Source organism: Cyclobacterium qasimii M12-11B (assembly GCF_000427295.1).
GTDB classification, from domain to species: Bacteria; Bacteroidota; Bacteroidia; order Cytophagales; family Cyclobacteriaceae; genus Cyclobacterium; species Cyclobacterium qasimii.
This window is the reverse complement of record NZ_ATNM01000071.1, coordinates 1-57,671: the sequence shown is the minus strand read 5'-3', so window position 1 is coordinate 57,671 and position 57,671 is coordinate 1. Positions and strand designations below refer to the sequence as shown.

The 57,671-nt window shown below is 37.3% G+C and carries 45 protein-coding genes, 1 tRNA gene and 2 pseudogenes (1 of these 48 running past the window's edge); 40 read left to right on the top strand and 8 right to left on the bottom strand.

Annotated features, from left to right (window positions below; translation table 11 throughout):
* Positions 1-696, top strand: the end of a protein-coding gene (locus ADICYQ_RS07330; RefSeq protein WP_020890588.1) for a bifunctional alpha,alpha-trehalose-phosphate synthase (UDP-forming)/trehalose-phosphatase. It extends 1,479 nt beyond the left edge of the window; 696 of the gene's 2,175 nt are visible here — the last part of the coding sequence; its start codon lies beyond the left edge, outside the window; the stop codon is at positions 694-696.
* Positions 697-973: 277 nt separating this feature from the next.
* On the opposite strand, the gene ADICYQ_RS07325 is transcribed toward ADICYQ_RS07330, so the two are convergent.
* Complete coding sequence (locus tag ADICYQ_RS07325) at positions 974-2,383, bottom strand: alpha/beta hydrolase family protein (protein ID WP_020890587.1); 1,410 nt, start codon at positions 2,381-2,383, stop codon at positions 974-976.
* Between the two features lie 58 nt (positions 2,384-2,441).
* Positions 2,442-3,155 (bottom strand): NUDIX hydrolase, encoded by a 714-nt coding sequence (locus ADICYQ_RS07320; protein WP_040415012.1) that lies wholly within the window; start codon positions 3,153-3,155, stop codon positions 2,442-2,444.
* Positions 3,156-4,417: 1,262 nt separating this feature from the next.
* Between ADICYQ_RS07320 and ADICYQ_RS28360 the strand changes: the two genes are divergently transcribed.
* The 29 genes and pseudogenes from ADICYQ_RS28360 to ADICYQ_RS29310 all read left to right on the top strand — a co-directional run bounded on the left by ADICYQ_RS28360 (position 4,418) and on the right by ADICYQ_RS29310 (position 39,233).
* Entirely contained in the window at positions 4,418-4,759 is a 342-nt protein-coding gene (locus ADICYQ_RS28360) for a carboxypeptidase-like regulatory domain-containing protein (protein ID WP_235114450.1), read from the top strand.
* Positions 4,756-7,683: a SusC/RagA family TonB-linked outer membrane protein gene (locus ADICYQ_RS07315; protein ID WP_316929275.1), complete on the top strand. Its 2,928-nt coding sequence runs from the start codon at positions 4,756-4,758 to the stop codon at positions 7,681-7,683. Before ADICYQ_RS28360 ends, ADICYQ_RS07315 begins: the two co-directional genes overlap by 4 nt.
* Before the next feature lie 18 nt (positions 7,684-7,701).
* On the top strand, positions 7,702-9,477 hold the full coding sequence (locus ADICYQ_RS07310) for a RagB/SusD family nutrient uptake outer membrane protein (protein WP_020890583.1): 1,776 nt from the start codon (positions 7,702-7,704) through the stop codon (positions 9,475-9,477).
* A 465-nt stretch (positions 9,478-9,942) separates the two neighbouring features.
* The gene (locus tag ADICYQ_RS07305) at positions 9,943-11,808 is read left to right on the top strand and encodes a heparinase II/III domain-containing protein (RefSeq protein ID WP_040415010.1); all 1,866 of its coding nucleotides are present in this window, start codon (positions 9,943-9,945) and stop codon (positions 11,806-11,808) included.
* Positions 11,805-13,576: pseudogene (locus ADICYQ_RS07300) on the top strand (polysaccharide lyase family 8 super-sandwich domain-containing protein); the annotation flags it as partial. The gene ADICYQ_RS07305 and the pseudogene ADICYQ_RS07300, both read left to right, overlap by 4 nt.
* Positions 13,571-14,005 (top strand): polysaccharide lyase beta-sandwich domain-containing protein, encoded by a 435-nt coding sequence (locus tag ADICYQ_RS30160; protein WP_369073250.1) that lies wholly within the window; start codon positions 13,571-13,573, stop codon positions 14,003-14,005. The pseudogene ADICYQ_RS07300 and the gene ADICYQ_RS30160, both read left to right, overlap by 6 nt.
* 63 nt (positions 14,006-14,068) lie before the next feature.
* On the top strand, positions 14,069-15,478 hold the full coding sequence (locus ADICYQ_RS07295) for a BNR repeat-containing protein (protein ID WP_040415053.1): 1,410 nt from the start codon (positions 14,069-14,071) through the stop codon (positions 15,476-15,478).
* 122 nt (positions 15,479-15,600) lie between these two features.
* Entirely contained in the window at positions 15,601-17,754 is a 2,154-nt protein-coding gene (locus tag ADICYQ_RS07290) for a hypothetical protein (protein ID WP_020890576.1), read from the top strand.
* A 22-nt stretch (positions 17,755-17,776) separates the two neighbouring features.
* Positions 17,777-19,729, top strand: coding sequence for a heparinase II/III domain-containing protein (locus tag ADICYQ_RS07285; protein WP_020890575.1), 1,953 nt, complete (start codon positions 17,777-17,779; stop codon positions 19,727-19,729).
* A 688-nt stretch (positions 19,730-20,417) separates the two neighbouring features.
* A complete protein-coding gene (locus ADICYQ_RS07275) occupies positions 20,418-21,131 on the top strand; it encodes a PH domain-containing protein (protein WP_020890572.1) in 714 nt (237 codons plus the stop codon).
* A 234-nt stretch (positions 21,132-21,365) separates the two neighbouring features.
* Positions 21,366-21,644: a hypothetical protein gene (locus ADICYQ_RS27375; RefSeq protein ID WP_020890571.1), complete on the top strand. Its 279-nt coding sequence runs from the start codon at positions 21,366-21,368 to the stop codon at positions 21,642-21,644.
* A complete protein-coding gene (locus tag ADICYQ_RS07270) occupies positions 21,596-21,886 on the top strand; it encodes a hypothetical protein (RefSeq protein ID WP_040415006.1) in 291 nt (96 codons plus the stop codon). Before ADICYQ_RS27375 ends, ADICYQ_RS07270 begins: the two co-directional genes overlap by 49 nt.
* Positions 21,887-22,140: 254 nt before the next feature.
* On the top strand, positions 22,141-22,290 hold the full coding sequence (locus ADICYQ_RS27370; RefSeq protein WP_020890570.1) for a hypothetical protein: 150 nt from the start codon (positions 22,141-22,143) through the stop codon (positions 22,288-22,290).
* A gap of 344 nt (positions 22,291-22,634) precedes the next feature.
* The gene (locus ADICYQ_RS07265) at positions 22,635-23,552 is read left to right on the top strand and encodes a hypothetical protein (protein ID WP_020890569.1); all 918 of its coding nucleotides are present in this window, start codon (positions 22,635-22,637) and stop codon (positions 23,550-23,552) included.
* A gap of 32 nt (positions 23,553-23,584) precedes the next feature.
* Positions 23,585-24,511, top strand: a complete 927-nt coding sequence (locus tag ADICYQ_RS07260; RefSeq protein WP_020890568.1) for a phage exclusion protein Lit family protein — start codon at positions 23,585-23,587, stop codon at positions 24,509-24,511.
* A gap of 245 nt (positions 24,512-24,756) precedes the next feature.
* Complete coding sequence (locus ADICYQ_RS07255) at positions 24,757-24,948, top strand: hypothetical protein (protein WP_020890567.1); 192 nt, start codon at positions 24,757-24,759, stop codon at positions 24,946-24,948.
* Between the two features lie 17 nt (positions 24,949-24,965).
* Complete coding sequence (locus tag ADICYQ_RS25850; protein ID WP_020890566.1) at positions 24,966-26,207, top strand: SIR2 family protein; 1,242 nt, start codon at positions 24,966-24,968, stop codon at positions 26,205-26,207.
* A complete protein-coding gene (locus ADICYQ_RS07245; protein ID WP_020890565.1) occupies positions 26,207-27,148 on the top strand; it encodes a helicase HerA domain-containing protein in 942 nt (313 codons plus the stop codon). The genes ADICYQ_RS25850 and ADICYQ_RS07245 overlap by 1 nt, the downstream gene beginning before the upstream one ends.
* 361 nt (positions 27,149-27,509) lie before the next feature.
* Positions 27,510-28,349: an ATP-binding protein gene (locus ADICYQ_RS07240; protein WP_020890564.1), complete on the top strand. Its 840-nt coding sequence runs from the start codon at positions 27,510-27,512 to the stop codon at positions 28,347-28,349.
* Between the two features lie 49 nt (positions 28,350-28,398).
* Positions 28,399-28,941: a hypothetical protein gene (locus ADICYQ_RS07235; RefSeq protein ID WP_020890563.1), complete on the top strand. Its 543-nt coding sequence runs from the start codon at positions 28,399-28,401 to the stop codon at positions 28,939-28,941.
* 1,266 nt (positions 28,942-30,207) lie between these two features.
* Positions 30,208-31,779, top strand: a complete 1,572-nt coding sequence (locus tag ADICYQ_RS25845; protein ID WP_020890562.1) for a hypothetical protein — start codon at positions 30,208-30,210, stop codon at positions 31,777-31,779.
* A 726-nt stretch (positions 31,780-32,505) separates the two neighbouring features.
* Positions 32,506-33,941 (top strand): annotated as a pseudogene (locus ADICYQ_RS30155) (serine hydrolase domain-containing protein).
* Positions 33,942-34,393: 452 nt separating this feature from the next.
* A complete protein-coding gene (locus ADICYQ_RS07215; protein ID WP_020890558.1) occupies positions 34,394-34,684 on the top strand; it encodes a hypothetical protein in 291 nt (96 codons plus the stop codon).
* A gap of 44 nt (positions 34,685-34,728) precedes the next feature.
* Positions 34,729-34,908, top strand: coding sequence for a hypothetical protein (locus ADICYQ_RS07210; RefSeq protein ID WP_146947463.1), 180 nt, complete (start codon positions 34,729-34,731; stop codon positions 34,906-34,908).
* A gap of 268 nt (positions 34,909-35,176) precedes the next feature.
* The gene (locus tag ADICYQ_RS07205) at positions 35,177-36,877 is read left to right on the top strand and encodes a right-handed parallel beta-helix repeat-containing protein (protein ID WP_020890555.1); all 1,701 of its coding nucleotides are present in this window, start codon (positions 35,177-35,179) and stop codon (positions 36,875-36,877) included.
* A gap of 426 nt (positions 36,878-37,303) precedes the next feature.
* The gene (locus ADICYQ_RS27080; RefSeq protein ID WP_146947467.1) at positions 37,304-37,561 is read left to right on the top strand and encodes a hypothetical protein; all 258 of its coding nucleotides are present in this window, start codon (positions 37,304-37,306) and stop codon (positions 37,559-37,561) included.
* Between the two features lie 201 nt (positions 37,562-37,762).
* The gene (locus ADICYQ_RS07200; protein WP_235114447.1) at positions 37,763-38,380 is read left to right on the top strand and encodes a type IV toxin-antitoxin system AbiEi family antitoxin domain-containing protein; all 618 of its coding nucleotides are present in this window, start codon (positions 37,763-37,765) and stop codon (positions 38,378-38,380) included.
* Complete coding sequence (locus tag ADICYQ_RS29315) at positions 38,377-38,682, top strand: nucleotidyl transferase AbiEii/AbiGii toxin family protein (protein ID WP_020890553.1); 306 nt, start codon at positions 38,377-38,379, stop codon at positions 38,680-38,682. The genes ADICYQ_RS07200 and ADICYQ_RS29315 overlap by 4 nt, the downstream gene beginning before the upstream one ends.
* Positions 38,683-38,786: 104 nt before the next feature.
* On the top strand, positions 38,787-39,233 hold the full coding sequence (locus ADICYQ_RS29310) for a nucleotidyl transferase AbiEii/AbiGii toxin family protein (protein ID WP_262485366.1): 447 nt from the start codon (positions 38,787-38,789) through the stop codon (positions 39,231-39,233).
* Positions 39,234-39,478: 245 nt separating this feature from the next.
* Here the strand turns inward: ADICYQ_RS29310 and surE are convergent, their stop codons facing one another.
* The 4 genes from surE to dnaG all read right to left on the bottom strand — a co-directional run bounded on the left by surE (position 39,479) and on the right by dnaG (position 44,244).
* Entirely contained in the window at positions 39,479-40,270 is a 792-nt protein-coding gene (gene surE, locus ADICYQ_RS07190; protein ID WP_020890551.1) for a 5'/3'-nucleotidase SurE, read from the bottom strand.
* Entirely contained in the window at positions 40,270-40,926 is a 657-nt protein-coding gene (locus tag ADICYQ_RS07185) for a hypothetical protein (protein WP_020890550.1), read from the bottom strand. Before ADICYQ_RS07185 ends, surE begins: the two co-directional genes overlap by 1 nt.
* Positions 40,927-41,009: 83 nt before the next feature.
* Positions 41,010-42,227 (bottom strand): bifunctional 3,4-dihydroxy-2-butanone-4-phosphate synthase/GTP cyclohydrolase II, encoded by a 1,218-nt coding sequence (locus ADICYQ_RS07180; protein WP_020890549.1) that lies wholly within the window; start codon positions 42,225-42,227, stop codon positions 41,010-41,012.
* A gap of 79 nt (positions 42,228-42,306) precedes the next feature.
* Complete coding sequence (gene dnaG, locus ADICYQ_RS07175; RefSeq protein WP_020890548.1) at positions 42,307-44,244, bottom strand: DNA primase; 1,938 nt, start codon at positions 44,242-44,244, stop codon at positions 42,307-42,309.
* A 396-nt stretch (positions 44,245-44,640) separates the two neighbouring features.
* Between dnaG and ADICYQ_RS07170 the strand changes: the two genes are divergently transcribed.
* From ADICYQ_RS07170 to ADICYQ_RS07145, 6 genes are all read left to right on the top strand, one after another.
* Positions 44,641-45,738, top strand: coding sequence for an Mrp/NBP35 family ATP-binding protein (locus ADICYQ_RS07170; protein ID WP_040415043.1), 1,098 nt, complete (start codon positions 44,641-44,643; stop codon positions 45,736-45,738).
* A 5-nt stretch (positions 45,739-45,743) separates the two neighbouring features.
* Positions 45,744-45,992 carry a NifU family protein gene (locus ADICYQ_RS07165; protein WP_020890546.1) on the top strand — a complete coding sequence of 83 codons (249 nt, stop codon included), beginning with the start codon at positions 45,744-45,746 and terminating at the stop codon, positions 45,990-45,992.
* Positions 45,993-46,072: 80 nt separating this feature from the next.
* The gene (locus ADICYQ_RS07160; protein WP_020890545.1) at positions 46,073-49,045 is read left to right on the top strand and encodes a M43 family zinc metalloprotease; all 2,973 of its coding nucleotides are present in this window, start codon (positions 46,073-46,075) and stop codon (positions 49,043-49,045) included.
* 294 nt (positions 49,046-49,339) lie between these two features.
* A complete protein-coding gene (locus ADICYQ_RS07155; protein WP_020890543.1) occupies positions 49,340-49,969 on the top strand; it encodes a PASTA domain-containing protein in 630 nt (209 codons plus the stop codon).
* Positions 49,969-51,804: a T9SS type A sorting domain-containing protein gene (locus ADICYQ_RS07150; RefSeq protein WP_040414992.1), complete on the top strand. Its 1,836-nt coding sequence runs from the start codon at positions 49,969-49,971 to the stop codon at positions 51,802-51,804. Before ADICYQ_RS07155 ends, ADICYQ_RS07150 begins: the two co-directional genes overlap by 1 nt.
* Before the next feature lie 3 nt (positions 51,805-51,807).
* Positions 51,808-52,113, top strand: a complete 306-nt coding sequence (locus tag ADICYQ_RS07145) for a rhodanese-like domain-containing protein (protein WP_020890541.1) — start codon at positions 51,808-51,810, stop codon at positions 52,111-52,113.
* Positions 52,114-52,133: 20 nt separating this feature from the next.
* Here the strand turns inward: ADICYQ_RS07145 and ADICYQ_RS07140 are convergent, their stop codons facing one another.
* Positions 52,134-53,243 (bottom strand): site-2 protease family protein, encoded by a 1,110-nt coding sequence (locus tag ADICYQ_RS07140; protein WP_040414990.1) that lies wholly within the window; start codon positions 53,241-53,243, stop codon positions 52,134-52,136.
* Positions 53,236-53,865 carry an HAD family hydrolase gene (locus ADICYQ_RS07135; RefSeq protein ID WP_020890539.1) on the bottom strand — a complete coding sequence of 210 codons (630 nt, stop codon included), beginning with the start codon at positions 53,863-53,865 and terminating at the stop codon, positions 53,236-53,238. The genes ADICYQ_RS07140 and ADICYQ_RS07135 overlap by 8 nt, the downstream gene beginning before the upstream one ends.
* 188 nt (positions 53,866-54,053) lie before the next feature.
* On the opposite strand from ADICYQ_RS07135, the gene ADICYQ_RS07130 reads away from it, so the two are divergent.
* The 4 genes from ADICYQ_RS07130 to ADICYQ_RS07115 all read left to right on the top strand — a co-directional run bounded on the left by ADICYQ_RS07130 (position 54,054) and on the right by ADICYQ_RS07115 (position 57,009).
* Positions 54,054-54,127: transfer RNA gene (locus ADICYQ_RS07130), tRNA-Ile, on the top strand.
* A gap of 203 nt (positions 54,128-54,330) precedes the next feature.
* Positions 54,331-55,140: a hypothetical protein gene (locus ADICYQ_RS07125; RefSeq protein ID WP_020890538.1), complete on the top strand. Its 810-nt coding sequence runs from the start codon at positions 54,331-54,333 to the stop codon at positions 55,138-55,140.
* A 465-nt stretch (positions 55,141-55,605) separates the two neighbouring features.
* Positions 55,606-56,439, top strand: a complete 834-nt coding sequence (locus tag ADICYQ_RS07120; protein WP_020890536.1) for a toll/interleukin-1 receptor domain-containing protein — start codon at positions 55,606-55,608, stop codon at positions 56,437-56,439.
* Between the two features lie 228 nt (positions 56,440-56,667).
* Positions 56,668-57,009, top strand: a complete 342-nt coding sequence (locus ADICYQ_RS07115; protein WP_040414987.1) for a hypothetical protein — start codon at positions 56,668-56,670, stop codon at positions 57,007-57,009.
* The last annotated feature ends 662 nt before the right edge of the window (positions 57,010-57,671 follow it).

Sequence of the window (57,671 nt, the reverse complement as noted above, 5' to 3'; positions counted from 1 at the left end):
TTGTTATTGGATTATGATGGGACACTTGTTGGATTTAAAGGCAAACCTCAGGATGCTTTTCCAGATGAAGAATTAAAAACATTGGTAGCTGACCTCTCAGAAAAATGTCAGATAGTCATTATCAGTGGTAGAGATAAAGAAACACTTGGAGAATGGTTTAAAGGACAAAAAGTGGATATGATCGCCGAGCATGGCGTTTGGTTAAAAAGAAAGGACCAAAAAGAAGATTGGATTTTATATGCTGAAGTAGATGATAGCTGGAAGGAAGATATTCGAAAGGTTATGGAATACTATGTCTTGCGTACTCCGGGTGCATTGATTGAAGAAAAGCACCACTCACTCGTTTGGCATTACAGGAAAGTGGAGAGTGGCTTAGGAGATCTTAGAATGAGAGAATTGTTCAGTCACTTAAAATACATGGCTAGAGGGCACAACCTTCAAGTTCTTGAAGGAAATAAGGTCCTTGAGATTAAACGGCCAGATATCAATAAGGGACGTGCAGCCACCTCTTTGATGAAAGGCGAGGAATATGATTTTATTATGGCATTAGGGGATGATTGGACAGATGAAGATACTTTCAAAGCCATGCCGAAAAATGCGTATACCATTAGAGTAGGGTATACCTATACACAAGCCAATTACAATATTAAAAACCCTGAGGAAGTAAGAGAGTTGCTTAAATCGCTATTGAGTTAATTCCTGGTGTGAAAACAAACGTTTCGATTCTATTTACCTATAGATTAGGAATGTTTAGATCCACTATTGTATGCTAGCCTATCGGTGCCACTTATTGGTGCCGATGGGCTTTTTTTTCTTGCTGAAGATTCACCATAAGTAAACAATAGCGCTTCGTGAAGGATTTTCGGTATTTCATGTTTTAATCAAGCGGGCAATGTTTTTGTACCTACAGCGCTTCCCTATTGTAAATGGGAATGCCCATTGATGTTACTAATCAATTTCTTTGAATTCAGGTTTATTGGGAATTAATCCAGTTGGCAATATCCTCTAAAACGTTAGGATTAAATGTTTCTGAAATAGTGCTGTATTCCGAGATGGCTCCGGTTACGGCGGTTTGAAAAAGGTGATTTAGCTTTTCGTAAACCTTCATCTCCATATTTTCCATGCCCATTTGGCCGAGAGATTTTTTGTTAGACAATGCGTTTACCTGTTTGTCCTTTCCGCCAAAAGCTGCCCAGGAAGGAACAGTAACCCGAGAAATGAATTCTTTAGGTTCAATTTTAATGAATTGATAAAACCAAGGGGCCGTTAAGGAGGCATATTGTTCTAAAAGTTGGTCAACTTGAGTTGCTTTTTGAAGACTATCCAATTTGATAAGTGTGGTGTCGCTTTCTATGAATTGCTTTAGCTTTTTATGGGCCTCCTCAGCATTTTGGCTGGTTTTAATGAGTTGATATAGCTTAAAGTTATAAGCTTGTTGCTCCCTGGCAAGTTCTTCTTCCGCTCCAGAAGCTTTTATTATATCGTACGTTTGTTCACCCATCAGGCTGTCAATAGAAATTACTGGGGGAGCAAGAGCACTTATAAAAGAAAGATTACCCCTGTTTTCGGCGCCCATCATCCAGGCGATAAGTCCTCCTTCACTATGGCCTATGACACCTACTTTAGCCTTGTCTACAAATGAGAAGCTTTGTAGTTTTTCCAACGCTGCCCAGGCGTCTCTTGTAAAATCAATTGTGGTGGCTCCTTCCATTGTGCCCTCTGATTCACCTACACCCCGATCATCGTAACGCAATACGACTATTCCCTGCCGGGTAAGATAATCTGCGATGACCCAGAAAGGAAAGTGTCCAAAAATTTCGCTGTTCCGATCTTGGGGGCCCGAGCCACTGATAAGGACAACAGATGGAAATGGTCCTTCACCCATAGGTTTAGTGACAGTCCCTTTAAACAGTAGGTCTTCTTTTCTCTGAACAAATGAGGTGTTGATGATTTCATAGGGGAAAGGCCCTATTGGTGTCTGTGGTCTCTTTTCTAAATTGACTTCCTTCTTTTTTGACGGAGTCAGGGTAAGAGATAAGGACAAACCCGATTGCTTGAATTGGCCAACAATACTGTTATTGATAAGGGTTCCTTCAAAATCTGCCCCCAAGGGAGCGATTTGTATAGAAAGAAGTGTTCCGTCAAACAATACACTCGTTAATGGGATCCCGAATGCATTCTGCTGTGGGCTATCAAGACTCCCTTTCCAGCCTTCAGAAGCGGGTTCAAAATTAAAGACCAAAGGGAGTTGTTGTAAACCCAAATCCAATTTTCCTTCCCATGTCCCTTTGATGGTTTGAGAATAACTTATAGTGGAGGCTGTAAAAAAAAGAACAGCTATTAAACAAAATAAAGATGATTTCTTGTCTAATAGCTGCTCCATGTTTCCTTAGTGATAAATTATCATAAATATATGGAAAAAGGAAGATAGGTCATAATTACTATTCCATAAGAGATGGTATTTCACTTTTTGGAATTAGATTAAGCGTTCTTTGAAAGTTTTCCTTGTAATTGGAAGGATTTAGGGTGTAATAAAAAGCCCCTTTTTTGGAAGCTGTTTTGTCTTTCTCCTCTATCTTTTGAATAATTTTGCTTGATAGAAGTTTACGGGTGAAATTTCGCTTGTCTATTTTGGTCGCAAACAGTTTTTCATACAATGCCTGTAGCTTAGGCAGGGTAAATTTTTCCGGCAATAATTCAAAAAGTATTGGGTGAAATGCGGCTTTACTTTTTAACCTGTTAAAAGCCATTTCCACCATTTCTTGATGGTCAAATATCAATTTGGGAATTTGGTCAATTTGAAACCAACGCGCCTGAAAATCATCATTGGACTGATGCTGGTATTTTTTAATGTCAATCAAGGCCATGTATACTACTCCAACCACCCTCTCAATTGGATCCCTGTTGGGTTTACTAAAAGTATGCATTTGCTCCATGAATACATTCTCCAAACCTGTGAGTTCATTAAGTATTCGATTGGCAGAATCGTCAAGAGATTCGTTGGTCCTGAGGAAACCTCCCATAAGACTCCATTTCTCTTTCTCAGGAGTGATTCCCCTATTGACCATTAATAGTTTGTAATCGACACCATCAAACCCGAAGATTATACAATCCACAGCCACTAAGACCCTGGTTTGACTTGAATATTTAAACATTTTTATTTTATTATTTTTGTTACAAAAGCACTCATATATAAAAAGGTTCGTGTACCTTTTTATATATGAGTTACGTACCCGAGGTGCTTTTTGTTCTAAAAAAAATATAGACCTCCATCACCTCTTCGCATTTACTGCTGCTAATTTCGTTATTTTTTTCCAGATGTGGAGCTTATTAAACCAAAAATTAAAGAATGAGTCTTTTTTTCTAATATCAAGTTAAATTTTATACTGTTAAACTCTGTTTGATGAATAAAATATGGAAATTGCTTCTTGTTTTACACCGAAGACAGGTCAAAAAAAATCTTTTTGTAATTGTTTATTTTTTTCGCTCGAGTGAGTACAAATTTCAGTTTTTGAATATACTGTTTATTGGTAATTTCAGCTTATGCTTTTTAGGATTGCACTGATTTACTTAAACTCCTTTTATAGGTATTGAGATCTGGTTGAAAAAACAAAGTTTAGAATACCAATTACACCTTAGATGATACTCCAGAAAACCATTATCAATAGTACGCTAAGGTCTTCCTACTTCTTGAAGAGAAGCGTTAATGATTAGCATTGAGATGTCCACTTTGAGATTAACCTTTTTTCGACCAAGTACGGGGGTATTCTTACCATTATCACCTAAGGGTTAAATGTTTTGCTATGCAGGAATTCCAATCTAATAGCGATATATCATGCTATAAAATTGTAATTTTCAAGCGCATTGCCTCATTCGAACACGCATCTAATATTCGAATTGGAAGCTTAATTTTATAGTATTTTTATAAGTTGAAATTGAATTATACGGTAAAGTATGAAAATGACTTTATTTATATATTAGCATTTATTCCTAACCGTTAAACCCGAGTTTTTACCATTGAAATTGATTTCTACTAAAGACATAGAAAATAAGATGTTTTAACAAATATCAACTAAAATATTAATATATTATTTTTTCTTGAATTCTTACATTTTTTAGGTATTAATTTTTTTCTTGAATAAAATATAATTAAACTTCGAAGATGTAAAATTTTGGAGAAACCTAAAATAACCTTTCACACCCAAGTATATATGGTTTAACTCAGGAAAGTTTACTTAAACATTGAAATTTATTGGAATTTTATCCTAAATCGGATCAAAATTTTGAGTTTTATAGATTGAGAGTCAAATTAACCATAAATACAAAAGCCAATGAAGTTAAAGAGTAACTGAATTGAATCAAGTTTGAATTAGGAGTTAAATCCTAAAGAGTAAATCAATTAACAAATAAATCCATTATGAAAAAAAATCTACATTATTTCCGGGACATGCAACCGATGTCATGGCTCTCGGCAATCCTTTTTTGTTTGTTTTCAGGGGGCCTAATGGCCCAAACTGGAAGCTTAAACAAAAATCTGGAAAACATTACCAAAGATCAAACGGTATTGGCAAGTGCTAAACTTACTGCTGCTGACCTCGCTGATGTTACGATTACAGGTGTTGTTACAGATGAGAGTGGTTCACCAATACCTGGTGTGACTGTTTCCGTTCCTGGAACATCCATAGGTACTGCTACTAATTTAGATGGTCAGTATAGTCTTACTGTTGCTGAAAATGCAAGCATTGTTTTTCCTTTATAGGCTTTGAAAGCCAAACAGTAAATGTTGCCAATCGAAGTACTATAAATATTTCCTTAAAAGAAGATACCCAATCCCTGGATGAAGTGGTTGTGGTAGGTTATGGTACGCAAGAGAAAGTAAACCTAACAGGAGCTGTAGGAGTTGCTACAAGTGAAAGGCTTCAGAACAGACCTATCGCTAACGTAGGTGAAGGTTTGCAGGGTGTAATTCCAAATTTAAATATCGCCCCTAGAAATGGTGATCCATCCCAAAGTCCAAGTTTCAATATCAGGGGATACCAATCCATTAACGGTGGGTCACCACTCATTTTAGTGGATAATGTTCCTATGGATTTGAATAGGATCAACCCAAATGATATCGAAAGTATTTCTGTTCTTAAAGATGCTGCCGCGGCAGCCGTTTATGGAGCAAGAGCAGCTTTCGGTGTAGTTTTGGTAACTACAAAAAGTGGAAAAGAAGGAAAAGTTCGCGTAACATTAAACAGTCAGGTTTCATTGGGTAAGCCTATCTTTAATATGGACCCAATTAATGATCCATATAGGTTTGTACAAGCCAGGAATTTGGCAAATGAACGTACCAATGGTAGACCTGCTTACGATCAGGACATGATTGATGGAACCAAGCGCTGGTCTGAAAACCCTACGGATGAGAATGCCTGGGGCGTTGTAGATGGTGTTTTGAGGTTTTACGGTTTTAATGATTATACTGAAAAGATCATGACCGATTTTGCTCCATCACAGCAACATGACTTGTCTATTTCAGGTGGGTCTGAGAACTCTAAGTATTTTGTTTCTATTGGACACCTAAATAAAGATGGCTATCTTAATTCAGACCGTAACGAGAATTTCAAACGTTACAATATCCTGATGAAGGCTGAATTTAAAGTTACTGATTGGTTGACATTGGATGAAAAGATTGTTGTAAACTCTCAGCAAAGTGACAAGCCTTATTTTTACAACTGGGATGTAAACATCAATACACTTGCCAGGGTAAATCCAATTATGCCAATACAGTTTCCTGATCTTCCTTTCTATGTTAATCAAGGAGATAGAGAAACCTATGCGCCTTATATTGGAAAGTATTTCGGTGGCACCAACTTTTTCCCTTATTTGGAAGATGGTGGACGTTCTACCTGGACCAACAATGATATATGGTTGACGCAAGGCGTGACACTTACTCCAGCGAAAGGTTTGACAATTAAGTCTAACTTCTCTTATAATTTCTTTCACCGTTCGGAGCAAAATGTTGCCAGTAAAATTGAAATAGTAGACAATAATTTATTGGCTGCTGGATTGATAAGCAATGGTTTTAGTGGAAATGATTTTATTGATGAAAGAGCTTCTTACAATCAATATTACGTGTTCAACGCATTTGCAGATTATAAATTTTCTCTTCCTGAGGTACATAACCTGACTACTATGGTTGGATTCAATCAGGAGTGGGGTAATAATAAATTCATCAGGGCTCAGGCAAATACATTGCTAACGCCATTGATTACGGATTTGAATGCCACTACAGGTTTGCAACAAACGTATGGTAGCAGTAGCCACGTATCCTTAAGAGGAGCATTCTACAGAGTCAATTATATCTATGATGATAGGTTCTTATTAGAAGCCAATGGTAGGTATGATGGAACTTCAAGATTCCCATCTGATAGCCGTTTTGGTTTCTTCCCTTCTTTTTCTGCGGGTTGGAGAGTATCTAACGAGAGCTGGATGGCAGGTACCAAAACCTGGATGGATGAGTTCAAAATCAGAGGTTCTTATGGTACCTTGGGTAACCAATTATTGGGAAGTAACTACTACCCATATATCCCAACTTTAGGAACAGGTCAATCAGGCTTTATGTTAAGTTCTGGACAGCGTACACCTTATGTATCTGCTGCCGGTCTAGTAAGTCCAACTTTGACTTGGGAAACAGTAGTATCTCAGAACATAGGCGTAGATTTCTCCTTATTTGGGGGTAAAATTGATGCTTCTTTTGATGTGTATTCCAGGGAAACCAAAGACATGTTGATGCGTAGAGATTATCCTTCCATATTGGGTACAGGCGCACCACAGTCTAATGCAGCTGATTTGAAAACCACTGGTTGGGAATTGGCTTTGACATGGAAAGACAGGGTTAAAAATGAACTCGACTATGATGTTACTTTGGCTTTGTCTGATTGGACAGCTGAAATCACTAAGTTTGAGAATCCTGAAGGAGTAATCAGTCAGTATTATGAAGGTCAACAATTAGGTGAAATCTGGGGTTATGAGACTGTAGGTATCTTCCAGACCCAAGAAGCGGTAGACAATGCACCTGATCAATCAAGGCTTGGTGCCAATTGGAAAGCAGGAGACATACAGTATGCTGACTTGAATGGTGATGGCGTGATTTCTCCTGGTAGTGGAACGTTAAGTGATCCGGGAGACAAAAGAATCATAGGCAATGACACCCCAAGATTAAGCTTTGGATTGAACAATAATTTACAGTGGAAAAACTTCACCTTAAATCTATTCTTCCAAGGTATATGGAAAAGAGATCACTGGCCTACTTCTGGAAACTGGACATGGTTCTTCCCTTTCAATGCAGGTCATGTGGAAGAGTATTTCATCACAGATTCTTGGTCTGAAGATAACAGAGATGCCTATTTTGCAGCTCCTCATATCTCCACAAATGACAAGAAAAATATTCAGACACAAAGCAGGTTCTTGCAAAATGCAGGTTATATCCGTTTGAAGAATGCCAATTTAGGTTACAATCTTCCGGACAAATGGATGTCAACCATTGGCTTCCAGAATGCCAATATTTACTTTTCAGGCATGAACCTTTGGGAGTATTCTCCAATTCGCAAGCCTTTGGATCCTGAATCAATCTATGCAGGAGCTATTGAATACCCAATGCAAAGGGTATACACACTGGGTGCTAGAATAACCTTCTAAAAATTAAAACTAAAAAGAATGAAAAAATATAATTTAATAGGAACGATCTGTTGCGTGGTAGCTTTGATGCTATCAGGTTGCAACGATGATTTTCTGGAACGCTATCCTCTAGATGAGGTAAGTAATGAGACCTTCTGGAATACAGAAAATGACCTTATGGTCTATAACAATAGCCTTTACAATATGGCTTTGGATGATACAAATGTCCCTATTTTACATGGACATAATTCAGGCTTTAGCAGCTATTGGGGAAGTTATTATTTCTTAGATGGCTTTACTGATAACCTTGCACCTAGAAATGATAGACATACCTTCTTTCAGCAGGTTCGTGCGGGTAAACAACTTGTGCCAAGTGGTAGCCAATGGTTTGGTTATTCAGGATGGAGTTTTGTAAGAGCGATCAATGTAGGATTGGATAACTATGCTAAGGCGGATATTACTGAAGCCACTAGAAATAAATATATCGGAGAAGCCCGATTATTGAGAGGCTGGTTTTATGCGGAGAAAGTTCAGACTTTTGGAGATGTTCCATGGGTAGACAGAGAGCTTAACATTGATTCTGAAGAATTATTTGCAGCCAGAATGCCTAGAGAAGAAGCCATGGACAAGGTTTTGGAGGATTTGAATTTTGCTACAACGCACCTTCCAGATGATTGGGGAGATGGTAACGAGCCTGGTCGTTTGAACAGGTGGGCAGCTTTAGCTGTTAAAGCTAGGTTGTGTTTGTTTGAAGGAACCTGGAGAAAATACCATGGCGGTTCTAACCCAGAAATGTGGTTAAATGAAGCTGCTGCAGCTGCAAAGGAAGTAATGGACAATAGCCCTTACAGCGTATACAATACAGGTAATCCTGAAACTGATTTTAATGCCTACATGCGTATTATTGATGTAAGTGGAAATCCTGAAGTAATGGTTTGGAGAAGGTATCAGTTAGGTATCTATACCAATGTAGTTCAAGGGTATTTCGGCTATACAGGTGGAGCAACCAAGAGTTTTGTTGAAGACTTTTTGGCCACAGATGGTTTGCCTATTACTTTATCTTCGGAATACAAAGGTGACGATACTTTTGAGGATGTTTTCGAAAATCGTGACCCACGTTTAAGACAAACAATCCTTCATCCTGATGATACTGAAAAGTACAAATACGACAGGGCTGATGGCAGGGACTACCCAAGAGTAGTGGGTATGCCAGGTGGTTTTACCACTGAAACTGGCTACCACATCATCAAGCATTACAATGCGGACGATATGATAGGCAAAGCATACAATACATCAGAGACCCCAGCTATTATCTTGAGGTTCGGTGAAGTGTTGTTAAACTATGCTGAAGCCAAGGCTGAATTGGGTGAGATATCCCAAGGTGATCTGGACATGAGTATCAACCTACTTAGAGATAGAGTAGCCATGCCTCATTTGATGCTTGATCCTCCAATGGATCCTAGGTATGCTAATGATGGTGTATCTTCCCTTATTGTAGAAATCAGAAGAGAAAGAAGAGTAGAATTATTCTTGGAAGGCTTCAGATACAAAGACCTGAAACGTTGGAAACAAGGTAAAAAATTGGAAAGCCCTGATCTTGGGATTCGTTGGAATGCTGAAAACCAGGCAAGATTTGCCGGAGCGATCATCGAGACAAGCGAAGATCCAGAAACAGGTAAAACCTATATTGATGTCTATAAAGGCACAGATTGGGAAAACCCTACTTTCGACGAAAATAGAGACTATTTGTGGCCTTTGCCTTTGGATGATTTGGCTCAAAATCCACAATTACAACAAAATCCAGGATACAATTAATTAAGTACTACCTGGTATTTATAATGCAGCATAACCTGCCGGAATGGTTTAATTTAAAAGAAACCTTAATTCCGGCAGGTTTTTTTGTGCTTTTTTTACAAACGGAAAGGAAAATCAAAGGGGATATTTTAAATTGATCCATAATTACTAAACCCAAAATGTACCCAATACCCATTCAAATAACGCGCTCAAATAGGTATTCTATAATTCACATAGAATACGTTCAATTTTTTCATTTTTAATGGTTCAGATCCAGGTTAAAATACAGCAAACTTCAGCTGATTAATTTGAAGGAGCTTTGCCTGGAGGTGTAGACTTAACAGACTTAAGATGATCAAAAAAAAACCGATTCTGAGAATAATTTCTCAGTTCACCTAAAACCATTAACGTGACCCACTAAAAGAGAAATAAATTTTAACCACTTCCAGGTAATTTAAGATATACTTAAAAATAATTTTTAGTAACATGAGAATAACGAAACCCATCATTCCAATATTTATTATCATAGCCCTGCTATGGAACCCTTTATTTGCGGCAAGTCCGGATTCCTTTAAAATGGACACTGTAAAATTGGAGAACCCAATTACAGTAAACTATTTAAAGCGACACCTGAAAAAATCAGGGCCTAAACTGGCGCTTACGCCAGCACTTGAAAAAAACTTGAAGCGAAAGATTAAGAGTGACCCTTTGGTGAGGAATTATTACCATGCCTTAAAAGCCAATGCGGATGATGTACTCTCTATGCCTGTGCTTACCCGAAATGTAATCGGCCGAAGACTATTGAGTACTTCAAGAGACATGTTGCATCGTGTCAATGTGTTAGGAATTGCCTATATAATCGAAAAGGATAAGAAATACCTTGATAAAATAAATGAGGAAATCATTGCCGTAAGCAACTTCTCAGATTGGAATCCTTCTCATTTTCTTGATGTGGCAGAGATGGCGACTGCTGTCGCTTTGGCCGTTGACTGGGTAGGAGATGATTTGCCAGCTGCTACGGTGAAGATGGCGAAGGAAGCCTTAATTCAGAAAGCTATTGAGCCAAGCTGGAATGGAAACAATGGTCGAATGTACGGCACCAACAACTGGAACCAGGTTTGTAATGCCGGTATGATAGCTGCTTCTCTTGTGATTGCTGATCAGGACATTGAATTAGCAGCCAAAACCATTCACCGTTCTATTGATGGAATTCCTAATGGACTTATGCAATACGGACCGGATGGGGCTTATCCTGAAGGTTCTACTTATTGGGGTTATGGTACTGCGTTTACTGTACTTACCTCTGCTATGCTAAAAACAGCTTTTAAAACTGACTTCGGTATAGGCGATTACCCTGCCTTTAAAGAAAGTGCCGATTTCAGGATATTGACGATTGCTCCTTCAGGAAATTATTACAATTATGCAGATTGTGGAGATCGACACAGTAATGCTGGAGATATCATTTTGGCTTGGTTTGCTACACAGACTGGTAATTCCTTATATATAGAGGATGATAAACTCAGCCAACCGGTTGCTGACTTTGGCAAGCTTCACAGGATCGCAGGAGCCGGCTTGGTATGGTTGGCACAATTTGAAAAAACAGAAGAAGCGGAATTGCCTCTCGTATATAAAGGAGATGGTAAAAACCCAATTGTGATCATACGTGATGGTGAAGGTTATTATTTTGGAGGTAAAGGGGGTAAAGGAACCGTCTCTCATGGCAATTTGGATGCAGGCTCATTTATTTGGGAGCTTAATGGCGTGAGATGGAGCATTGATCCTGGAAATCAGAATTACAATGAATTAGAGCAAGCGGGTTTTGACCTTTGGAGTTCTTGCCAGGATTGCGAACGCTGGAGCTTGTTGACCAAAAACAATTATGGCCACAGTACATTGACTGTCAATGATGAACTTCATGTAAATGATGGTTTTGCTAAAATGGTAAATGTAAGCAAAGGGGATCAGCCCGAAGCGGAATTTGATTTGACCCCAGTCTTTGGAAATAACCTAAAAAAAGCAACAAGGAAATTTATCAAGCCTGACAACAACTCTCTTGTCATTGAAGACCAAATTGAAACCAATGTCCATACTAAAATGATCACCTGGCAGATGATGACCCAGGCAGATGTAAGTATTGTGGATGGTGGTGCTGTGCTTAGTCAAGATGGGGAAAAAGTGATGTTAGAGAACCTTTCTCACCCTGAGATCATGGTTTCTATAATATCACTGGATCCAGCACCTTTGAAGCTCGATAGACAGATTGAAGGATTAAAAAGATTGGAGATTAGAATCCCTGCCTACCTTATTGAAAATAACGCTGAGGTGATAAAGGTTAGATTAAAAGCACTGTGATAAATATAAAAACAGCTGTCAGGAGAGAACAAATATCCCATTGCCCGATTAAGCTTTTAGGAAGTGTTTTATTCTTTCTTGTTGCAAGTGTTTCTTTTGCACTATCCGCTCCCACCGATTTTGAATTGGTGAGGGAGAGGGTAGTGGGAGAGTACCTTGCCGCGGGGATAGATGATGCAGCCATAGCAGGCCTACTCGATACTCAAAATACGGATGGTACCTGGCCAGGGATTAATTACCAGGATGTATCCAGGACTGGCTTTGAACATTATTTTCATACGAGTAATATGGTCAGCCTGGCCAAAGCTTACAGACAGCCTGACTCTGAATTCAGGGACAGTCAAAAAGTAAAGCAAGCCATCACAGCAGCTTTAGACCATTGGGTGCAAAACGATTATTTCTGCGAGAACTGGTGGTACAATCAAATAGGTACACCCAACAACCTTGTAGCAGTAATGCTATTGATAGGGGAGGAAATGCCAGAGCAAATGGTGAAGGATGCCCAACCCATTATCGGAAGGGCACATCTGAATGCTTCTGGAGCAAGGCCAAGTGGTGACAGGATAAAAATAGCGGGAATACTTGCCAAGAACCTGCTTTTTCTAGGAGAAATAGAAAAATTCGAAACCGTTTTAAAGGTAATTGAAGGAGAGATTAAGTTTACTACAGGCAGTCGAGGACTACAAAGGGATTTCAGTTTTCACCATAGGATGGACCGTGTTAATAATACGGCATCCTATGGATTGAGCTATGCAGATTCATTTGTGGAATGGGTAGTATATACAGCAGGTACGCAATATGCTTTTTCTGAGGATAAAGTGGAAATCCTGGTCGATTACTATTTGGATGGCATAAGCAAAAATTTGTCATTCGGTAAATTCTTTGATGCTGGTGCTAAAAACAGGAGTGTTGCCCGACCAGGAGCCATACATGCCCTCAATGCCGCCACCCCAAGAAAACTAGTGGAGGCGACCGATTATCGGAAAGCGGATTTGGAAGAAATTATACGGGTAAGGGAAGAAGGGATCGAGCATGTTACCCTTTCTTATAGCAAGTATTTCTGGCAGACAGAATACTTCACCTTCCAAAGGCCTGACTATTTTACTTCGGTAAGGATGTACTCCATAAGGAACGACAACATGGAAGTACCCTATAACAGTGAAGGATTAAAGAATCATCACCGTGGAGATGGGACCAACCACCTTTCATTAACAGGACTAGAATACTTCGATATATTTCCAGTCATGGATTACCAGAAAATACCTGGAGCAACTATTCTGCAAAAGGAAGCACTACCTGATGGTGATCAAATTCAAAAACCAGGGTATACGGACTTCGTGGGAGCTGTGACAGATAATTTGTATGGCAGTGTAGCTTTTGATTTTATCAGTCCACATGATCCATTAAAAGCCAAAAAGAGCTGGTTTTCTTTGACAAGGAATACGTTTGTTTGGGAACGGGAATAGATTCAAAAGGCAAACAAGAGGTTTTTACCACCTTAAATCAATTGCTGCTTTCAGGCAAGGTACACGTCCAATCAAATCAAGAATTGAAAACTTTGGAGCGGGGAGATTATGCGCTTGAAGACATTGATTGGGTGCATCATGACCGGGTAGGTTATTTTTTATTACAGCCCGAGAACCTAGGATTGGCTTTTGGTGAAGTCACTGGAAGTTGGACAGGCATCAACAAACAAACAAGGGCTCCTCAGGAAGATGTTTCGAAGGATGTCTTTAGCCTTTGGGTAAACCATGGCGCCAATGTGAGGGAAGAAAATTATGCCTATTTGGTGTTGCCCAATGCTTCATTAGAAGAAACAAAGGCCTATCGCAGCAATGATCAAATTGAAATTTTATCAAATACCCCAGCCATTCAGGCTGTCAGGCACAATCAATTGCTGCAGGTACAGGCCAATTTCTATAAAGCTGGTAAATTGAATATAGGCAATGGTTTGGAAATAACTATGGATGGTCCAGGCTTGCTTTTAATTCACCTTGACGGTAATAAAATTGCTAAAATGGCAGTATCCGATCCAAGTAGGAAATTGAGCAAAATCCATCTGCAGGTCAATAGCCAGGTAGATTTGCAGGATGACAAGCTGTCAATTGATTGGAATGCTGAAAGTTGGCTGAGTGATTTGACTGTAAAGCTACCGGAAGGTGAATTTGCAGGTATTAGTGTAATATTGGGCGATTAAACCTATTAGTATTCAATACACACTACCTTTTATTTGAAAAAATATAAACAACCAATGAATTGGATGATGAATAACAATTATAGTTTTTTATGGCTTTTGTTTTTTGCTTTGGTCTCTTGTAGCCCCAAAAGCCAGGAATCACAAGAAGCAAAAAATGAGCCCATCGTAATAGATGAGCGCGACCAAAAACTTACAGTGAGCAAGATCATACCCATAGACAGTGTGTGGGCAGGCCATTCAGTCGGCTTTTCCCTGCTTACACATGAAGACCGTCAATACATTGCGTATTATGACAAAGACAGGCACATGACTGTGGGGCAAAGGAACTTGAATGAGGATAAATTTGAACTGCACCGTTTGCCAGTTTTTGATAGGGATGAGGGTAAGGGAACAAGTACTACCCTTGGATGGGACAGTCATAACTCAGTTACCATAGGTATTGATGCTGAGGGATACCTGCATATGGCGGGGAACATGCATGTCCATCCCATTACCTATTTCCGAGGACATACTCCTTATGATATAAGCAGTTTAAAACAAGAAATGGAGATGGTAGGTTCGAATGAAAAGCGCTGTACTTACCCGCATTTCATGAAGGACAGAGAAGGTCGTCTGTTGTTTCATTACAGAGATGGAGGAAGTGGAAATGGGAATGAAATCTACAATATTTATGATGTTGCTTCTAAAGGATGGACACGCTTATTAGACAGCCCTCTGACGGATGGAATGGGAGAAATGAATGCCTATGCGTCTCAGCCTTCCTTAAGAGCTGACAATTGGTACCATATGTATTGGGTCTGGAGAGATACGCCTGATTGTGCGACCAATCATGACCTCTCCTATATCAAAAGCCCGGACATGATAAATTGGTACGATGCATTCGGAAATAAGCTGACTGTCCCTGTCACTATTGCTCAGAAAAGTGTGATTGTGGATCCTGTACCTCCTAAAGGAGGGATAATTAATCTGGCAGCAAAGTTATGTTTGGACGAGAACAATGAGCCATTGATGGCTTTCCATAAATACGATGAAAAGGGTAATATACAATTTTACGTAAGCAAGATCGAAGAGGGTGCATGGAAAGCCAGGCAAGTGACCAATTGGGATTATCGATGGGAATTCTCGGGAGGGGGAAGTATACCCACGGAGGTTCGCTTAGGTGATTTTAACCTAAGGGAAGATGGGAATTTTGAACTGGGTTACAAGCACATTAAATATGGAGAGGGAATGTTGCTTCTGGACAAAGATTTAAATACCATTGGTGAAGTGTTAAAACCAGAAAGCTTTGGTGCAGATCTTAAATTGGAAGGAGACTTTGAGGGGCTGGAAATAAGGAATGCACAAGACCTGGGGCAATCGGAAAATGGAAAAACCTATCGTTTGAAATGGGAAACCCTTCCACCAAATAGAGACAAGGCTTATCCTGAACCCTGGCCAAATCCATCTGTACTTTATCTGTACGAATTGGACTGATTGAATTATAGGGCTCCTTTAAGAGCTCATAAATTTCCAGAATAAATGGAGCCCTTACTTTTTACAGATCCTTTGGAGACTGTTTACTTTGAGAATTAATATGACTTCCACCAATCAAAATTATGTTTAAAATCAAATCAACTTCTATCAGAAATGGCTGGTACATTGTAGGAATGCTATTTCTTTTAGCTGTGGAGACAGTAAGCGTATCCGCTCAGGTTGCTTCACATCCATTTTTGATTGTTACAGAAGATCAATTTGAGCAACACAGAGAAAAAGCCTATTATGAACCATGGAAATCCATGGCTTCCGATGCTTTTAAGATTACAGAAGAAGGTTTTAATCTGGAGGAAAGGGGAGCCTACGAATTACAAGATTATATAGGTGCTGTTGCCTTGGCCTATATTTTAAATCCGGAAGATAAATCGAGGTATTCTCAAAAGGTTAAAGATTTAATCTTAAATCAATACTCAAAATTAAAGCCTACTGAAAAAAGAAACTGGGGAGGCGTAGTACCTCCAATGAGCTCATTCTTTGTGGCGATTCTGGCACTTGACATTGTTTACAATGATTTGACCCAAGAAGAGATTCTTGCCTGTGAAAAGGTGATTGAATCCCAAATATTTAAAATAAATCGTAAAGGCAGTTGGACGGAAGTAAGGCTCGGCACCCATGGGGTTTGGGATATTTACAAGGGACTTAGAACCGGACCTGATGAGGCCTATTTTAAAGGGACCATGGCCCAGATTACTCCTGATGGGGTTTCTCCGATTACCATACATTACGCTTGGGAAAGAGTAGGGGGAGGGGACAGCCGTATTTCCAAAGCAGGCTATATGGATGTATTGGAATTTACAGGAATAGATAAGCGATACTTTTCCAATGAACAACTGCAAAAGTTCCACCGTTGGCTGTTCAGTGCCAGTGTGAACAATAGCAAGGAGATGGCCATAATAGGGGACATGCTTCCTACCCAGTTTTTAAGCAATGATTTACTGCATGCCCGGGTAGGGAATTTTGATGCGGAGGCCGCTGCTTATGCGGCATGGTTTCATGAAGAAGATAAAAAGAGAGGCCATATTATCAGTTACCTGCTTCCACAAAAGGAATTGCCTTATCCCAAACTTCCCAAAAGCAGTGTTTATGAAGATGGTGGCGCTTTTTTAAGGGAAAATGCCATGAATCCGGAGGGAATCCATGCCGTACTTTACAATATAAAGGGCCAGGACGAGTGGCATACCCATCAGGAAGTAAATGGGCTGGCCTTATCAGGCCTTGGCAATAGATTGCTTGTGAATGGTGGGAGATTAGGAGCGCCAACCCGATCGGCGACACTAAACAATACCCTTACCATTAATAGAAATGATCATGCCTCCCGTACAGGGAATGGCATCATTGAAAGCATAAGCCGCAGCTCATTTGACTATGCCATGGGAGATGCTGGTACGGCATTGGCCACTTCTCAACATAACCGAAGCATGTTGTTGTTACATGGCACGGAATCTTCAAAAGCCTATGTCCTTCTATTGGATGAGGTAAAGGTTGGAGAAGGAGAAAAGATTTACTCTTACCTTCATCCTTCCAATGAGAGTAAAGTTGACACCGTTCTTTTAAATAGCTCCTATTTGGCGGCTATTGATCATTATCCGACCGTGGAGGGTACAGCTTTAGAAATACTATACCTGACAACACCGGATTCGGTCAATCAACACTTGGTGGCTTCAGCTGTACCTTCCAGCTATCCCGGCTACCCAGATCACAACAGGTTGGAGGCGGTCTACTCGCCTGATGAGCTGGGAGGAAAGCAAGTACTGACTTTATTGAATCCCATTAAGCAGACGGAGGTCAAAATGAACCTGGAGCGTAGCATTGAAAAGGGTTATGAAATCAACTTGATCCAACATGCTAATGGAGCAAAAGACCTAATATTGAACAGTACCCAGACTGGGCATTCTATTGAATATAAGGGGCTCAAATTTGAGGGGGATTTTTTAGTGCATAGGGAAATAAAGGGGACTACTAGTTTCCTATTTGCGAAAAACGCCAGGTTTTTCACCAGCCAGGAACTTGAATTTAAAGCGGAGAAAACAGTGACCTTATGGATGGATCATCAATTTGTAAGTGTTATTGTACCCGAAGCCACGGATCTTTACCTAATAAATAAACCGTCAAAAAGCTTATATTTAGACGATGAATTGGTGGAATCTACTAGCTCTGCAGATGGTTTTATAAAAATCCATTTATTAAAAGGCTCCCATCGATTGTTCTACAAGTAAATAATTTTAAACCCAAATAAAAATGATGAAATACAAAAGTTTATTCCTGCTCATTTCAGGGATTTTATTGTCAGCCAATGTTTTTGCCCAGCACTTGGTTAGTGGCAAATACAGCGAACAACAGCTAGCTGAGGTACTTATTCCACTGAAAGATTGGCATCCTTTTCCAGCTTTGGACGATAGAGAAGCATGGAGCAAGGCTGACAAAGAGCAAATGGAGTTTTTTCTCGATTATGCCAATGAGAATCTCGATTATTCCTGGCCTTATATCCCTGCTACAAAGTCGCTGTTGATTCACAGAAATGGAAACAGGACCGAATACCAAGACATGACCTTTGAAAAAAGGAGGATTTTAGGCGCCATGATTTTGGCGGAACTCTATGAAAACAAAGGGCGGTTTATCGATCCCATTGTCAATGGTGTTTGGTCAATATGCGAAGAATCCTTTTGGGGCGTACCTGCCCACTTGCCAAAATCAGATGAATACTCCGGGCTGATGGATGTATCCAAACCTTTTGTAGATTTATTTGCCGCAGAAACGGCCACTTACCTGGCTTGGGCAGATTACTTTTTCGGAGAAAAATTTGATGAAATTTCACCCCAAATAAGAAAAAGAATCCGGCATGAAACCGAGTACCGCATTTTCGAACCTCTGATGAACAAGCATCACGGTTGGATGGCAGCCAATGCCAATGGAAGACGCCCAAATAACTGGAATCCCTGGATTTGCTCTAACTGGATCAATTCCGCATTATTATTGGAGGATGATGAAGAAAAAAGGGTGGCCCATGTTTACAAGGCTACACAAGTACTGGACGAATTTTTAACGCCTTATCCGGAAGATGGAGGCTGTGATGAAGGCCCTGGTTATTGGGGAGCTGCAGCTGCTTCCTTATTTGACAACCTTTCTTTGTTGAATGAGGCATCAAATGGTGCTTATCAGTTTGCTTATGAAGATGAAAAAGTGAAGAATATGGGGCGCTTTATCTATAGGGCCCAAATTAGTGAAGACTACTTTCTGAATTTTGCAGATGCAAGCCCCAAACCTAAGATGGCCGCAGCCATGATCTATAGGTATGGTAAAGCCATTCAGGATCCGGACATGATGAAGTTTGGAGCTTATTATATGGAGCAAAATGAAAAAGCCTTGCCCAGGTTTCATTACTTCAGACATTTCTTTGAAGTGTTTATGCAGGAAGAATTTGACAATGCGGAGAAGGGCCTTCCTTTACCTAAAGACGTATGGCTCTCTGACATTCAGGTAATGGTAGCGCGCGACACGGAAGGAAGCACAGATGGCTTTTTCCTTGCTGCTAAGGGTGGACACAATGATGAAAGCCATAACCATAATGATATCGGTAATTATGTGGTTTATTATGATGGGAATCCTTTGCTTATCGATGTGGGAAGTGGGACCTATACCCGAAGGACTTTCAGTGGGGAGCGGTATTCCATTTGGTTCAACCGTTCAGATTACCACAACCTGCCTACTATCAATGGCGTGACACAAAAAGCGGGTGTGGAATTCAAAGCCACCCATGTTTCTCATGAAGCAAAAAAGAGCAGTACGGCCATGACATTGGATATCAGTATGGCTTATCCAGAATCATCAGGACTTGATTCCTGGAAGAGAGAGCTAAAGTTGGATCGTGGTAAAAGGGTAACCGTAAGCGATAAATACCAATTATCGGCTTCAGGAGATATTGTCCAACACCTGATGACCATTTATCCGGTCACAGTGGTGAAACCTGGTTTAATCTCTATTGCGTATAAAGGTAAAGATGGTAAGCTTGCACCATTCGAAATTCAATATAACCCTAGTGGAATGGAAGTTAAGGTGGAAGAAATTCCTTTTGATCAACCAGAAGATGAGGGTATTAAGGATAAATGGGGTGGAAACATCTACCGAATCAACCTTACAAGCAATGGCGATGTAAAAGCCGGAAAGATGGATTTTACCATTAGCAAGCAATAAACTTCAATAGCCTAAAGGGCCAATAAAATGAAAATAAGCGTGAATCCCATTCACGCTTATTTTTTTTAGGCTTACTGGAGGCTGAGCTTGTCGAAGCCAGCGGAGTCGAGTATCCAATTTTAAATCGAATTGATTTCTGATTATCAATAGCCCCCAGCTTCAGCTGGGGGATTAGAATGTAATATTATATTTCGGGGCTTTAGCCCAATCTTCACCTTTCAAGAATAAAAAGATTAATTAGGCTCTAAACCTAGGTTGATGGCTTATTTTTCCAGCACCCATCTCTCCTCCAAATTTTGGCTAAAGCCGGGTGAATTGTTATGGCTTTTATAAATGGGCTAAAGCCCATTCCTATTGAGCAGATTTCGTTAATCAATTTGACGGTGCTATTGAATGAATTCGAAAACTTTCAGCTTTGTAGGTCCAAGTTACACTACGTTAAACTTGAACCAGAAGGGAGAATCGAAGTCCGGTTGAAAGCAACAGATATTATCCGTTTACTAAATTATATAAACGCTTATGACAAAACTGGTATTTCGGTTAATTTTTCACTAAAAACCCATTTTAAAGGCTGTGAAGGGTTTTTTAATAATTAGTTTTTAGTTAGATTAGGGGATTAAATAGTAGATATATAGGTTGCTTTCTGCTTAAATATGGTTATATACAATTGTTAGTAACAATTCCTCACTTGGAGAAAACATATCAAATATCGAAAGAAAACATTTTAAAATCTCTCAAATATCTGAGACAACACTTTTATTTTCTGCCAGCTGGAATGCTTTTAGTAATTCCTTTTGCTCATTACATCAAGGATAAAAGCTGGGAATTTTCATACACTTATGGACCTCCCATAGCAGTTGCTGCCTTCATTGCATTTGAGATCGTACCAACTCTAATATTTCACTTAATACATTGGACAAAATCACAAGGATTAAAAGTATTTATTGATACTACTAATAGAGTTATCACCTTTCAAGTCAGTGCAGGCAACTGCTATAAATTCGGTTTTGACGACTTGACAGTCATTGAATATCTAACACTCTACCAACAGAATAAAAAGCGTTTGTCTACTAGTTGGTCTAACTATTCATACCTCCAGATTACTACAACTGATAATAAGGAATTTCAGATTAGCTCATTAATTCTAACAAAGGATCAATTCCCGATTGAACCATTTGAAACCAAGTATTCTTTTTGGCCATCAATTACCACCATCTACAAGGATAATCAACCAGAAATCGAACGAGCTCAACAACTGCAAGCCGAGCAGGTGAATATCTTGAAGGTCAAGTTCTCGAACTTAACCATGGATGAGCTGAAGTCAAGGCTTGAACGACAGAAGGATTATGATGAACTGCTAATAATGGCGATGGAAGAATTATTGAAAGAAAAAAGCTACTAACATCACCTATACTGCATGGGGTTGTGTCGGATCAGAAAGTACTGCGGGGATTGGATATTCCGCCACGAATTGTATATTTAAATTGGTGTGGCTAAGTGCGTGAGAAAAGGGCAGAATGTTCTAAATACCCACGACAGTATAGCCAGACCGTTACCACACATAAAATATATAAATAGTATAGTTATTGAATGAAATCATAAAAAACAATTCTGAAAAATCGAATAAATAAAACAAATGAATAAATTAAAGTTAATTATAGGTCTTTCAATAGCAATATTGTTTAGCTCTTGTTCTGAAGATGAAGACACTGAACCTATAATTCAAACTGTAAATGGATTTAACTATAAGGGCTCATTTTTTTCTGTAGATAAAGCTTTTATAAAAGACTTTAATATTATAGATAATGAACCATCTAAAATTGCTATAGTTTTGTCAAATGTAGACCCATCTAGAACGACTCCAAAATGGGGAGGTGTGAATTATTTTATTTTGCATTTGAAGCAAGTAAGGTAATAGAAGGAACTATAACACCTGTTCCCGATTACTCGATACGTGAAAATGCAGATTTTGATAATTTTTCAATTCTTGCAGGAAATACAATTCTAAGACATAATGACCCAAGAGTTAGTAACATAGCTGTTTCTAGTTTTATAAATATTAAATCTATATCGGTAGATGAAATAGATCTGGATTTTGAATTTACACGACCAGATGGAGAAATTATAACAGGAAGCTACACAGGTACATATGAATAAATGAAGAAATTTTGATTTGTAAATACAATATAGACGTGTGGTAATAACTAAGCTTTCTTACGACTGGAACCCTTCGACTCCGCTCAAGGACCAGTACCACCCCGGAGGCTTAGCCTGTCGAAGCCGTAGGAATCCCCTCCTGGAGGCTGAGCTTGTCGAAGCCGTAGGAATCGAAAAACGTCAGAAACCGCCCGACTATTTCTACCTGAATTGAACTCAGGGTTTATTTAAGAAAGTTAAAAACTTTCCGCATTATGGGTCCAAGTTACACTTCGTTAAACTTGGACCAGAGGGGAGATGAAGGCGTTAAGGAAAAGTGGGGAGAAAATATCTACATAATCAACTTAAGCAGTAAAGGAGAGGTAAAAGCCGGTAAAATGGATTTTAACATCAGGCAGCAATAAACCCCAAAAGCCTAAAGGACTACAATTAGAAAAATAAGCGTGGATATCCTTCACGCTTATTTTTTTTGGCCCTCCCTTACCGGAGGCTGAGCTTGTCGAAACCGTAGGAATCGTAGTCCGGTGGAAACTACCAATATTATCCGTTTACTAAATTATATAAACATTCAACAAACTTTTATAAAAAAGCCGGTATATTATACATGATTTTTATAAAAATAACGACTTAATGGCTTTAAAGGAATTTTTTATTTAGAAGTTTTTAGTTAGTTAAGGGGGTTTATAATAGATATATACGTAAATTCCTGTTAAATATAGCTTTATACAATTGTTAGCAAATATTAAGGATGAGAATCAGAAATCCAAAACCAACACTTTTATTATTTGAGGATTTAGTTGAACCCATACGCAACTCAATTGAAGAATTGAATGTTCTAAGTTCTCAACTTGACTTTATTCCAGAACAGGAGTTTTTGAAAAAGGGTACATTTGTTTATGTTATATCATTATTTGAGTCATCGATTTCTGAATGTCTAAAACGCTATTTGATGGCGTTTCCTAAAGAACTGAATGATGGACAAATATCAGGAAAGGAAAGCAAGTTTATGGCAGACTCAATTTTTGCTTCTGAACTTATAGAATTACTTGTCGATGATTTTATAAGTAAAATTTCCTATGAAAGCCTTACGGAGATTTTATCAAAAACATTGAAATTTTTAAAGATTGAAGCTGATAAAATTGAATACAATAACAAAGATTTAATTGAAAGAAAAGAACGCCGAAATCTTGTGGTGCATAATAACCTTAAAATAGACAAGAAATATATTAGAATAACAAAATCTGAAGCGAATAAGTTAGGAACACAATTGGATATAAAAAATGAATATCTCGTAGAAACTATTTATATTTTAAAAAATATTCTGAGCCAGTTACTAAGTGAATTAACGGAAAATTATAACTGTTTTGACAAAACAAAGTTATTGAAAGGAGTTTGGTATTATGTATTTGATTCTCCTTTGCTTAATTATGATATGTATTGGAATGAAAATCATGTATTTGTTTATGAGCAAAATGAAAAACAGATGATTGATTCTTTGTCATCTGGAGAAAAGACTATGTTGGCATATTGGATGCAGCATTATAATGACTCTCTTGCAGATAGATATTTTAAGTTTTCTGATTTTCCATTTATTAATTATAGTCAACCGAGAATGAATTTCTTAGTAGAATTCTTCAATAAATATCCATTAATTCTTCAATATTAAATACTGTAATTCGCTAAATATTTAAAGATAGGATGAAAGTAAGTGTAAAGAAGGATACGCATAATGGCACACAGCCAGTAAGAGTTTTGAAACATAATCTAACACATAGGCTTGTTGAGAGAAATGAAGCTTTAATAAAACAGTTACATTCAGATTTTAGATTAGCAAAAAATATTACATATCATATTGCAGAACTACCATTAGTAGACCGACAAACTCCCTTTATTGACGAAAATGGAATAATAAATATTCATGAAACATACCTTTCTTACATTTGGGCTATCAGTTTCTCTATGTTTGTGATTTATGAAGAAGAGATAGCAATACCCGACCAAATAAAAAGAGGTATTCCAACGCATAAAGAAAATAATCCTGAATTAGTAGATATTGCAAAAGAATTATTTAGTTATGCAAAATCCTTAGTTGTCGTATATTCCGATTGGGATAAGGAAAATTTACCAAATCCAGAATTCTTTGATGAAGAAACTGAGGAGGGATGGTACATTTTGCGCAATAATGACTTATATGTTGAAGTAATCAACTTTATTCTTTGCCATGAAATAGCTCATGCAGAATTAGAACATATAAACCGCAAGAAAAACAATATTCTTGATGAACAACAACTAAAACAACTTGAATTAGAGGCTGATACAAGAGCTGTGAACTTAATGCTTGAAAATTGTCGAAATCGAAAAGTAACAGAATTGGCATTGATAATTGGATTAGCTTCAATGCTTTTCTCTCGAAACAGTCTGGATGGAGGTAAAGAACACCCTGATATTGATAAGAGAATAGATAATGTAATCAATATTCTTTCTCCAGATGCTGAACATTCAATTTGGCCATTATTGGTTTTGTTTGTCAAACTATGGGATGAACAGTTTTCTTTTAATTTCACTCATGGTACTCACTACAATAATTATAAAGATTTTTATTATGAACTGATTAAACAAGCATAATAACATTTGCTAACAATGCATTATAAAACATAAGGGCGACAGTGGTTTACGGAACGTTTGTGCGTTTAATCGAGCCCGCCAAATTTGCAATTTGACGGTTAAGTTTAAAAATTTAAATTTGTGTCTAATCGCAAATTTGGCTATGTACAAAACGGACAGGATATTCTTTCAAAACCCTTACGATTTCATATGCCAACGTTGTGCCTAATGCGAAAAAAGTTAACCAATTAATAAAATGAAACTGAATGACACATTTTGACCCAGCAAGAAATAAAGTTCTCTTTGGAAGTACAGATAAATTAGCTAATTGGATAGCTGAAGATTTAGACCAAGGAAAAATCATTGATAAAATTAAATTAATGCTGAAAAATTATCTTGAATTAGATAATGTTAGTTTTCTTTTGGTTCAGGTACTTCAATTCATTTGGGAGCAGTAGCTATTAGAAATTTCCCTTTGGAGGTAGAATCCTACATAGAGGACAATTATGAATTAATTGACGACACATATGAAGTCTTTCTTTCAGTAATCAAGCAACTCCAAGGAGAAACCTTGAAATATGGAAAAGAGAATCTAATTGATGGAACTCAAACTTTTAAAGATGAAAGAGGTTGGGTTTTCGAAATTGCAGATGATATTGTCCGAGATAAGGAATCAAAAGAAATAGCAATAGAATACGAAAAGGTTTTGAACTTCCTAATCGCTATAGATTTTATCTCTAATGAGGATAAAAGCAAAGTAAGAACTGATAAGTATGCTGAATTAATTACTGCGATTAAGGAAGGGCTATTCACTGTATGTGATTTAGAAAACAGACCCGTTTCTCAATCAATAATCGCCAGAAAAAAAGCGAGCCAATTCCCAAAAGAAATTGCACAAGGTGAATTACTTGAATCAAGAAGTAAATATATATTTCATGAAAAATTCTTAAAGGCTCTTCTTCAAAGGCCTTTGAATTTGAGGAGAGCAAATATTTTTACGGCTAATTATGACTTAGCTTTTGAATACGCTTTTGATAAATTAGGTGTTCATTATATAGATGGCTTTTCAGGTTTTCATAAAAGGTTCTTTAAACCAGAAACATTTGAATACGATATATTTTATCCAGGTTCTACCACTTCAGGTAAAGTTCAAAGAATCGAAAAAGTAGTGAGGTATTACAAATTACATGGTTCATTATCTTGGGTCAATTCTGAATCGAGGGATGCAAACAACTTATATGGTATTGAAGAGAAATCACTAGAATTAATAGATTCTCTAAAGAAAAAGGGAGAAATTATTATCTATCCATCAGCTGTAAAAAAATCGTACACACTTGACCTTCCATACTCTGAACTATTTAGACAATTTGCTTCAACCATAACTCAATCTCAATCGGTGCTTGTTACAGTTGGGTATTCATTTGGTGATGACCATTTTAACGATATTATATATCAAGCATTATCAAACCCTACTTTCACTCTTATTGTAATCGACTTTCAAGGTACAAGAAACGAGTACATTAAAAATCTGAAAGAACTGAACGACCCTCGAATAATAATACTTGAAGGAGAATTTTTTGGTGACTTCCTTACTTTTTCAGACACTCTGATGCCTAATTTTAACAATATTGACAATAACGAAAATGTAGCAAATACTCTGAACGAGCTTCTAGGAACTAAAACTTCTAATACTGAACACACTAAAGACGCAAAATAATGAGTGAAAGAAGTATTGGTAAAGTAATTTCTGTTGACAGCTTTAGAGCATATATAAGACTTGATGATGATTTGAAAAGTCTGTACAAGAGTGGATATGAAGATATTTTTGAAGTTGCCAGAATTAACTCTTACGTTATTATTCCAATTGGGTCAGATAAAATTGTAGCTATGGTTACAAGTGTCCGAGCAATTGATGAGACAGAAATAGGGAAAAATAAAGATGCCATATTTTTAACTAAATCCGCAAGGTATTTGGTAGCAACCATGATTGGAACTATTGAGAATAGTGGGGAATATATACAAGGAGTATACAATTACCCTATCCTCGACAATCCAGTTTGGTACGTAACAAGTCAAGACTTGGATAATATTTTTGACCAAAAGAAAAAGGAAGATTCAGAGGAAATAAATTTTGAAGAAGATTACTATTTACCTATTGGGACATCTCCTTCCTTTTCAGATTATAAAATCAAGATAAATCCAGATAAATTTTTCGGTAAACATGCAGCAATATTGGGAAACACAGGTTCTGGAAAATCCTGCACGTTTGCATCTATTATTCAAAGCATGTTCGATTTTGATTACAACGGGAAGAAGTTACAAAATGCCCATGTCATAATATTTGATACCAATGGAGAATACAAACAGGCATTTCAAGGAAAGAAAGAAGCCCCGTATAAGAATATTGAACTCGTAAATCCTTTCAATGTTGATAAAGCCGGAATGAAAGTTCCTTTTTGGTTTATGAACTTCGCTGATTGTGATTATTTATTTGAACCAACATCAGGAACACAAGCCCCAGTTTTTAAAAGGGCTTTGGCTTTAGCAAAAAACCAAAAGAAGTTGGTGAAAAACCAATTCTCGACAAGTTTACAGAAAGAGGAATACTTGGATTGTTTGATGCTTCACCAGATGACCTTAAGAAAAAGAAAAGTTTAATGACTATGGTAATTGGAAATATAAGGCAGATAATGAAATTATTGGCTTAGCAAATTCAATTACCCCAAATGGAAATCAGCTTTTAATTGATATCCAAAATGCTCTACTAAAACTCGGAGCAAATAACAATATCGGAGATGAGAAAGATGGTTTAGAAGAATTAGAAAGTAAACATATAGAATACTCTAGTTCACAAAACGTTGAGCAAATAGCAATTGAAAAAAATATTGACCTACCAATTTGGTTCAATTTCCAAGACTTAATTACGCGATTTTTTGACGAAGCAATCAATGAACAGGAAAATTCAGGAAATAGATTAAGAGAATTTGTTTCAACTCTTAGACTAAGATTACAATCATATTTGGGTGACGAAAGGATTTCACAGCCCCTGCTCTTAAACCAGCCAGAGGAAATTCTAAATTCTTTGGCAAAATTTATTGCTTTCATTCTAGGAGATTTTTGCAAAGTTTATAAAACTGAAGAGACTGACTTATTTACTGATTTTTATAAGAATCAGTTAGGTAAGGAGGAAATTGAAAAACTCGGTGAAAACAAGCCAAGTCAAGTTACAATTATTGACATGTCTTTATTGCCTTATGAAGTTTTAGAAACAATCACAGGATTAATAGGAAGACTGATTTTAGACTTTGTATCTCGTTTTCCCGAAAGTGACAGAGGTAAGCTCCCTATGGTAATAGCCTTAGAAGAAGCACAAAATTACATTCCAGAGAAGAATAGAGGTGATAGAGAGTCAATAGCTAAAAAGGTATTTGAACGAATTGCGAGAGAAGGAAGAAAATATGGTATTTCATTACTTGTTTCTAGTCAACGACCGTCTGAATTATCAAAGACAGTATTATCACAATGTAATTCTTTCATTATTCATAGGCTACAAAACCCAGAAGACCAAAAATATGTCCGACAATTAGTTTCTGCAGCCAATGAAGATATTTTGCAACAATTGCCAATTTTACCACAGCAGCACGTTGTAATTATGGGTGACGCAGTTAGAACTCCTGTTCAAGCGAGAATGAACAATGCTAATCCAAGACCTAATAGTAATAATCCAAAATTCATAGAAAATTGGACAATGGATTTACCAGAAAACTTTCCGAACTATGAAAAAATTGCTGAGGCATGGGAAAAAGGTGCAAAATACAAACCTACTAACGATGAACCTGATGTTCAGCAAGAAGAATAAAACATGACACCATACAGTAAACGTAATGCTGCATATTAAATAAACGACAATGGAAAAAGTAACTTTTCTTTCTGGAACATATGAAAACACTGCAATTAATGGTGTCGCTGTTAATTTTAAAATTAGATATTTTAAAGAAAACAAAGGATTTTTAAAATACAATACATTAGAATCTTGGTTTAAAGTTACGCTGACTAGATTTGCTCTTATTGAATGGGGAAAGTTGGAAAATTTAGATGAAGAAAAACTAATTAAATTGACCTTCCCATTTGCGATTGAATGGGTATCTCAAAGAGTTAAAGACGGTACTTTAAAAGATTTTGAAGAAAAAGTGATTAGCACAGAAGACAAAATAAATCCTTATCCATTTGATATTAATAAAATTGAAAAAATAGAAGGATATGAAATTATTTTCTCTGATAATCAGATAGATATTGGGACAAGAATTCGAACAAATATAATCGCAGATTCGATTATTGAAGTTAGAGACAATATTAATGCAATTGTTTATAGTAAGCATAGTGAAAACCTACTTAAATTAGGACAAGAACGCAATATTCTAAATCTATTTAGAACAATTGAGAATCGATAACAATTTACTTATGCAATTTCGACACTTGGCAATTTTGTAAACGATTTAAATCCCAAACTACTTCGAAAAATTACATGTAATAATGAAAAGGATGTAAAATCGTTTGTTTTACTTGAAGAATTTTTAAATAAAATCGATGATGAAGGGAAAGAAATAGTTGATACTTTTAAAACTATTAATAGAATAAGACAAGGTTTTCCAATACATACAGATAAATCAGGAATTATAAACTGCTTGAAGAAATTTGATATTGATTATCCGATATTAAACCACAATGAGGCATGGTAAATATTAATGGATAAATATAAAATAGGATTATATATTTTACTCGAAAAAGTAAAAATTACACGGCATAACAAAGTGTAAATTTCAGAGCGGGGTTGGTGGTTTACGAGCCGCGGTTTCTCGCATGAACGTCACGTCCTACCCGACGCTCACCGAAATTCGCTCCACAACTTACACCAACTGTTATACGTCAGCTTGATTCATACACGCAATTTGCGTAGCATTAAAAATTTGGAACAAAACATTGACTCTTTAGAAAATAATATATGAAATACATACTATTAAGCATACTAAGGTTCCTGTTTAAAATCGATGTACGGAAAATTTTACATCAAAATTTAAAAATCAAAATAGAAAATCAAAAAACTCTCTAAAGAACTCCAAGTTTCAACTAAAAAGTTTAATATTCAAGGCATTAAAATTAAATCTTTATCAAATAAATCGAATGAATTAAAGAATGAAATCGAAAAAACTTTAATCAGTAAAGAAGTTCTAGAAAATATTTACAAACAAATCCATAAGTCATTCGAAAAACTTCAGGTTGAAAATCAAAATTTAATAAAACAAATCCAAAATAAAGAAAAAGAAATTTTATCTATCCAAGAAAGGATAAAAGAATCACAACAAGTAAATAATACGAAGAAAGAAACGATAGAACAACTAAGAAAAACCATTGAAGAGAATAAAAATATAATTCAGAATCACAACCAAGAATTAAGTTCATTAAAAGAGCTAATTAGTTCATATCAAACTGAATCAAAAAACGCTATTGAGAAAGACAACTTAATTTCTAAGTTAAGGGATAATATTTATCTGGCTATAAATGAAAAGAAATCTTTAATTGGAGAATTTGAGCAATATAAAGAGAAAGCAAAAAAAATTCAACATTCAAAAGATTCAAATTCAATTCAAAAATTACCAGATGGTTCACTAATTGAACATGAATCTTTAATTTTTGGGCAAAGAACGGTTCAAAATCAAGTGGACGAGGAAAATAAGTATGAATACATTGGACATTTTCTATTTGACCTACATATATTTCACCAAAAAGAACATTTAAAGTTCCCAACGACCTTTTACCCTAAGAAAGGAACCAATATTTTGAAATGGCATAATTCAAGTATAACAGAAACAAAAGGCATTAGCGAACCCAAACTGATTAAAGGGTTACAACAATTACATGAACTATGTCCAGAATTAGAAATTCTTCAAAACATTATTCTTAGTATAAAAAATAGAGAGTACGGTTATCGTCCTGATATCGCATTATTTTTGGGAAAATATAATCTCTGCATTGACATTGAAATTGACGAACCCTATGATATACTTTCAAGAAAACCGATTCACTTCATAGATTCTTCAGATTATTTAAGAAATCTCTATTTTATTCGACAAGGTTGGGTTGTCATTCGTTTTAGTGAAGAGCAAGTAATAGAAAGCACTGAATATTGCATAAAGTATATTGCTAACATTTTAAAGAAATTAACTGGAGAAGAGTTATTTTTTTCACTGCTTGAAGATTTTAAATTAGAAGAATCAGATCGTTGGACTTATAATCAAGCCGTTGAATTTGCACAAAACAAACGGCGCGAGGATTATCTTGATATAGAAACGCCTGATGAAAATAATTTCATTGATTTAAAAAGTTCCGAATTTAATGGAGTCCCACCAGGAGAAGATATTTTACCAGAACTAGACTTTTCCGAATTAAAACGAAAAATCGAAGATTGTAAACAAAATAAATATGTTCGAATTACACAATTTTTATATGAAAAACAATACATTCTGCAAAACCCTGAGATTGAAATACAAAAATTCACAGAAGGAATTCAAGGCTTTGACTTAATTATTGAAAAGAATACATTCATACCATTTGAAACAGTAATGAATATTGAAGGATTAGAATCTCTATTTAAATATCCTCTTTATCATAACAATCTGGAACATGATGATAAAAAACTATATGATTTAGTTAAGGAAGCAATCTATGATTGTAACCCTGTTCGAATTGAATACAGGGACGCAAAGGCAGATATTACATTCAGAAATTTGAAGTATGTAACTTACAGTGGTGATTCTTTTGAACACATTGGTGACAGAATGTGGAAAAACTATTATTCTACTAAAGGTTCAATGATGCATGCTATTTGTTTGTTAAGAAGTGATTTACGTAATTTTTACATTAACCGTATTCAATCCATTCAAATATTTAATCTTCACGAATTCAGCATAGGTCATTTAATGACTTTTAGTGCTGCGATATGGTATCCACTTGAAAAAAACGATTTACAATTATGTAAACATATTGCGAATTTGCTTCCAAATCATGAAAAAGAAAATAATCTTATTGCATCAGGAAACTTAGCTCATTATCTATTGGTAAGTGGTGAGCACGAAAAAGCCATAGAAATTTATAGAAAGTATGATGGTAAACAGGTAAATGATGAAATAACTTGGAAAGATTTGAATTTGCAAGATTTTGAAGATTTGAAAAAAATTGCTGATTATGATGAAAAATTTCAGAATGCTATCAAATTATTAGGATGGAATTAAACCAATCTTTTAAAGAGATTAAAAGCCGAACGTATAATATTTTGTATAGTACATAGGGCGATTTTGCTGTGTTTGAAACATTTGCACTTTCTTCAAGCCCGCCGAAGCGCAGCTCTGACTGGGTGTCAAATATTATGTGTCAAACCTGAGCTTCGGGTACTTATCTGTTTGACAGGAAAGTGCTTTCTTATTCCCTACGTACCATATTGTGCCAAGAATCAACCACGGCAATAAAACGCTGAATGCTTTAAATAAGATGATGTTAGGTCCATCAGGGTCGTTTTATAGGAGATGGCTCTAAACCACCTAAAGGTGCTGTCCCTATCGATCGAGATGGTACTTAGCGTTTAGGAGAATCTAATCCTTGAGGATAGCAGGTACGAATAAAGGAGTTGAACCCTAAGAAATGTCCAAGATCCTTTCGTAAAGCTCTGGAACCGTGCTCAGGAACCTCCGACAAAAAACTAAGAACTAGAATAGGGAGGTAAATGTGATATTGGTGACAATATGAATTACAGGGTTAACCTATTTATTTTCTGTAAGGCTGGCCTCATAGAGAGGGCATAACCTGGCCCGTATTTTCGGGAGCCTCTCCTGTATTTTTCAGGATAGGGTTTGATGAAGGAGGCACTTATATTTTCCTTCTTCTTATTATCTTTATAAGTATGGATAGAGAAGGTTATCAGGCTTTACGCTACCAAGTGATTTTCTAAAACAATTATAATTATGAATTATATTAAAGCTTTTAGTTTTTTTTCAATTCTAATAATTTCTTCATTACTATTCTCACTTAACCTATTTGCACAAGCCAGTTTTTCTAATGCATTGGAACTAAAAATGGATAGCATTTTTGAAGATTTCAATGATATAAATAAACCCGGAGCCACTGTGGCTGTTGTTAAAGATCAGAAAATTGTCTTTAAAAAGGGTTATGGAAGCGCTAATTTAGAATATGGTATTCCAAATTCACCTTCTACAATATTCCATATTGCATCTGTTTCAAAACAATTTACTGTATTCTCAATCCTGTTATTAGAAAAAGAAGGGAAGTTATCTTTTGATGATGATATCCGCAAATACATTCCCGAGGTTCCTGATTTCGGGAAAACAATTACTTTAAGACATTTGGCTTCACATACTAGTGGAATGAGAGATCAGTGGGGCTTACTAGCTATGGCGGGATGGAGACAGGATGACGTTATCACGAAAGAACACATTTTAAAATTAGTTTCTCAGCAAAAAGAGTTGAATTTTAACCCTGGTGAATCCTATATGTATTGCAATACAGGTTTTACTTTATTGGCTGAAGTTGTAGCAAGAATATCTGGTAAAACATTTGCAGCATTTACGGAAGAAAAATTTTTAAACCCTTGAGTATGTTGAATACACTTTTTTATGATGATCATGAAAAAATTGTAAAGAACCGCGCCTATTCTTATCACGCTGTACCTGATAATAAATACAAAAAAAGTGTTCTAAATTTCGCCAATGTTGGCGCAACTAGTTTATTTACAACTGTCGAAGATTTGGCCCTATGGGCTATGAATTTCTCATCATTTACTGTAGGTGATAAAGCCATTATCGACAAGATGAATACGCTGGCAGTGCTTAATAATGGTGAAACATTTGGCGGTGCTTATGGTCAATTTATAAACAAATACAAAGGTTTAAACCAAATTCAGCATGGTGGTGCTGATGCCGGCTATCGAAGTTATTTAGGTAGGTTTCCTGATCAAAACTTTTCCGTTATGGTCTTTAGCAACTTGGCTCAATCTAACCCCGGGAATTTAGCACTTCAGGTTGCTGATCTTTATTTAGAGGATGCTTTTGAAAAAGAATCAGATGCAGCAACTAATGCTGATGATCCAATTGAATCGCAGGAGTTTACTCCACCAAATTATGAGGTTTCGGATCTTAAAGAATTTGTAGGAGCGTATTTTAGTCCTGAGTTAAATACAACTTACGAAGCTGTTTTAAAGGACGGTAAATTGACGGTTACGCATGCTCGTGCCAGTGATTTTGTGATTTCGGTAGCTAAAAATGATCTATTTCTTTTTGATGGAAAAAGTTTTATGTTTGAGAGGAATGATAAACAGCAAATAACAGGATTTAGAATTTCATCTGGGCGAGTTAAAAATTTGTGGTTTAAAAAAGTAAAATAATTAACTATACCCGATAACTTCTATGGTGCATAGTACCCGGCGGTATGAAACGCCAGCATATACGGGACGTTGGTATGTCACGAAGCTGTTGCAATCCAGTAGATGTAAATCTTCCCTAAATAATTTGCTATTCATTTAGAAGAGCTCCCGACAGTTAAATCCGTCAGGGTTTCGCCAAAGCTCGGTAGTCTCAAATGTGCAAGCTAAATTACCCCCATGTCAACCAATAGTAGCTTCGAGAAGTGTATCTGTAGATGGGGAAGATTTGGTCCCGATTTCGGGAAAAGTTTATTGTTTACCCCGTTTTCCTCAGGGCCTGTCCTGTATTTAAAAGGATATGGTTTGATTAAGAGGGCCTTGATCCTCAACTTCTTATTATTTTATTATCTTTATATGTATTAATAAAATAGGCTATCAGGCTGTACTCTATTACGCAATAATCACAATATTATATGGAATTTGACCCTGTAAAAGCAATTGATTTAGTTTTACCAGCTGTAATAACAGTAATTTGCAATATTCTTTTTTATTTATGGATTAAGAAGAGTGTCGATAAATCTCTAGAACAATATAAAATATCCTACAGTGGAATTTTCAAAGAAAAAATTGACATCTATAGAGAATTATTAAGTAAAACATATAATATAAAAAGGACTATAAGCAGGTTTCAATATGTCGGAACAAAAGAAGAAGGAGCAGAAATAATGGAAAGCATAAATCAATACTTGACTATTACCTCGTAAATCAACCTTTTTTATCTGATGAAATGCTTAATGATTTGAATAAAATGAGGAAAGAATTTCAGAATGTATTTGATGCCTTTTATAAAGACTTAAATACTAAGAATGATGAACTTCTCAAGGAATGGATTGTCGCAGGTAACAAATTAAAAAGTAATGAGCCATTTAAACAAATAGAGGAAAGAATTATTTCGGAAATGAAAAAGGACTTGAAAGTTGAAAGCTAATACACATTTACGGCCTACAATAACTAAGCATTCTAACGGCTGGCCCTTCGATCCCTTCGACCCTTCGCCCCTTCGACACCCTTCGGCAGGCTCAGGGGCCGTGCTCAGGGACCGGTTCAAGGTGTTGGGAGCTTGGTTTACTAGGGGGAATGGTTTTCCCTCATTTGTTTTTTAGCGCTTGGAGTATTAAAAAATTGGTTGCAGGTGTAGCCTTTCCTATCACAATCAAGTAAAAAATGGTAAAACCCTTTATAAAATGATCCCAATAATGAGAACTCAATTCTTTCAACTAACGCTAATTATCATTCTGGGATGCTCCCTTTTTTCATGCAAACAGCAACAAAGTTTGCAAAGCATGATTGATTTGTCCATAAAAAATAAGGATTCGGTGTTGGTGATTCCCGATGGAAAGTACGTCATAGACCAACCCCTACGTCTCTCGGGTGTAAATAACCTTGTGATCAAATCCGAATCGCCGAATGGGGTAACCATCACCTCCAGCATGGACCTGCCAATCGAAGACTTAACCTGCCTGGATAAAGCAAGCGGGTTGTATGAGTATACTGACCCAAAATTAATAATGCCCACTTGGCCGGATTCATTTAAGGGCTATGCTGGGTGGCCGGAAATCTATATTGCCGGGGTTCCATTGTCCATATCTCGTTACCCTAATGAAGGGTTTATACAAGCAGATTCAATCATTAGGGCCGGTAAAAAGCCAAAAGATAAGGAAACCAAGCATTTGCCTGCGAAATTTTTATCCGCTCAACTTATACAGCATTATGACAAAGAATTGCCCTTGTTTCTAAATGGGTACTGGACTTATAAGTGGGCGGATGAAATTATTCGAGTGGACTCCATAAACCCTCTATCCGGGGAGATCGAACTTGCAGCGCCACACAATTATGGAATGGGAGCGCCCTCAGGGGGACTTTTTTACGCTATCAATCAACCGGAGTATGTGGATACTGAAAATGAATATTATTACAACCCCAAGACAGGAACCATTCGTTTTATTCATTCTTTTTCAGATGAAGAAGTCGAGTCCATTCAAATTGCCTACCAAGATTTTACCCTTTTGGAGATCCAAGATTGCAATCAAATAAAAATTGAAAATATAGATTTTAAGTATCATAATAATCTGGCTGTCAATATTACCAATTCTAAATGGGTAACCATTGATCAGTCTGAGATGTATGGATTAGGCCGGTCTGCTGTAGCGATAACTGAGGGATATAACTGTGGGGTAAGAAATAGTACGCTTAAATATTTAGGAGACGCCGGTGTTTTGCTTTCAGGTGGTGATAAAAATACCTTAACAAAGGCATCCCATTTCGTGGAAAACTGTTCCATCAGTTATTTTTCAAGGCATGTTAAAACGTATGCCCCTGCAGTTAAATTGACTGGCGTAGGGCATATTGTGAAAGGAAACCATATTAGTTTTGCCCCTCATAATGCGATCCTTTTTTCCGGAAATGATCATTTGATTGCAGAAAATGTAATCAGAAAGGTTTGTTTAAATACTTCGGATGCTGGCGCCATTTATTGCGGTAGAGACTGGACCATGGGCGGAACAGTGATTCGGGAAAATACGATCAGTGAGCTGGGACAAGCAAGTCACCATAACAACTGGGCCATTTATCTAGATGATTTGGCCTCAGGAATTAGTGTGGTCAATAATCACATTGAGGACAGTCCTTCCGGGATATTAATTGGTGGTGGCCGCCATAATCAAATTAGTAACAATACGATTAAAAATTGCCCACTAGCATCAATTGTGTATGATGCAAGAGGGTATGATGATTGGTTTAAACAGCACCTTGTCGACCGTGAATTGTCCTTATGGCCTCGTTTAAATGCAGTCCCCATCAATCAAGCCCCTTGGAGTGAACGATTTCCCTGGTTGCAAGAAATACACAGTGATGATCCGGCAATTCCCAGAGGAGCTGAAATAAAAACAATCAAATAATAAGTTCTGCACCACCTAGAATTCATGATAAAGTATATGAATATGGACAGGTAGATAATAATAATGAAAACACCTTATAAAACCAGAAGTAGTAAGGTCCAACGCTATCCAAGGATAAACTATTCGACAATGGCTACCTGAATTGAATTCAAGGTTTGTTTATGAAAGTTGAAAACTTTCAGCATTTTAGGTCCAAGTTACGCTCCGCTAAACTTGGACCAGAATGTGACCAGAATGTGTTTATCATACACCGGTGGCTGAGCTTGTCGAAGTCATCGGAATCGAAGTCCAGAGACAAACTATTTGACAATAGCTACCTGAATTGAATACAGTGTTTATTCATGAAAGTTGAAAACTTTCATCATTTTAGGTCCAAGTTACGCTCCGCTAAACTTGGACCAGACAGTGCAATTTAATACCTAAAAATTGATCTTAATTGCTAAACTGGGAAGCCTGGAGGGCTTCAACAATAATAACCACGGGTGGCAACCCGTGGACAGGGAAGACCCTATCAACTCCCAACCCCGAAGCGGGTTGAACAAAGTCCCTGTATCGGTATGTTCTACCTCTACAGGTGTAAGTAAGGTGTTTTCTTCTGTCCGTGAGTTGACACTCACGGTTATTATGGTTCAGACTCTCCAGGTCTGGGATTATAAAGGAGTCAGACACCACGAAGGGAATTGACTCACTCTCACTTCGCTAAACTTGGACCAGGATGTAATCGCTATACTCTGATAAAAATTGTCATAATTTATACACATAATCGGAATTATTCCGATTATGTATTGGTTTTCTTACATAATATCGTTATATTTTGACTAGATAATCGGAAATTATCCGATTATCACTTATGATAATGACAATATGGATTTCAGGACGATGATAATGGAATATAATGAAGGTCCTATACCTAGGCATTTAATTTTAGAATTACTAAGCGATTATCAGCGCCCAAATGATAAAATTAGTGAGTTACTTAAAAACAAAGAGCTTATTTCTATTAAAAGAGGGCTATATGTAATTGGACCTAAAATAGACTTACCATTACCAGAACCATTTCTAATAGCCAACCACCTTAGAGGACCAAGTTATGTGTCATTAGAGTCCGCAATGTCTTATTGGAATATGATACCAGAAAGAGCTTATGAGATAAGCTCGGTAACTATAAAAACTTCAAAACTTTATAAAACTCCAGTTGGACGATTTAGTTATCAACAATTAAAAACCCCGTATTATTCCTTTGGTCTAAAAAATATAAAATATTCACCTAAGCAAACAATGTTAGTTGCTTCACCTGAAAAAGCCTTGTGTGACAAAGTAGTACTAACACCCAAAATTAACCTTAGAAGCATCAAACAAACACAAGAATTTTTAATGGAAGACCTACGAATGGATAGTGAAGTGTTGAGCACCCTAGATACAAAAATTATTGAATTATGGATTGAAAATGCGCCTAAAAAAAGTAGCTTAAAAATGCTTATTAAAACGCTCATGAAATTATGATAAAAGATTGGATAGCGGAATATGAGCCTCAAAATGAAGAAGAAATATTATCCGCATTACGAGAAATAATGCAGGAAATCACTTTGGCAGCTTTGTCAAGAACTGATTTTTTTGAGAAAGTGGCTTTTTATGGAGGAACATCTCTCCGAATCTTTTATGGTTTAGATAGGTATTCTGAAGATTTGGACTTTTCATTGCTTAAACCCGATTCCAATTTTTCAATTGAGTTTTATTTCAAACCCATCGTAGATGAGTTTAAATCATTGGGACTGACTATTAGCATAAAAGGAAAAACAAAGTAAAGCAAACTGCTATTGATTCCGCTTTTCTGAAAGCTGATACAATATGGCAAGAAATTGTACTCCAAGACATCATCAAAGAAACTGGAATTCGCTCTAATAGGACCTTGAAAATTAAATTAGAAATTGATCGGCAGCCACCTTTAAGTTTCCAAACTGAAGAAAAGTTATTACTCCGTCCATTCTCTTTTTATGTTAAATGCTTTACGAAACCTAGTTTATTTGCAGGTAAAATGCACGCCCTGCTATTTAGAAAGTGGAAAAATAGAGTTAAAGGAAGGGATTGGTATGATTTAGAATGGTATATAAAAAAAGGAGTTCCCTTGGATGTAAATCATTTCTTAGCTAGGGCAAAAGATACAAATGACTGGCAAGAAGATAGTATTTCTAAAGAACAAATTATCGAGCTATTGGATACAAAAATCAAATCAGTCTCTTTTAGTAATATAAAGGATGATGTTGTAAGGTTTATTAAAAATGATGAAGTTTTAAATATTTGGAGCCCTGAATATTTCAAAGATTTAGTTGAAAATATTAAAATTGAGAATACTTAACATCCAAAGGCTAAAATTTTGCACTCACCAAGTAAAAAATAAACCCGTGAGCCTAGAACAATTAAGCTTCAAGGACGCCAAGTAAGGCTTGGCTCAATTATGGTTTTGAGAATCAGGGACTCCCTTAGCTTTCCACTCTGTTGGATAATTTTGATGGCTATCCGGACTCAGTATCCATAAAAAAAGGTGCCGGATTTTACACCGCCACCTTTTTCATTTTTCTATGTTTTTGCCTCTAGCAAGTCCTATAGATTCGCTTTTAAGTCTTCCCAATTCCAGTCATTGTTGATTTGAGAGATGGCATGATGAGCCGTCATGTCAAACTGGCAAGGAACCACAGAGACATAATTGTTGGCGATGGCCCATTCGTCATTGTCTTCTCCTTTGTCAAAATTGACGAAATTACCCGCCATCCAGAAATATTTACGTCCATTCGGATCGTACCTTTCTTCAAAATCCTCCTGCCATTTGGCACGGGCTTGTCGGCAAATTTTAATGCCTTTTATTGCTTCGTTTCTCTTGGGAGGGAAATTCACATTAAGTGCCACCCCTTTAGGAATTCCATTTTCCAATACTTGACGGGAAATTTGACGAACATACTCTTTAACATGAGAGAAATCCGCTTTGGAACTGTAATCGCACAAGCTGAAACCGATGGAGGGAATGCCTTCAATGGCGCCTTCAATTGCTGCAGACATGGTGCCTGAATAAAGTACACTTATGGAAGTGTTGCTCCCATGATTGATGCCACTGACAACCAGATCCGGTTGCCTGTCTTTCAGTACATAATGTTTGGCCAGTTTTACACAGTCTACGGGTGTTCCACTGGATTTATAGGCGACTACATCGGTGAAAATTTCCTCCTCTGAAAGCCTTAAAGTATTGCCTATGGTGATGGCATGTCCCATTCCGGACTGAGGGCTATCTGGAGCTACCACTACGACATCTCCCAATTCCTTCATTACTTCCACCAAGACACGAATTCCCTTAGACGTTATTCCATCATCATTGGAAACTAAAATTAAAGGTTTTGACATTAAGAATTACTTTTTAATTGATTGTAATAAGCTGTGATCCTCAAAAGATCTCCTCTTTTGTCATGGTGAAGTTTGTTTTTCCTCATGTACAATTTCATCTCTGAAGACCTGTCTTCCATGACATCTTTGAGCAATACATTTTTCTTTTGATTGTACTTGAATATTTTTTGATCCTGTAGAAAATAGAAATTGAAGTCTAACCTATTAAAACCTCTACCCATTCCCATAGGCATGCCCCACATTGGATTCATGTACATGCTTCGCATTCCATAAGAATTGAAGCCTCGGTTATCTGTGGCAATAAACTCACGACATAAAAGCGTTATGTCCTCGCCCTCGGTAAGGAGTTCAAAGAAAATAGGAGTTTTATAATCTGAATTCAAAGCATAGGGGAGACTATAAAAGGTTCTAATGCCACCATATACTTCGTCAAAGATTTCAAAATAGGTGATAGAAGCAGAACTAAAGGTTTCCACAGTATTTCCTTGTACCAAAACTACGTTAGCATCTAAATCGTACTTTAACTTTCCTTCATACATCTGCCCAGAGGTCAGAAAGACTTTTCCCGGATGCCAAACTTGAGAAGGAAACTCCTGAGCCAAGGAAATGCCTGATAGAAGGAGTAAAAGCGCTATAATATTTATGGATTTTTTCATGACAAGTTCAGTTTTGATTCTACTCTAAATACGTAAAAAAAGTATTTTGTGTTGAATGAGCTGGGAAATAATGTCACAAAGGGCTAGCTTTTCATTATTTGATGACCCATTTTATCTCTTTTGGTCATAAGGTATTTTTCATTGTGTGGATTGGAACCAATCTCCAAAGGTACAGTCTCCACAATCTCAAGTCCATAACCAGACAAGCCAACTCTCTTAGTAGGATTGTTTGTGATGAGACTTATTTTGCATACCCCTAAGTCCCTAAGGATCTGAGCACCTACGCCATAATCTCTTTTGTCCATTGGAAAGCCTAGGGCAAGATTTGCCTGTACTGTATCCATGCCTTCTTCTTGAAGTTTATAGGCCTTTAATTTATTGACCAAACCTATGCCTCTGCCTTCCTGATTCATGTAAAGAACGATTCCTTTTCCATGTTTTTCCACCATTTTCATGGCTTCATGAAGTTGAGCCCCACAATCACACCTGCACGATCCAAAGATATCCCCTGTGATACAGGAAGAATGTACCCTTACCATCACGGTTTCACCTTCTTTCCATTCTCCTTTGATCAAGGCCATGTGCACCTCATCAGTGTTGGTTTGCCTGTAAGCGACAAGCTTAAAATCACCATATTCGGTAGGCATTTCCACGCCAATTTCCCTTTTTATCAGGCTATCATTCTTAAGCCTATAGGCGATCAGATCTTTTATAGATATCAGTTTTAAGTCAAACTTTTTAGCTACATGAACCAGGTCCGATAGCCTGGCCATGGTGCCGTCTTCATTCATGATTTCCACCAATACTCCAGCTGGCTGAAGACCAGCCAAACGTGCTAAATCTATTGCAGCTTCGGTATGTCCTGATCTTCGCAATACGCCGCCTCTTTTGGCTTTTAGCGGAAAAATATGACCAGGTTTGCCCAGTTCTTCAGGACTTATAGTAGGGTCTAGTAAAGCTTTTATCGTTTTTGAACGATCACTGGCAGATATGCCGGTAGTGCAACCATGACCAACAAGGTCAACAGAAACGGTGAAAGGAGTTTCAAAAGCGGCGGTATTGGTGCCAACCATTAAATCAAGCCCAAGCTCTTCGCATCTGTCTTCCACCAAAGGAGCACAAATTAAGCCTCGGCCATGTGTCGCCATGAAATTTATTATTTCTGGGGTAACTTTTTCTGCTGCACAAATAAAATCACCTTCATTTTCACGGTCATCATCATCTACAACTATTATGATCTCCCCGTTTTTTATTGCCGCTATCGCGTCTTCTATTGGATCCAGATAAACAGTATCTTTCATTTTAATTTATAAAGTCTAATATATGTAATTGTAAAATTACGATTATTTATTCTACTAACCCTTTTTACCAAATTTTAGTTTAGTTTTTGGAAGGAACAACATTACCCAATTCCCGATCGATTTGGGATTTTAGCTGTGTTAGCTCCATGTGCATCGTCAATAATGCATCAATTTCATCTTCTTTGGCCAACTTGATTTTTTCTTCAAGCTCATCCCTCATTCTTTTGAGATAGGCACTTTTGAGTTTTAGAGATGCCTTATAGGTGGTCTCAGAAAGGTCATCCGATTCTCGTTTTGAAAATATTTGGTGTTTCGTTTCCCAATTTTTCGATACCTCTCTGGTAGGGGCGATCATGTCAATGACCTCTTGTTTTATCTTGGTATTTTGAATTTTGAGGAAATAATCGAATTTGGGTAACAAACCCTGCCTTAAAGCATTTTTATAATGACCGAGTAATTCCTGGTAGATGGGCGTGCTGAAATTCAGGTCTTTGATTTCTTCAAGAAGGTACTCACACACATGCATTTCCTCTGAGACCATCTCAAAGCCGTAATTGATCAAAATTCTAATGAGTTCCCTCTCCTCCTTAAAGGAGCGGGGTTGGATTTTGATGTTTTCTTCTTCCGGAGACCCCGGTAAAAGCGCTTCTATTGGGCTTGAATCAGCCTCTTTTTGAAACTTTGAGGGTTTGCTTTTTTGTTGGTTTTTAAGTAATTGTCTGTTTAGCTCTGTGAGTAAAATATCCTCCTCCATTCCCAATAGTCGGGCGGATTCTTTGGCATAGACAGACCTTATGATAGGATCTGGTACTTTGGAAATACTGAGTACCACCTGTCGAATGGCTTCAGCTTTTTTGATAGGGTCTTCTGCAGCATCCTTTGCAAAAAGATCGATTTTAAAATGAATAAAATCCTTTTCTTCCTTTTCAAGAAACTTACGAAAACCTTCTTTCCCAGATTTCCTGGCAAAACTATCAGGATCCTCATTGGGAGGGAAGACCACCGCTTTCACATTCAATCCGCCTTCAAGCAACATGTCAATACCCCTTAAGGAGGCATTGATACCGGCATCATCCCCATCATAAAGTACGGTGACCTGGTCCGTAAATCTTTTGATTAGCTTGATTTGACTTTCAGTAAGGGAAGTCCCTGATGAGGCGACCACATTCTCCACACCAGCCAAGTGCATGGAAATAACGTCCGTATATCCCTCTACCAGGTAACATTTATCTGTTTGGCGAATGGATTGTTTCGCTTGATAAATACCATAGAGTACATCACTTTTATGGTAAATGACAGTTTCAGGGGAATTGATGTATTTAGGCTGTTTTTTATCCTGAGTCATAATCCTGGCACCAAAAGCAATTGCTTTTCCGCTCAGGTTATGGATAGGGAACATCACCCTGCCCCTAAATCTATCGTAAAAATTTCCCGGTTTGTTTTCCCGCTCGAGAATTAGCCCCGCTTTAAGTAGGTTGGATTCTTCAAAACCAGCTCCCTTTGCTTTGTTCAGAAGGTGGTCCCAACCATCCAGCGAATAGCCAAGTTCAAATTTCTCTATGGTTGCTGGATCAAATCCACGTTCCTTAAAATAGCTTAGGCCAATGGAAGCTCCTTCTCCGGATTCCAGGTTTTTGTGGAAAAAATCCTTGGCATAATTCAGGGCAATGTATAGGCTCTCTTTTTCATTGTACTCCTGAATATCGGCAGGATCAAGACTGTTTTCTTCTTCTACTTCTATCCCGTATTTTTTAGCGAGGTGCCGGATGGCTTCCGTAAATCCCACACCTTCAATATCCATGATGAATTGAATGGGGTCCCCAGCTTTTCCACAACCAAAGCATTTGTAGATTTGCTTGGCAGGTGAAACGGAAAAAGAAGGGGTGGTTTCCTGGTGAAATGGACAGCATGCCCAAAGGTTTTGCCCTTTTCTTTTCAGTGGGACATAATCATTAACTACTTCTTCTATGTCTACCTGCTCTCTTACCTTGTCCGTTGTCTGATTAGATATGGCCATATTTTTCTATCGAAGTGTAAAGATAAGATTTATGAACGAGAATTCTTTAAGCCAGGCCATTCCAAAATTAGAAACTATTTTTTGCCTCTTGAAGTTGAGAGGGGGGGTAAATGAATCCTTTAAGGGTTAATTTATCTTAAATAGCCTTTATAAAGGGGATTCTTAAATGGCCAAATTTTGGCTTAATACAAAAGCAGGGTATCTTGTTGGCAAAACGAACTTTATGTAAACTTATAATGAAAAAAGGGGCCATATTTCCTAGAGGAAATCATCGCTGAACAATGCAGCGATCCAATTTGGAAGGAAGTTTAGCAAGAGCAAATCCCGGCTTTAAACCCGAAAAGATTTTATTAACGGGGGATTAACTATAAATTGCATAAAAATCAAAAATCTGGAATGAATATTTCTAAGGAAAAAGTTTTAGAGGCCCTGTCAACCGTAGAAGATCCCGACCTTAAAAAGGATCTGGTTACTCTCGGAATGATTCAGGGTTTGGAAATCATAAGTGACCAAAAAATTTCTTTCAAAGTGGTATTGACCACTCCTGCCTGTCCTTTAAAGGAGTTGATCAGGATAAACTGTGAAGAAGCAATAAAAAAAGCTTTTGGTGGTAAAGTTGAGGCGGATATATTGATGACTTCAAATGTAACTACCGTTCGTAATGATGCTCCATTGCTGCCTAATGTGAAAAACATTATAGCCATAGCTTCAGGAAAAGGTGGGGTAGGCAAGAGCACTTGTTCCTCAAACCTTGCTGTAGCACTAGCGAAGTTAGGGGCAAAGGTGGGTTTGATTGATGCTGATATTTCTGGTCCATCAGTACCTACCATGTTTAATGTAGAGGGTGAGCAACCTGCCATTAAACAAGTAAACGGTAAAAATATAATTGTTCCTATAGAACAATATGGTGTGAAGTTGATGTCTATTGGTTTTTTAACACCTGCCGAAGATGCTGTCGTTTGGAGAGGGCCTATGGCCAGTTCTGCGCTAAAACAGTTTATAGGTGATGTGGAATGGGGCGAATTGGATTATTTATTAATCGATTTACCTCCGGGAACTTCAGACATACACCTTACGATGGTGCAAACTTTGCCTGTAACAGGAGCAGTAATTGTCACCACACCACAAAAAGTAGCGCTTGCAGATGCTACTAAAGCTTTGACTATGTTCAAGCAGCCTCAGATCAACGTACCGATCTTAGGAGTTGTAGAAAATATGGCTTACTTTACACCTGATGAATTGCCTGATAATAAGTACTATATATTTGGTCAGGGGGGGGGACGCAAACTTTCCGAGAAATATGACGTTACTTATTTGGGAGAGATTCCGCTTGTGCAAGGGATAAGGGAAAGTGGAGACAGTGGTTATCCCGCAGTCTTGAAAGAAGGGGTTATGGCAAAAGCTTTCAGTGATTTTGCAGAGGGTGTCGCCAGACAGGTAGCAATTAGAAATGCAGCGTCAAGTAAAACAGAAGTAGTTCAGGTTAAAGTATAAAGATGATGTTGGATCAATACAAAGATCAGATTGAAAAGGCGCTAGATACGATTAGGCCCTATTTGGAAGCAGATGGTGGAAATGTGAGAATCGTGGCACTTACCGAAGATATGGTTCTACAATTAGAGCTATTAGGAACTTGTAGTTCATGTCCCATGTCTACAATGACGCTTAAGGCAGGGGTGGAAGAAGCAATAAAAAAGGCTATTCCTGAAATTCTCAGCGTAGAAGCCGTAAATGTAGAAGTAGCCTGATTTACCATTCGATCTATGATTAATAAATACAATGCACTGATACTTAATTTGGTATCAGTGCTATTCTTTTTTTATGGGGTATGCACCACTCCATTGGTCAAAGTGTAACCGCTACCGATTCCCTTGGAACCTCTCTAGATCGATGCGGGACGGTGTTTTTTGAACAAAAGCAAGCCCAGTCATTGGGTTATTTTGGTAGCAGACAGTATTTTGAAGGTTGGGTGGATACCAAGGAGACTCAAATGAAGCAAGAGCGTCAGGGAAACCGTTCACTTGCGGATGAAATCAGACAGTTGCCGGTAGTTGTTCATGTAATTCACAATGGGGAGGCCATAGGGAGCGGTGCAAACATATCCGATGCTCAAATCCTTGATCAAATAAGGATTCTCAATGAAGATTTTCAAATGCAAAATCCAGATTTTGCAACCAATACGCCCACTGAATTTTTAAATGTGGCAGCCAATGCTGGAATTGAATTTGTTTTGGCAAAGCAAGACCCACAAGGATTGCCTTCTATTGGAATAAACAGAGTGCAGGGACCAAAAGATTCCTACGGATTAAATGATGCCGCTTTAGTGGGGCAACTGGCTTTATGGGCGCCAGAAGAATACATTAATATATGGGTGATGTCACTTACACCACCTACTATTGGTTTTGCTGGATTTCCTATTTCTGACGAATTAGAAGGGCTAGAAAATCCGATACCTACTCGACAAACAGATGGTTTATCCATTGATTACCGTTATTTTGGAAGCATTGGTAATATATCTCAAAACTCGAAAGGTAGAACTGCCACCCACGAGATGGGACACTTTTTAGGGCTTAGACATATTTGGGGAGATGGTGGATGTGAGGTCGATGATTATGTTACCGATACACCTTTGCAAAGCCAATCCAATAATTCTTGTATCGTAACTCCCAGGGTTACTTGCGACTCCAGAGATATGGTGGAAAATTTCATGGATTATACGCCAGATAGATGCATGAGCTTGTTTACCGAAGGTCAGGTTGACCGAATGGATGTCATCCTTGCTTTCAGTCCCAGAAGGGCAACTTTGCTGACAAGTCGGGCACTTTCTGATCCTCAATTCTATGACAGCGACATTGAACTGATGGAAATCATTGCCCCTCTTGGCTACATTTGTAGCACTACCGTTTCTCCCATCATTGAAGTGGTGAATAAAGGCAAAGAAACAGTCACAAAAATAAGGGCTAGTATTGAAGCGAATGGCTCTGATCTTGAAACAAAAGACTTTACTGTTAACCTTGCTCCAGGAGAATCAACACAATTGGAATTTAATACCATTAACTTAAATGCTGAAAGCAACACCTTTACAGCAGAAGTATTATTGGTAAACGACACAGAAGATGATGACTGGTCAAATAATGCACTGTCAATTACTGCTATTTTACCTTCCTTTGAGGCCTTGCCTTATGTTTATCCTGGGCATGGTGTAGCATCGGGATGGGAATACATTAATGAAGACAATGACATTACCTGGACGCCATTAAGTCTGCCCATTGACAACGTAACAAATGATGTGTTTCTCCTCAATGGGTTTGATTATAGTGGGCAGGGCGAATTGGATTATTTAGTAAGTCCGGTTTTTGACCTTTCAGGTTTACAAAACCCCCAATTGTCATTTGATTTATCCTATTCTCCTTTCGCTAACAGTGCGTTTACTGAAACATTGATCGTAGCTGTTTCCACTGATTGTGGAAACACTTTCAATCTGCTTTCAGCACCCTATAATAAATCTGGTACCAGTCTCGCTACTTTAGAAGGATCTGTAAATGAGTTTTTCCCTTCTACCGAGCAGCAGTTCAGGAAGGAAATAGTGAATCTCAGTGCCTATGCTGGACAAAATAGCGTCAGATTGGCCTTTGTCTCTATTAACGGTTATGGAAACAATATTTTCCTTAAAAACATAAACATCAATAGAGAAGAAACCTTTCGTTATAATCTGGGAATAAATGAAATACTGGAACCATTACCTGTAGTAAATGGTGATCAGGTGCTGGACAAATTGAGTATTTCCAATACCGGTAACCTTAATTTATCAAGCTTTTATGTAAGCAAAAGTGTCAACGGTTCAGTAGATGGATCTATTTTAGTGGAGTCCATTGATTTGGATGTCGGTGAGTCCACTTCAGTAGATTTAACGAATTCCTTTGATATTGGCTTGAATGAAGTGATTTACCAGGTTTCCGAGCCAAACTTTGATCAAAACGCAGGTGGTGGAGATGAAATGACGAGGTATTTTATACAAAATGATGCCAGTATTTTAGCTCCCTGGCGCCAAAATTTTGATGCTGGCCTTGAGGATTGGATTACCATCAATCCGGAAAATGATTTAAGTCTATGGCAGGTGGCGTCTTCTTCGGGAGCCGACAACGATCAGATGGTTTTGGGCAATATGATTTCAAACAATAGTTATTGGTTGGTATCTCCTGAATTCTCTTTGGCCACAACTGGAAGAGCAGGGCTGATATTTGATTGGGGAGGAAGTGGTTTCGCTTCAGAAAATCCAGCAAGCTTCTCCATAATAGTAAGCACAGATGGAGGTCAAAGTGGCCAAACGGTATGGGAGATGTCTGGAGATAACCTTAATAAAGAAATTTCCACCGCCACTTCTAATGATATACCATCAGAAAGCAGCTTTATCAACCTCAATGATTTTGCTGGGGAGGAGAAGGTAAGGATTTACTTTAAAGTCAATAACACCAGCGATGCGGCTGCTTTGCTTTATTTGGACAATGTCTCTTTGTATTTGTCAGATGACCCAGATCCTGTGATTCCGGAGATCAACCAATCCCTTATTTATCCAAATCCTGCAAATAATAATTTCTATATTTCCTTTAATTTATCGGATTACCAGGATGTGGCAATCCAGTTCTATAGTACTTCTGGTCAGTTGGTCTACGATGTAGATTTCCCCAACACCTTAAATCAAACCTATACTTTTGGAAAAGAGCACCTTAGAAGCGGATTGTTTGTAGTGAAGATCATGGGAGATGATTTCATGTTGACCAAAAAGTTGGTTTTAGACTGATACCAAATGTGGTAATCGACCGTTCTTTCAGAAAAAATATTATTGGTAATTTACAAGATTTAAATTATAGCATTAATTTGCATTAGTATTAAGAGAAAATAAAAAGGTTTGCATCTTTGTAAAGTGGATCAAATCTTGCAATAGACATAATATGAGTGATTTTAAAGTAGGTATTAAGAAAGTAGGGGTGCATCTTTTAATTATTTTGGCCATTACTTTCGGGCTTTTGTTCGTTTTTTTAAGGTTTATCTTCCTGATTATACCCATCATGGGGAGTCTGTAAGTGTACCTGATTTGGAAGGTTTTCAGTACGATGAAGTTCAGGATTACCTGGAAGGAAGAAAGCTGAGGATGGAAATTACATTGGACAGTGGCTTTGTGAAGGAAGCGAAACCTCTTGAAGTACTGAAACAAAATCCTAAGCCAGGAGCCAAGGTAAAGCAGGATCGAAAAATCTATATAACACTCAATGCTAAAAATGCACCATTAATCAGGATGCCCAATTTGTTGAACACCCAGATAAAGAATGCGCAAGAAATTCTGTCCAACTTTGGTTTGGTCAGAGGAGACATTGTGTATAGAGCAGACATTGGCCATAATGTAGTATTGGAACAAAATTACAGAGGCAGGGCAATTAAAGAGGGATTAGAAATACCAAAAGGGTCACAAATTGATTTGGTGGTAGGTGACGGTCTTGGCAAGCAGGTTTTGAATATGCCCAATGTGATAGGTATGGAAGATGTTGAGGCGGAATTTTTGATTCTAGGCTCAGGTTTAAGCATGGGCAATATCAACTATGTAGAAACGGATACAGTACCAAAGGGGACAGTTATAAAACAACTTCCACCTTCAGGATTGAAGATGAAAACAGGAGAACGAGTGGATATTTGGGTTTCTGAACTTGGACGAGAAATTAATTTTTAATGAACAAACTTGAGGGATCGGTTCTGATTTGTGTTTTATTGTTTGGACTCTATTCCAGTCCGAATTGTATGGCGCAATTTCGGCAATTGCCTTTGCCTTCAGCACCTGTTCCTGAGAAACCTATAGAAAATAATACTAATTTAAAAACTAATGAAGATGCCTTGCAGCTCCCTTTTTGGGACGACTTTTCCTCAGGTAATTATTCCCCTTTACTTTGGGAAGCACAAGGCGTCAATGCATCCTTTACCATCGGTATATCTCCTCCGTCATTAGGGGTTGTCGTTTTAGATGGGGTAGATGAAAATGGCCAACCCTATTCCACCACAAGACTGGAACAAGGAGAAGGGGATCAATTAACATCCAAGCCCATAGATCTTTCTCAGCCTACAGCTACCAATGATGTTTACCTTAGCTTTTATTGGCAGGCTGGCGGCAAAGGCGAACGTCCAGATGATTCTGATGCATTGGAATTGTTTTTTTTAGATTCAGATGGTAGTTGGGAGTTGGTATGGAGCCAGGAGGGAAAGGATGACCTATCGACTGATGTATTTGTTCAGGTAATGTTGCCAGTACCTGAAAAATTTCAATTTGAGAACTTTCAATTTAAATTTCAGCACTCGGGAAGGCTTTCAGGCCCTTTCGATACTTGGGTTTTAGATTATATTTACCTGAATAAAGGCAGAAGTGCGGCGGATAGATTCCCTGAAGACAGGGCGCTCACGCAATTGCCAGGCAGTCCTTTTTCTCCTTATTTCGCCATACCCTATTTTGAGTTTGACCAGGAAAAAATCACGGCACCTATCAGCAATGAGTTCAATAACCTGAACAATAGGTTTAGGGCAATTGAATATACCATTAACCTTAAAAACAAAGCCACTGGGGAGCTTTTGGAAGCGCCCAATACCGAAACACCTTTTAATCCAGTACCTCAGGCTTTAGAGCGCAGGGCATTTTCGAGCAGTGAACTTCAGGAGGAAGGACTTGTGGGTTTAATAGATGAACCAATGGACGTGGAGGTGCTAATGTATTTAAGGGCTGGTGACACCTATTTGGAAGCAGGATCGGGTGAAGCCCAAACGTTCAATGTAGACTTCAGAGTAAACGATACAAGCAGGCTGGTGATTCCTTTTAGGGATTATTACGCCTATGACAATGGAACGGCAGACTATGCCGCTGGAATCAACCAAAGAGGAGGGATGCTTGCATTGTCCTATGAACTGTCTACTCCTTCCTACTTGTCAGGTGTTAGCATTCAATTTGTCAATGCGGCTCAGAGAAACAATGCGATAGAATTAATGGTTTGGGATTCTATTTCAAATGAACCCCTCTATCAGGAGGAGGTATTGATCCCTGCTGACGCCGGATTAGGAAGTTTTTCCTACTATCCATTGGATACGAATATACTTGTTGAGGATCATTTTTTTATTGGTTTCACACAGTTTTCAAATGATTATATATACATTGGTTTGGACAAGAGTGGAGATACAGGGGACAATATTTTCTACAATGTGTTAGGGGCATGGCAGCAAAATGATGTTGTTAGAGGCAACCTGATGATGCGGCCTCATTTAAGCCTAATGCCTGTGATAGAGGCGTCTGAATTGTCAGCAGTAGACTTGTTGTTTTACCCCAATCCAGTAACAGAGCGGTTGTATATAATGGGTGAAGTATCAGATATCACAGTATTTGATTTTCAAGGTAGGCTGATAAATATACCTCAAGAGGTGGATAAAGACGGTAAAATTCTTAATTTTACTGAAAGTCAAAAAGGGATGTACCTCATCAATATGGTGAAAAATGGGCAGCCATTAACAAGAAGAATTATTGTTAAATAAGCGATGGAAGACATAGACGTAGAAGAATTAAAAGAAAGGTTAGACAACAAAGAGCAATTTGTTTTTTTGGACGTCAGGGAAACTTACGAGTATGAAGAAGACAACCTTGGAGCTAAGAATATTCCTTTGGCCCAACTTCCCAATAGCCTATCCGAATTGGAATTGAACAAGGAGGATGAAATCATTGTGCATTGCCGTTCTGGTGCAAGAAGTGCAAATGCCAAGGCGTTCCTAGAAAGCAAGGGTTACACCAAGGTTAGAAACGTCTTAGGCGGAATAATGGCCTACAGAGAGTTAGAAGAAGATTGATTGCAATGGCATTTTTTGCTTTACTCAAAAACAAAAGGTTCAGGTGTAAAGCAAAGAATGAACAGTACAATGGCCAACCAGCCAAGAATTGTACGTTTTTGATCTAATTTTCTACCATCAATCACCTCAGGGTGATTGATGCCTAATACCCTTCCTACCAGAAAAGCAAAAAAGAGCCATCCCGAGTATCCTTGAATGCTGGGTGAGATGCTTATAAGGCTGTATTGAATGGCCGCAATGCCAAGCGCCATGATCCATTTGTTGGTGTTAGAAAGACCTGATTTTCGATAACAAATGTAGAGAAAGCCTACATACAGCGGCAATGCCAGTGCCAGGTAGTTCAGGTCTTCAAAAGGACTTATAACCCCTAATCCTGCGTAAAACAAAAACAAGGTATAAACAACCAGTGAAATAATTTTGTGGTGTTTTGGAAAAAGCCCAAAGACCACGTGTCCGCCATCCAATTGCCCAATGGGTAATAAGTTTATTGCTGTAAAGAACAAGGCCAAATACCCTGCAAATAGGTAGGGATAATGGATGATCTCGGACATGGCTGGCATCCGCTCAGGATCTGCCAGGGTTTTTTCCATGGTCCAGAACAATAGATTATAGCCCAATTCAAAATCCATCACTTCTTCATCTTCGCTCAGGACATAGTTTGGGTCCGCATATTCAGGATGGACTTCGTAGATATAGTCGGCTTCGGGCAACTGTGTGAAGCCATAAGTCAATACTGCGAAAGCAACCACAAAACCAGCGAGCGGGCCTGCAACACCGATGTCGAAGAATTTTCTCCTGCTACTAATTATCCCTTTCATTTGAATAATTGCGCCAAAGGTTCCTATAGATGGAGAGCCCAAAAAGCCCAACCATGCTGGAATAAAGAAAGGCAGGGAGGATTTTACCTTGTGATAAATGGAAGTAAACAAGTGTCCCAACTCATGAATCAATAGAATACCGATGAAGGGGAGGGAGAATTGCAGGGAAAGCACAAAATACTCCCATGTAAGCGGTTGTTCGTCGGAAAGTATACTTCGACCATACAGCCATTCCCCACCCGCAAGGGTAGTGGTTATTATAGTTAAAATGAAAAGGGTACCGTGTTTTAAATATTCTTTGGTACTATACATTTTGGAAAAAATTGATTAGGGCTTTGGGGTGGTCAATATGATGTGTCTGTATGCCAACTTTATTCGCACCCAAAAGGTTCTCTTTGAGGTCATCAAAAAACAAACATTTTTCCGGAGCAGCACCAATTTTGCTGACCACTTCCCTGTAAATTTCCTCACCTGGCTTACGCAAACCCATTTCCTGACTTAGAAACAAATGGTCAAAAAGCTCAGGCCAAGTGCCTTCGGGTAATTTTTTCTTAAAAGTTTCTTCCACCACTTTAAAATGAATGCTGTTGGTATTGCTGAGCATATAGAGCGGATATTTTTTCTTCAATGCAATAAGTAGGTCTAGTCTTTCCTGGGGAATGTCTACAAGGATACTGTTCCATGCGTCATCGATCCATTCGTCTTCCCAGTCTGCAGAGAAAAAATTTCTTACTCCATCTCTAAAAGATTTTTCGTCAGATTTCCCTGTTTCAAGATCAAAGTGAACAGGAGAGACCATAAATTCTTTAATTAGGTGATGTTGTTTTTCTGGTAAGCGACTGTTTATTTTTTCAAAAGTCCTTTGGTAATCAATGTCATAGATGACATTCCCTAAATCAAAAATTAAAAATTCAATTTCTTGCAGGTTTTTCATTACAATTTTTGTTGTGATTTTAAAATCAAATATGTAACATTGCATTCCCAAAAGCAAGGTAAAAGGTTCAAAAGACTTCTAATCTTGGTTAGGGAGCCTTTTCTAATTTGAAATACAGTTGGACTTGGTTATTTACTTCCTTTTGTTTGTGGTTGAATAGAAGGGAGTAGATTTTCTTAATAAAAGTGGGGCCTATAACTCAGCTGGTTAGAGTATCTGACTCATAATCAGAAAGTCCCTGGTTCGAGCCCAGGTGGGCCCACTTAATAATCAGGCGCTTACGAGAATTTTTCTCTAAGCGCCTTTTTTATTTGCACTCCATTTGCACAAAAGAAGTGCCTTAGCGTTCCATTTCGTTATAAAATAACTTTAACTATCTGTTTATTTTTGGTTAAAAATCCTTTCAACTTATTCCAAATTTTAATACCTTAAACTTTTAGCTATGGTATAAAGAAAAATGATAATATGAGGGTTTGTTTATTTTTTATTGGCATTTGTGTTTTAATGCTTTCCTGTGAAGAAAAGGGGTTTGAATTTAAAGGCCAAGTCTTCATAGTCACGCAAGGTGGTCAAAATATTCCATTGGGTTTAATATCAATTGGTTTGATGGATTATGATTTAATGAATCAAGAAATTCAAGGAAGTCTAAGTTCTTTTGAAACTGATATTTCGAATTTTGAGAATTCTATAGAAGACCTAAAAAGCAAAATTGAAAGTGAATACATCTTAAAAAACTCACTTTGGGATGATGTATTATTAGAAGCTAAAAATATATCAGTGTCATCCTTTGCTCGTAAAGGTTCTGATTATGCTTTGATAGATGCAAAACCAAGATATAATCAATTTCAATATTTTGTTAAACTTGATGAAGAAAGTAGGGATCAACTGTTGGAAGTCAATGGGGTTGAAAACCTCAAAAATCGTTACAAGCTAAATTCATTAGTAGATTATGATTTGCAAAGAAAAAATATCATTGATTTACATTCTGTTTACAACCAATTAAATAAAGAACTTGATGATTTTAAGGAAGGTTATTCAGTTTTGCCTCCTTTAGAACCAAAATATTTGAAGACAAAGACTAATTCCCAAGGAGATTTTCAATTAAAACTAACGAAGGGTAAATATTTCATTTTCGCTTCTGGATCTCGATTAGTCGGTTCTGAGAAGGAAAAATATATGTGGGCTCAAACTATTGAAATAGATAATGATATTAATGATTTTTTCTTTAGCAATGATAATTTAGTTTCAATTGCTAATATCAGATCCCTTAAATAATTTATTTTTATTCAAATTTTTTGTCTATACTTGGTTTTCATATATTTTTCAAATAAATGAATTTTAATACCTGTTAAGCATCAGTGAAACTGATTTGAAATGCTATGGAAGAAGAAAATGATGGTTGTTTATTGAGGTTGTTTGTTTTTGTGTTATTTTTTGGTGGGGGCCTTTCTCTTGTTTATGCTAACATTATCCCTATATGGACCCCTTTAATCGGAATAATTATGATGATTACTGGAGTGATAGCTTTGTTTAGCAAGAGTTAATAAACATTGAAATGATAATCAAATATTCATTAAATAATTTGAGTAAAATAATGCATTTGGTGGATAGGTGCTAAATGATATTTCTACAAGGGTTGATTTAAGCGGGAATGTTATCGAAATTTTAGAAAAAATATAATACGAAATCTTCTGATTTGGATTGTAGGCTTCCCCATAAATGTATTAAACAAATGATTTTATGTTAAAAACCTCTTTAGAAAAACTTTTGCTTGAAATTCCTGATTTGAAAAAATTGGATTATTTAGATCCAATTTTTAAAAATTGGATAGAAAAATTTAAAAGACTAGTAAAAAAAGAATTTGGAGAAAATTCTCCTGAATTGTCCTCTTTAAATAGAATTACCTTTTGGATATGGTACTCTCCAGCTTATGAGGGGAGAAATGGTGTTACCAAAGAAGAGTATGAAAAGAATGTTTTTATTAAGGGGTTAAAAGAAGCTGAGTTACTATTAAATGATTTAATAGAAGAAGCAAAAGGCAGATTGTCGCTTGAAACTTCTTCATCGACTCAGGGTAAATTTTCCAAAATTTTTATAAGCCACTCCAAAAAGGACAAGGATATTGTTGATGAGATAATTGATGGATTACTTTTGATTGGTGTGGAACCAAAACAAATTTTTTGCACTTCAATTGCAGGGTATGGTATTGAATTAGGTGAAGACTTTCTTGAAAGAATTAAAAATGAACTAAATGGGGAGGTGCTAGTTATATTTGTCCTGACAGAAAACTATTATTCAAGTCCAGTTTGTCTTTGTGAAATGGGAGCAACATGGGTTCAAACTAAATACCATATTCCATGTGTTGTAGCTCCTTTCAGCTTTGAAGATATAAAGGGCGTTATTCCCAATACTCAAGGTTTAAAAATTACTGACAAATTTGGGTGGAATTCATTAAAAACCAAACTTGAGGAAAAATTAGAAATCGAGCCAAAACAAAGCTCAATATGGGAAAATGGTAGGGATAAAATATTAGCAAGACTTGATAATATTTTAAGATTAAAGAAAGCCCCTTGATTTGATTTTAATTTTTTCAATAACAATAATGAAAGAAATGCATAAAATGTAACCCTTTTCAAACATTTTTTACCGCATAAAATCAGTTATGTCATCAACATCTCTTTTTTGGTCTTGTCTTCAAAGCCTGCAAAGTAATTCGTAGTGGTTTTCATGCCGGAGGTTTTTTTTTGATTGTAAAGGTATTTTTCCTTATTTTACAGGTTTTAATCTAAAATTTTAAATATAATGCTTTTACATTCAAATAGCCGCCTCACTTTCGGCAAGTATCAGGGTATGAATCTTGGTCTTATTTATTTACTTTCCCCATCATACATCAATTGGATTCTCGAAGAAACCAGATGTTGTATTGGTGATATTGAGTTTCTGAAATCATTGAAGGTTATAAATAAGTTTGGGAATAATGGTCATCTCGCTCACTATGCTGATATCGACGCAGAAGAGTTTAAGGAAAATTGGTCTCGCAAAGTAGATTTTGAAGATGTAAAATTTTCAGGTTATGAAAACTTTTTCTTCTCTGATCTTGCATTAAATAAAAATAAAGAAAACTTAATTTGGTTTCTGGTGTAGTTAAAGAAAGAGAAATCACGTTAGAAGAAGAAAGAAAAATTATGATCTTTTTACCCAGGAATGAAAATTAATTCCATTGAAACATCCTTTATTCCATCCGAGATGGAGTTGTCAAAGGGCGGAGAAACTGTTTGTTTTTCTTGGTTAATAACAGAAACGAGGCAATTGATTTTTTACCCTGTAGAGAAAAATTAGTGGTTTCTAGTTTTTTTTGGTCCGATTGGCAAATTACTGCAGATAATATGGATAAAATTTTTGATGAAAAACGAGTTGTTGAAGGGCAAGTTGTTGATGGTCAGTTGATTATTAGGGTTTAAATTATTTTGAGTTAGCTATCCAAAAAATTGTTTAAAATATATATGCAATTATTATTTTCGTTTTAAAGTCAGCATCTTGGAACTTCAAGAAGCTCTAGGTGCGGTAAATCCCTGTTGCTGACGGGGATTGGTTGTGTCAGGTGGGCCCACAAATTAGCCGAGAGCAATCTCGGCTTTTTTTATGCCTAATTTTTCTATTTGGCACCGGTGGTTGAACCTGTCGAAGCCATAGGTATTTTAGACCTAAACCATAGGCAACGGCATATTATCATAAAACCTTTAATGCTCTAAATTTTGGCTAAAGCCGGATGATAGGGTAATTCCTTAATAAATGGGCTGAAGCCC

Excerpts from the sequence above, each read along its gene's own strand:
- ADICYQ_RS07325 (WP_020890587.1), bottom strand. The coding sequence starts at position 2,383 with ATGGAGCAGCTATTAGACAAGAAATCATCTTTATTTTGTTTAATAGCT.
- ADICYQ_RS07320 (WP_040415012.1), bottom strand. The coding sequence starts at position 3,155 with ATGTTTAAATATTCAAGTCAAACCAGGGTCTTAGTGGCTGTGGATTGT.
- ADICYQ_RS28360 (WP_235114450.1), top strand. The coding sequence starts at position 4,418 with ATGAAAAAAAATCTACATTATTTCCGGGACATGCAACCGATGTCATGG.
- ADICYQ_RS07310 (WP_020890583.1), top strand. The coding sequence starts at position 7,702 with ATGAAAAAATATAATTTAATAGGAACGATCTGTTGCGTGGTAGCTTTG.
- ADICYQ_RS07305 (WP_040415010.1), top strand. The coding sequence starts at position 9,943 with ATGAGAATAACGAAACCCATCATTCCAATATTTATTATCATAGCCCTG.
- ADICYQ_RS07295 (WP_040415053.1), top strand. The coding sequence starts at position 14,069 with ATGATGAATAACAATTATAGTTTTTTATGGCTTTTGTTTTTTGCTTTG.
- ADICYQ_RS07290 (WP_020890576.1), top strand. The coding sequence starts at position 15,601 with ATGTTTAAAATCAAATCAACTTCTATCAGAAATGGCTGGTACATTGTA.
- ADICYQ_RS07285 (WP_020890575.1), top strand. The coding sequence starts at position 17,777 with ATGATGAAATACAAAAGTTTATTCCTGCTCATTTCAGGGATTTTATTG.
- ADICYQ_RS27375 (WP_020890571.1), top strand. The coding sequence starts at position 21,366 with ATGAATAAATTAAAGTTAATTATAGGTCTTTCAATAGCAATATTGTTT.
- ADICYQ_RS07270 (WP_040415006.1), top strand. The coding sequence starts at position 21,596 with ATGGGGAGGTGTGAATTATTTTATTTTGCATTTGAAGCAAGTAAGGTA.
- ADICYQ_RS27370 (WP_020890570.1), top strand. The coding sequence starts at position 22,141 with ATGGGTCCAAGTTACACTTCGTTAAACTTGGACCAGAGGGGAGATGAA.
- ADICYQ_RS07265 (WP_020890569.1), top strand. The coding sequence starts at position 22,635 with ATGAGAATCAGAAATCCAAAACCAACACTTTTATTATTTGAGGATTTA.
- ADICYQ_RS07260 (WP_020890568.1), top strand. The coding sequence starts at position 23,585 with ATGAAAGTAAGTGTAAAGAAGGATACGCATAATGGCACACAGCCAGTA.
- ADICYQ_RS07255 (WP_020890567.1), top strand. The coding sequence starts at position 24,757 with ATGACACATTTTGACCCAGCAAGAAATAAAGTTCTCTTTGGAAGTACA.
- ADICYQ_RS07245 (WP_020890565.1), top strand. The coding sequence starts at position 26,207 with ATGAGTGAAAGAAGTATTGGTAAAGTAATTTCTGTTGACAGCTTTAGA.
- ADICYQ_RS07235 (WP_020890563.1), top strand. The coding sequence starts at position 28,399 with ATGGAAAAAGTAACTTTTCTTTCTGGAACATATGAAAACACTGCAATT.
- ADICYQ_RS07215 (WP_020890558.1), top strand. The coding sequence starts at position 34,394 with ATGGAATTTGACCCTGTAAAAGCAATTGATTTAGTTTTACCAGCTGTA.
- ADICYQ_RS07210 (WP_146947463.1), top strand. The coding sequence starts at position 34,729 with ATGAGGAAAGAATTTCAGAATGTATTTGATGCCTTTTATAAAGACTTA.
- ADICYQ_RS07205 (WP_020890555.1), top strand. The coding sequence starts at position 35,177 with ATGAGAACTCAATTCTTTCAACTAACGCTAATTATCATTCTGGGATGC.
- ADICYQ_RS07200 (WP_235114447.1), top strand. The coding sequence starts at position 37,763 with ATGGAATATAATGAAGGTCCTATACCTAGGCATTTAATTTTAGAATTA.
- ADICYQ_RS29315 (WP_020890553.1), top strand. The coding sequence starts at position 38,377 with ATGATAAAAGATTGGATAGCGGAATATGAGCCTCAAAATGAAGAAGAA.
- surE (WP_020890551.1), bottom strand. The coding sequence starts at position 40,270 with ATGTCAAAACCTTTAATTTTAGTTTCCAATGATGATGGAATAACGTCT.
- ADICYQ_RS07185 (WP_020890550.1), bottom strand. The coding sequence starts at position 40,926 with ATGAAAAAATCCATAAATATTATAGCGCTTTTACTCCTTCTATCAGGC.
- ADICYQ_RS07180 (WP_020890549.1), bottom strand. The coding sequence starts at position 42,227 with ATGAAAGATACTGTTTATCTGGATCCAATAGAAGACGCGATAGCGGCA.
- dnaG (WP_020890548.1), bottom strand. The coding sequence starts at position 44,244 with ATGGCCATATCTAATCAGACAACGGACAAGGTAAGAGAGCAGGTAGAC.
- ADICYQ_RS07170 (WP_040415043.1), top strand. The coding sequence starts at position 44,641 with ATGAATATTTCTAAGGAAAAAGTTTTAGAGGCCCTGTCAACCGTAGAA.
- ADICYQ_RS07165 (WP_020890546.1), top strand. The coding sequence starts at position 45,744 with ATGTTGGATCAATACAAAGATCAGATTGAAAAGGCGCTAGATACGATT.
- ADICYQ_RS07160 (WP_020890545.1), top strand. The coding sequence starts at position 46,073 with ATGCACCACTCCATTGGTCAAAGTGTAACCGCTACCGATTCCCTTGGA.
- ADICYQ_RS07150 (WP_040414992.1), top strand. The coding sequence starts at position 49,969 with ATGAACAAACTTGAGGGATCGGTTCTGATTTGTGTTTTATTGTTTGGA.
- ADICYQ_RS07145 (WP_020890541.1), top strand. The coding sequence starts at position 51,808 with ATGGAAGACATAGACGTAGAAGAATTAAAAGAAAGGTTAGACAACAAA.
- ADICYQ_RS07140 (WP_040414990.1), bottom strand. The coding sequence starts at position 53,243 with ATGTATAGTACCAAAGAATATTTAAAACACGGTACCCTTTTCATTTTA.
- ADICYQ_RS07135 (WP_020890539.1), bottom strand. The coding sequence starts at position 53,865 with ATGAAAAACCTGCAAGAAATTGAATTTTTAATTTTTGATTTAGGGAAT.
- ADICYQ_RS07125 (WP_020890538.1), top strand. The coding sequence starts at position 54,331 with ATGAGGGTTTGTTTATTTTTTATTGGCATTTGTGTTTTAATGCTTTCC.
- ADICYQ_RS07120 (WP_020890536.1), top strand. The coding sequence starts at position 55,606 with ATGTTAAAAACCTCTTTAGAAAAACTTTTGCTTGAAATTCCTGATTTG.
- ADICYQ_RS07115 (WP_040414987.1), top strand. The coding sequence starts at position 56,668 with ATGCTTTTACATTCAAATAGCCGCCTCACTTTCGGCAAGTATCAGGGT.